At 71.6% G+C, this 57,671-nt stretch carries 40 protein-coding genes (1 of these 40 running past the window's edge); 21 read left to right on the top strand and 19 right to left on the bottom strand.

The window, feature by feature from the left end:
* A protein-coding gene (locus QM788_RS14770) for a ShlB/FhaC/HecB family hemolysin secretion/activation protein (RefSeq protein ID WP_415662219.1) crosses the window boundary here: on the top strand, nt 1-797 show its 3' end. Its footprint begins 979 nt before the window's first position; the window shows 797 of its 1,776 coding nt (coding positions 980-1,776); its start codon lies beyond the left edge, outside the window; its stop codon occupies nt 795-797.
* 34 nt (nt 798-831) lie between these two features.
* On the opposite strand, the gene QM788_RS14765 is transcribed toward QM788_RS14770, so the two are convergent.
* Nucleotides 832-2,037, bottom strand: a complete 1,206-nt coding sequence (locus QM788_RS14765; RefSeq protein ID WP_415662218.1) for a transglutaminase domain-containing protein — start codon at nt 2,035-2,037, stop codon at nt 832-834.
* 257 nt (nt 2,038-2,294) lie between these two features.
* On the opposite strand from QM788_RS14765, the gene QM788_RS14760 reads away from it, so the two are divergent.
* From QM788_RS14760 to QM788_RS14750, 3 genes are all read left to right on the top strand, one after another.
* Nucleotides 2,295-5,867, top strand: a complete 3,573-nt coding sequence (locus QM788_RS14760) for an alpha-1,6-glucosidase domain-containing protein (protein ID WP_415662217.1) — start codon at nt 2,295-2,297, stop codon at nt 5,865-5,867.
* 11 nt (nt 5,868-5,878) lie between these two features.
* Nucleotides 5,879-6,445 (top strand): PEP-CTERM sorting domain-containing protein, encoded by a 567-nt coding sequence (locus tag QM788_RS14755; protein WP_415662216.1) that lies wholly within the window; start codon nt 5,879-5,881, stop codon nt 6,443-6,445.
* A gap of 210 nt (nt 6,446-6,655) precedes the next feature.
* Entirely contained in the window at nt 6,656-7,492 is an 837-nt protein-coding gene (locus QM788_RS14750) for an ATP-binding protein (protein WP_415662215.1), read from the top strand.
* A gap of 22 nt (nt 7,493-7,514) precedes the next feature.
* On the opposite strand, the gene QM788_RS14745 is transcribed toward QM788_RS14750, so the two are convergent.
* Both QM788_RS14745 and QM788_RS14740 read right to left on the bottom strand, forming a co-directional pair.
* Nucleotides 7,515-7,766 (bottom strand): pilus assembly protein HicB, encoded by a 252-nt coding sequence (locus QM788_RS14745; protein ID WP_415662214.1) that lies wholly within the window; start codon nt 7,764-7,766, stop codon nt 7,515-7,517.
* A 133-nt stretch (nt 7,767-7,899) separates the two neighbouring features.
* On the bottom strand, nt 7,900-10,545 hold the full coding sequence (locus QM788_RS14740; RefSeq protein WP_415662213.1) for an alpha-1,6-glucosidase domain-containing protein: 2,646 nt from the start codon (nt 10,543-10,545) through the stop codon (nt 7,900-7,902).
* A 118-nt stretch (nt 10,546-10,663) separates the two neighbouring features.
* Between QM788_RS14740 and QM788_RS14735 the strand changes: the two genes are divergently transcribed.
* On the top strand, nt 10,664-12,283 hold the full coding sequence (locus tag QM788_RS14735) for an alpha-amylase family glycosyl hydrolase (RefSeq protein WP_415662212.1): 1,620 nt from the start codon (nt 10,664-10,666) through the stop codon (nt 12,281-12,283).
* Nucleotides 12,280-14,139, top strand: coding sequence for a glycoside hydrolase family 13 protein (locus QM788_RS14730; protein WP_415662211.1), 1,860 nt, complete (start codon nt 12,280-12,282; stop codon nt 14,137-14,139). The genes QM788_RS14735 and QM788_RS14730 overlap by 4 nt, the downstream gene beginning before the upstream one ends.
* A 20-nt stretch (nt 14,140-14,159) precedes the next feature.
* Here the strand turns inward: QM788_RS14730 and QM788_RS14725 are convergent, their stop codons facing one another.
* The 9 genes from QM788_RS14725 to QM788_RS14685 form a co-directional block, all read right to left on the bottom strand.
* On the bottom strand, nt 14,160-14,774 hold the full coding sequence (locus QM788_RS14725) for a hypothetical protein (RefSeq protein ID WP_415662210.1): 615 nt from the start codon (nt 14,772-14,774) through the stop codon (nt 14,160-14,162).
* 145 nt (nt 14,775-14,919) lie between these two features.
* Nucleotides 14,920-15,525: a helix-turn-helix domain-containing protein gene (locus QM788_RS14720; RefSeq protein ID WP_415662209.1), complete on the bottom strand. Its 606-nt coding sequence runs from the start codon at nt 15,523-15,525 to the stop codon at nt 14,920-14,922.
* 83 nt (nt 15,526-15,608) lie between these two features.
* Nucleotides 15,609-17,207 (bottom strand): hypothetical protein, encoded by a 1,599-nt coding sequence (locus QM788_RS14715; protein WP_415662208.1) that lies wholly within the window; start codon nt 17,205-17,207, stop codon nt 15,609-15,611.
* Nucleotides 17,208-17,252: 45 nt separating this feature from the next.
* On the bottom strand, nt 17,253-18,761 hold the full coding sequence (locus QM788_RS14710; protein ID WP_415662207.1) for an FAD-dependent oxidoreductase: 1,509 nt from the start codon (nt 18,759-18,761) through the stop codon (nt 17,253-17,255).
* Between the two features lie 11 nt (nt 18,762-18,772).
* On the bottom strand, nt 18,773-19,330 hold the full coding sequence (locus tag QM788_RS14705) for a dihydrofolate reductase family protein (protein WP_415662206.1): 558 nt from the start codon (nt 19,328-19,330) through the stop codon (nt 18,773-18,775).
* A 7-nt stretch (nt 19,331-19,337) separates the two neighbouring features.
* Nucleotides 19,338-20,849 carry a 4-alpha-glucanotransferase gene (gene malQ, locus QM788_RS14700; RefSeq protein WP_415662205.1) on the bottom strand — a complete coding sequence of 504 codons (1,512 nt, stop codon included), beginning with the start codon at nt 20,847-20,849 and terminating at the stop codon, nt 19,338-19,340.
* Nucleotides 20,846-22,918, bottom strand: a complete 2,073-nt coding sequence (glgX, locus tag QM788_RS14695) for a glycogen debranching protein GlgX (RefSeq protein ID WP_415662204.1) — start codon at nt 22,916-22,918, stop codon at nt 20,846-20,848. The genes malQ and glgX overlap by 4 nt, the downstream gene beginning before the upstream one ends.
* 23 nt (nt 22,919-22,941) lie before the next feature.
* Nucleotides 22,942-25,131, bottom strand: coding sequence for a 1,4-alpha-glucan branching protein GlgB (gene glgB, locus QM788_RS14690; RefSeq protein WP_415662203.1), 2,190 nt, complete (start codon nt 25,129-25,131; stop codon nt 22,942-22,944).
* 8 nt (nt 25,132-25,139) lie between these two features.
* Nucleotides 25,140-27,593: a glycogen/starch/alpha-glucan phosphorylase gene (locus QM788_RS14685; protein ID WP_415662202.1), complete on the bottom strand. Its 2,454-nt coding sequence runs from the start codon at nt 27,591-27,593 to the stop codon at nt 25,140-25,142.
* Between the two features lie 352 nt (nt 27,594-27,945).
* Here QM788_RS14685 and QM788_RS14680 point away from each other — a divergent pair, with 352 nt between their 5' ends.
* From QM788_RS14680 to QM788_RS14655, 6 genes are all read left to right on the top strand, one after another.
* Nucleotides 27,946-29,067, top strand: a complete 1,122-nt coding sequence (locus tag QM788_RS14680) for an ABC transporter ATP-binding protein (RefSeq protein ID WP_415662201.1) — start codon at nt 27,946-27,948, stop codon at nt 29,065-29,067.
* Nucleotides 29,064-30,401, top strand: coding sequence for a maltose/maltodextrin ABC transporter substrate-binding protein MalE (malE, locus tag QM788_RS14675; protein ID WP_415662200.1), 1,338 nt, complete (start codon nt 29,064-29,066; stop codon nt 30,399-30,401). The genes QM788_RS14680 and malE overlap by 4 nt, the downstream gene beginning before the upstream one ends.
* The gene (malF, locus tag QM788_RS14670) at nt 30,398-31,993 is read left to right on the top strand and encodes a maltose ABC transporter permease MalF (RefSeq protein WP_415662199.1); all 1,596 of its coding nucleotides are present in this window, start codon (nt 30,398-30,400) and stop codon (nt 31,991-31,993) included. Before malE ends, malF begins: the two co-directional genes overlap by 4 nt.
* 98 nt (nt 31,994-32,091) lie before the next feature.
* Entirely contained in the window at nt 32,092-32,982 is an 891-nt protein-coding gene (gene malG, locus QM788_RS14665; RefSeq protein WP_415662198.1) for a maltose ABC transporter permease MalG, read from the top strand.
* A gap of 178 nt (nt 32,983-33,160) precedes the next feature.
* On the top strand, nt 33,161-35,539 hold the full coding sequence (locus QM788_RS14660) for an alpha-amylase family glycosyl hydrolase (RefSeq protein ID WP_415662197.1): 2,379 nt from the start codon (nt 33,161-33,163) through the stop codon (nt 35,537-35,539).
* A complete protein-coding gene (locus tag QM788_RS14655; protein ID WP_415662196.1) occupies nt 35,536-36,423 on the top strand; it encodes an aldo/keto reductase in 888 nt (295 codons plus the stop codon). The genes QM788_RS14660 and QM788_RS14655 overlap by 4 nt, the downstream gene beginning before the upstream one ends.
* A gap of 16 nt (nt 36,424-36,439) precedes the next feature.
* Here the strand turns inward: QM788_RS14655 and QM788_RS14650 are convergent, their stop codons facing one another.
* The 4 genes from QM788_RS14650 to glk all read right to left on the bottom strand — a co-directional run bounded on the left by QM788_RS14650 (nt 36,440) and on the right by glk (nt 45,004).
* Nucleotides 36,440-39,139: an alpha-amylase family glycosyl hydrolase gene (locus QM788_RS14650; protein WP_415662195.1), complete on the bottom strand. Its 2,700-nt coding sequence runs from the start codon at nt 39,137-39,139 to the stop codon at nt 36,440-36,442.
* A 4-nt stretch (nt 39,140-39,143) separates the two neighbouring features.
* The gene (locus QM788_RS14645) at nt 39,144-40,667 is read right to left on the bottom strand and encodes a tryptophan halogenase family protein (RefSeq protein ID WP_415662194.1); all 1,524 of its coding nucleotides are present in this window, start codon (nt 40,665-40,667) and stop codon (nt 39,144-39,146) included.
* Nucleotides 40,668-40,743: 76 nt separating this feature from the next.
* Nucleotides 40,744-43,545 (bottom strand): TonB-dependent receptor, encoded by a 2,802-nt coding sequence (locus QM788_RS14640; RefSeq protein WP_415662193.1) that lies wholly within the window; start codon nt 43,543-43,545, stop codon nt 40,744-40,746.
* Nucleotides 43,546-43,996: 451 nt separating this feature from the next.
* On the bottom strand, nt 43,997-45,004 hold the full coding sequence (gene glk, locus QM788_RS14635; RefSeq protein ID WP_415662192.1) for a glucokinase: 1,008 nt from the start codon (nt 45,002-45,004) through the stop codon (nt 43,997-43,999).
* 300 nt (nt 45,005-45,304) lie between these two features.
* Between glk and QM788_RS14630 the strand changes: the two genes are divergently transcribed.
* The 4 genes from QM788_RS14630 to QM788_RS14615 all read left to right on the top strand — a co-directional run bounded on the left by QM788_RS14630 (nt 45,305) and on the right by QM788_RS14615 (nt 48,910).
* Nucleotides 45,305-47,218, top strand: a complete 1,914-nt coding sequence (locus QM788_RS14630; protein WP_415662191.1) for a glucokinase — start codon at nt 45,305-45,307, stop codon at nt 47,216-47,218.
* 4 nt (nt 47,219-47,222) lie between these two features.
* A complete protein-coding gene (locus QM788_RS14625) occupies nt 47,223-48,005 on the top strand; it encodes a glutaminyl-peptide cyclotransferase (RefSeq protein WP_415662190.1) in 783 nt (260 codons plus the stop codon).
* 89 nt (nt 48,006-48,094) lie between these two features.
* A complete protein-coding gene (locus QM788_RS14620; RefSeq protein WP_415662189.1) occupies nt 48,095-48,391 on the top strand; it encodes a DUF1778 domain-containing protein in 297 nt (98 codons plus the stop codon).
* Nucleotides 48,392-48,910: a GNAT family N-acetyltransferase gene (locus QM788_RS14615; protein WP_415662188.1), complete on the top strand. Its 519-nt coding sequence runs from the start codon at nt 48,392-48,394 to the stop codon at nt 48,908-48,910.
* Nucleotides 48,911-48,917: 7 nt separating this feature from the next.
* Here QM788_RS14615 and QM788_RS14610 read toward each other — a convergent pair whose 3' ends face one another.
* Both QM788_RS14610 and QM788_RS14605 read right to left on the bottom strand, forming a co-directional pair.
* A complete protein-coding gene (locus QM788_RS14610; protein ID WP_415662187.1) occupies nt 48,918-50,096 on the bottom strand; it encodes an acyl-CoA dehydrogenase in 1,179 nt (392 codons plus the stop codon).
* 131 nt (nt 50,097-50,227) lie between these two features.
* Nucleotides 50,228-51,004, bottom strand: a complete 777-nt coding sequence (locus tag QM788_RS14605; protein WP_415662186.1) for a hypothetical protein — start codon at nt 51,002-51,004, stop codon at nt 50,228-50,230.
* A gap of 112 nt (nt 51,005-51,116) precedes the next feature.
* Between QM788_RS14605 and kynB the strand changes: the two genes are divergently transcribed.
* The 5 genes from kynB (at nt 51,117) to QM788_RS14580 (ending at nt 57,000) form a co-directional block, all read left to right on the top strand.
* Nucleotides 51,117-51,761 carry an arylformamidase gene (kynB, locus tag QM788_RS14600; protein ID WP_415662185.1) on the top strand — a complete coding sequence of 215 codons (645 nt, stop codon included), beginning with the start codon at nt 51,117-51,119 and terminating at the stop codon, nt 51,759-51,761.
* Nucleotides 51,758-53,008: a kynureninase gene (gene kynU / locus QM788_RS14595; RefSeq protein WP_415662184.1), complete on the top strand. Its 1,251-nt coding sequence runs from the start codon at nt 51,758-51,760 to the stop codon at nt 53,006-53,008. Before kynB ends, kynU begins: the two co-directional genes overlap by 4 nt.
* Nucleotides 53,008-53,835: a tryptophan 2,3-dioxygenase gene (gene kynA / locus QM788_RS14590; RefSeq protein ID WP_415662183.1), complete on the top strand. Its 828-nt coding sequence runs from the start codon at nt 53,008-53,010 to the stop codon at nt 53,833-53,835. Before kynU ends, kynA begins: the two co-directional genes overlap by 1 nt.
* Before the next feature lie 26 nt (nt 53,836-53,861).
* Nucleotides 53,862-55,679: an aminopeptidase P family protein gene (locus tag QM788_RS14585; RefSeq protein ID WP_415662182.1), complete on the top strand. Its 1,818-nt coding sequence runs from the start codon at nt 53,862-53,864 to the stop codon at nt 55,677-55,679.
* A 163-nt stretch (nt 55,680-55,842) separates the two neighbouring features.
* Nucleotides 55,843-57,000 (top strand): NAD(P)/FAD-dependent oxidoreductase, encoded by a 1,158-nt coding sequence (locus tag QM788_RS14580; RefSeq protein WP_415662181.1) that lies wholly within the window; start codon nt 55,843-55,845, stop codon nt 56,998-57,000.
* Here the strand turns inward: QM788_RS14580 and QM788_RS14575 are convergent.
* Nucleotides 56,936-57,640 carry a hypothetical protein gene (locus QM788_RS14575; protein WP_415662180.1) on the bottom strand — a complete coding sequence of 235 codons (705 nt, stop codon included), beginning with the start codon at nt 57,638-57,640 and terminating at the stop codon, nt 56,936-56,938. The genes QM788_RS14580 and QM788_RS14575 overlap by 65 nt on opposite strands.
* Nucleotides 57,641-57,671 lie beyond the last annotated feature (31 nt).

Below are 57,671 nucleotides of genomic sequence, written 5' to 3'. Positions count from 1 at the left end.
CCACCGGCACCGCCGACGCGCTCGAACTCAACCTCACCACGCCGCTCAAGCGCACCCGGGCCACCAGCATCGAAGCCGGCCTCGCGCTGGCCGCGCGGCAGCTGCGCGACGAGGTGCGCAGCGCAGGCCTCGTCACGCCCAAGCGCTCGCACGGCGTCACCGCCTCGGTGAGCCTGCGCCACATCCACGCGCTGCTGGCCGGCCACGACGGCCAGACCACGGCCAGCGCGGCGCTGAGCTACGGGCGGCTCGCTTTCCGCGACGCCACGGCCCGGGCGCTGGACGCGGCGGGCGACCGGACCGAGGGCGACTACGGCAAGCTCGAACTCCGGCTGGCGCATGCCGTGCAACTGCCGCAGGGCGTCACGGCGCAGGCCAGCGCGCGGGCGCAGATCACGCTGAGCGGGCGCAACCTGGACGGCAGCGAACGCATGGGCGTGGCCGGCAGCGGCGGCGTGCTGGCCTACCCCATCGGCGAGCTCAGCGGCGACCACGCGGTGCTGCTGCACGCAGAGCTGAACAAGGCGCTGGGCGGTACGCAAAGCGGCGGACAGGGCAGCCGGCTGCGCTGGACGGCGGGGGTCTTCACCGACCACGGCCGGGCGCGCGCGGCCCACCCCGCCGGGCCTTCGGGCCAGCCGCGCACGCTGGCCGACGTGGGCGCCTCGCTGAGCCTGGCGACCACAGGCGGCGGCATGGCCAAGCTGCAGCTCGCCCGCCGCACCGCCGGCGGCGAGCCGGTGAGCGAGCGCGCCGGCCGCACCCGCGTGCTGGTGCAGGGGGGGTGGGTGTTCTGAGCGCCCACCGCAGGCCGAGCGCCTGCGGCGCGGGCTAGGACCCCACGCGCCCGCTGCGCTGCCGCGCGCGCTGCTCGTCGAGCCAGGCCAGCTTGGCGCCGTACAGCTCGCGCTCGCGCCGGGTGGCGCTGTTCTCCAGCGCCCGCGCGATCTCGCCGCGCGCGCCGGCCACGTCGCCCAGGCCCCAGTTCGCCAGCGCGAGCCAGAAGTGGAACTCCGGCACGTAGGCGGCGCGCGCCAGTTCCTTGCGGAAGAGCTGGCGTGCGGCGGCGTACTCGCCGGCCCGCATCGCGGCCACGCCGTCGTCGAAGAACTTGTAGGGCCGCACCGGCTGCACCTGCGCGAGCTGGGCGGCCACGGCCTGCGCCTCGGCGCGCCGGCCGGTGTCGGCGAGCACCAGCACGAGGTTGGACAGCGCCTGCGCGTTCAGCGGCTCTCGCGCCAGCACCAGGCGCAGCGCGGACTCGGCCTGCGCGTGCAGCCCCTTGCGGCGGTACAGCACGGCCAGCGTGTTGTAGGCGGCCAGCCAGCGCGCGTCGGTGAGGATGGCCTCGCGCGCCCACCAGTAGGCGTCGTCCACCCGGCCCTGCGCGAGCGCCTCGGCGGCGCGGTTGTTGAGGAACATCGCGAGCACGGTGCTCTCATCGACGACGCGGCTGCGGTTGCGCGCGATCTGCTCGGGCGGCAGGAAGTCGATGGTCAGCAGCTCGGGATCGCCCCAAACGAAGCTGCCGGTGCCCAGCGGCCGCGCCAGGCTGACGTTGACGTGGCCGGCCACGAAGTAGAGGCCGTTGGCGCGCGTCCAGCTCTCCTCCAGGTAGACGCTGTTGAAGCGCACCGGCAGGTTCAGGTGGCGGGCGAAGGCGGCCGTCATCAGCACCAGCGACAGGCAGTTGCCGCGCCGCGCGTCGAAGGCCTCGGCGGCGGTGCGGGTGATCTCGCTGTCGTAGTCCAGCTGCAGCCGGCCCTTGGTGTAGAGCGCGTCGATGAGGCCGTCGCGCTGGCCCTTGCGGCGGATCTCGGCGGCCATCTCGGTGTCGGCGAACTGCCGCATCGCCGGGCTGAGGGCCAGCGCGTCCGCGGCCCGGATGGGCGCGCTGGCCGGCGCGAAGGCCGCGTCGACGAAGACGTCGGCAGCCGGCGCGGCGGCCGGCGGCGGGGCCGCGCAGCCCGACAGGCAGGCGACGGCGGCGAGCGCCCAGGTGGTGATGGCGGCGAGGGCGGCACGGAGCGGGGTCATGGCGAGGTCTCCTCTGCGCGCTGCAGCTTATGCCTGCGGCGCGCCGCTGTCTGCAGTCATGCCCGGGTGCCCGCCGTGTCCATGGCCCCGGCTGGAATGACGAAGCAAAACTACATTCGATCGGCCACATGCCCGGCAAGAGCCCCTTGTTTGCCAAGGTCTTCACGGAACTGTGATCCGAAACCCAGGGAATCCACCGACTTTCGGATGTAGTTTTACTTCACTAGCATGCGCGCCATTCCAAGGAGCGAGACGACATGCAGACATGGGCTGGCAGGGCCGCGCGGCAGGCGCGGCGGATCGTGGGCGCGCTGGCGCTGGGTTTGACCGGCGTGCTGGCCGGCTGCGGCGGCGGGGCCGATGCGCCCGCGCCGACGCAGGCGGCGCTGAGCAGCGTGGGCGCGGCCGCGGCGGACGGCGGCGTGGAGCTGGTGGCCGCGGTGCCGAACGCCCGGGCCGCCGCGGTGGCCACGCCGGGCGCGCCGGCCACGTCGCTGCGCGTGCATTACCGCCGCGCGGACGGCAACCACGCCGGCTGGCAGATCCACACCTGGAACGCCGCGCAGAGCCCGAACTGGAACGAGGGCTTCAACGCCGCGGGCAGCGACGACTTCGGCGTCTACTACGACGTGCCGCTGGCCGCCGGCAGCGGCACCGTGGGCTTCCTGTTCCACAACGGCGACGACAAGGACAACGGCGGCGCCGACCAGAGCTATCAGCTGCAGTCCGGCGCCAACGAGGTCTGGCGGCTGCAGGGCGACGGCACGAACTACGGCCAGAACCCGCTGCTGCTGCCGGTGCCGGACATCCGGACCGTGCGCGTCCACTACCGGCGCTTCGACGCGGGCTATGCCGCCTGGGGCCTGCACCTGTGGAACGGCAGCGGCCTGGACGCCGCGCGCCTGCCGGCCGGCGTCGCCATCGACGCCTGGAACCAGCCCGTGCCGCTGAGCGCGATGCCCGGCTTCGCGGCCGGCGACGGCGAGGTGGTGTTCGACATCCCGGTGCTGAACCCGCAGGGCGACTTGGAGCGCAAGGGCCTGGAGTTCATCATCCACGGCATGCCGCCCAACGAGAACGACAAGGACGGCCGCGACAGCAACATCCGCGTCGAGTTCGCCGCGCTGGCGGTGCAGGGCCAGGTGGGCCACGTCTGGCTGGTGGAGCGCGACGCCACCGTCTTCACGGCGCCGCCGGACCTGCGCCAGGTCTCCAGCACCGACGCGCGCGCCGTGTGGCTGAACAAGACGCTGGTGAAGTGGCCGCGCCTGGCCACCGCCGGCAGCGTGCGCCTGTACCACTCGGCGACCGGCCAGATCCGCGTGGCGGCCGATGCGCCGGTGCAGGGCGCCGACGGCTACATCACGCTGGACGCCTTCACCGGCAGCGTGCCCGCCGCCGACGCGCTGCGCTTCAAGTACGTCGCCAGCGGCGCGGTGTTCGCGGTGCGCCCGGCCGACCTGGCCCGCCTGCCGGCGCTGCACCAGCAGCAGCTGGTGCTGGTGCAGGAGGACGCCGAGGGCAAGGTGCAGAACGCGACGACCGCGCAGGTCGCCGGCGCGCTGGACGACCTCTATGCCGCCGCGCGCGACGTGCCCGACCTGGGCGCGACCGTGGCGGGCGGCAGCACCCGCTTCAAGCTCTGGGCGCCGACGGCGCAGGCCGTCTCGCTGGTGCTGAGCACGCCGGTCGCCGGCTCCACGCTGACCCGCACGACCACCGAGCCCATGGTCCGCGACGCCGCCACCGGCGTCTGGAGCCTCGCCAAGCCCGGCAGCCTGCAGGGCGCCAGCTACCGCTACCAGGTGCAGGTGTTCGTGCGCGGCACCGGCCTGGTGAAGAACCTCGTCACCGACCCCTACTCGCTGGGCCTGACGCTGGGCGGCCAGCAGAGCGTGGTGATGGACCTGAACGCCGCCGCCACCAAGCCGGCCGGCTGGGACGCGGGCGCGCCGCCGGCCACCGTCAACGCGCCGTCGGACCTCAGCATCTACGAGCTGCACGTGCGCGACTTCTCGATCAACGACGCCACCGTGCCGGCCGCCCAGCGCGGCAAGTACCTGGCGTTCACGCAGGCGCAGTCCAACGGCATGCGCCACCTGGCCGCGCTGGCCGCCGCCGGCCTGACCGACGTGCACCTGCTGCCGGTGTTCGACATCGCCAGCGTCAACGAGAAGGGCTGCACCACGCCCTCGCCGTCCGGCGCGCCGGACGGCGAGACGCAGCAGGCCGCGGTCGCCGCGACCGCCGGCAGCGACTGCTTCAACTGGGGCTATGACCCGCACCACTTCACGACGCCGGACGGCAGCTACGCCAGCAACGCGGCCGACCCGCTGGCCCGCGTCGTCGAGTTCCGCCGCATGGTGCAGGCGCTGAACGCGGCCGGCCTGCGCGTGGGCATGGACATGGTCTACAACCACACCACCTCGTCCGGCCAGAACGCCACCTCGGTGCTGGACAAGGCCGTGCCCGGCTACTACTTCCGCTACAACGCGACCGGCGGCATCGAGCGCTCGACCTGCTGCGAGAACACCGCGTCCGAGAACCTGATGATGGCCAAGCTGATGACGGACTCGGCCGTCACCTGGGTGCGCGACTACCGGATCAGCTCGCTGCGCTTCGACATCATGGGCCACCATCCGCGGGCGGTGATCGAGGCGCTGAAGGCGCGCGTCGAGGCCGCCGCCGGCCGGCCGGTGCAGATCGTCGGCGAGGGCTGGAACTTCGGCGAGGTGGCCAACGGCGCGCGCTTCGTGCAGGCGGAGATGCTGTCGCTGAACGGCTCGGGCATCGGCAGCTTCAACCCGCTGATGCGCGACGCGGTGCGCGGCGGCGGCTGCTGCGACAGCGGCAACGCGCTGGTCAGCGAGCAGGGCTACGTCAACGGCTACTTCTACGACGCCAACGCCAGCGCCTCCGGCCAGGACCGCGGCACGCTGATGTGGATGGCCGACCGCCTGAAGGCGTCGCTAGCGGGCTCCATCCGCAGCTTCCAGATGCAGACGAGCTGGGACGCCACGCTGCGGCTGGACCAGATCGACGTGGGCGGCATCCCCGCCGGCTGGGTGCTGGAGCCGGGCGAGGTCGTCAACTACGTGGAGAACCACGACAACCTGACGCTGTTCGACAACAACGCCTTCCGCCTGCCCACCGGCACGAGCAAGGAGGACCGCGCCCGGGTGCAGATCCTGGCCAACGCCATCAACGCCTTCAGCCAGGGCGTGGCCTATTTCCATGCCGGCACCGACGTGCTGCGCAGCAAGTCGCTCGACAGGAACAGCTACGACAGCGGCGACTGGTTCAACCGGCTGGACTGGAGCTACCAGGACAACAACTTCGGCGTCGGCCTGCCGCCCGCGCGCGACAACGGCGACAACTGGAACCTGGCCCGCCCGCTGCTGGCCAACGCGCTGATCAAGCCGCACGCCAACGACATTGCCTGGACCCGCGACGCCTTCCGCGACCTGCTGAAGATCCGCAAGAGCACGACGCTGCTGCGCCTGCGCACGGCCGAGGACATCAAGGCGCGGCTGAGCTTCCTGAACACCGGCTCGGCGCAGGAGCCCACGGTGCTGGTCGGCCGCCTGAACGGCGTGGGCTACCCCGGCGCCAACTTCGACGAGCTGGTCTACCTGATCAACGTCGACAAGGCGGCCAAGCAGCTGACGCTGCCCGCGCTGGCCGGCCGGCCGCTGGTGCTGCACCCGGTGCACACCGCCGCCGGCGCCGCCGACTGGCGCGCCGCGCAAGCCGCGTTCGACGCCGCCACCGGCACCTTCAGCGTGCCGGCGCGCACGGCCGTCGTCTTCGTCCGCCCCGCATCCCACTGAGAGCTTCCACCATGAAACACCGCATCCACCGCCTGGCCGCCGCCACCACCCTCGCCCTCGCCGGCCTGCTCGGCAGCGCCGCGGCGCAGGCCGGTAGCGTCGTCGTCGACGTGGCCGGCGCGCAGAGCGTCAACCTGCTGGGCGAAGCCGGCAACACCGTCTGGTTCATCGACATCGGCGCCCACGCGGTGCTGAAGGCGCTGGACTGGTCGGTGACGCTGGAGGCCTTCGCGCCCAGCAGCCTGTCGGAAATGCAGCTCAGCTTCGGCAGCGCCAGTGGCCTGGAGCTGTTCACCTTCGCGCCCGGCGAGGCCGACTTCGGCAGCGGCAGCGGCAGCTACAGCGGCTCGCTGGACCTGGCGGGCCTGGGCATCGCCGCGGGCGCCGACGGCAAGCTGCGCATCGAGTTCAGCGAAGGCTACAAGGACCTCGCGCTTGGCGTCGCCGAGGGGCAGTGGGTCGGCGGGCAACTGACGTTCGACGTGTCGGCCGTGCCGGAGCCGGCCAGCGCCGCGTTGATGCTGCTGGGTGGCTTGGGCCTGGGCCTGGCGGCGGCGCGGCGCAACCGCCGCGGCTGACGGTGGTTTGGGTTGGTTGGGTTGGGGTTGGGGCCTCGCCGGCTTCGCATCCACACGACATGGCGTGTCACACGCGAATCAGGGAACCCGGCTCATGCCAGATTAAGCAAAGAGAACTGTGCTTATCCCGCATTTCTGATGAAAGACGTTTCTAATCAACAGGTTGCAGAGCAACTTAAGCAGCTGAATCCATAGTGGGGCAGCAGCCAGATGGACCCCGTCACGCAGGCGCTGCGGCCACGGGCCTATCTGGGCCTGGTCAAGCAGTTGCTGATGGACGAGCAACTGCGGCGGGCGGTGGTGCTGCTGGGGCCTCGCCGCGTGGGCAAGACCATCCTCATCCGCCACCTGATCGCCGACCTGCTGGCGGCCGGCGTGCCGGCCCACCGCGTGGCCTACGTGGAAATGGACCACCCCTTGCTGCACGGCCAGTCGCTGGCGGACCTCATCCAGCAGTTCGAGGCCATAGCGCCCGACGGCAGCGGCACACGCTATGTGTTCTTCGACGACGTGCAGTCGCACAAGGACTGGGAGAAACACCTCAAGCCGCTGGTGGACCACCGGCCCGACCTGCGCATCCTCGTCTCGGGCTCAGCTGCCGCCGCGCCGGCCATGTATACCGGACTGTTCGGCGCGCAGAACCCCGACCATGCCGATTTCGGCCATCTGGTGGAAACTGCCGTATTTTCGCAGCGCTTCCACGAAGATGCGCGCTTGAATTACGCCAAATGGGGCACCGACGATGCCGAGGTGGATCTCGTCGAGTCATCCCAGAGCCTCCAGCCCATCGCGGCGCTGGAGATCAAGTGGAGCGACCGCCACCTCGAACGCCCCGAACTGCTGCGCAGCCTGTGCCGCTTCGCGCGCCGCCACCAACTGCCCCTCACCTGGGCCACCACGCGCAGCAGGTTCGGCGAGGTCGGCGATGTGCAGAACGGCATCGTCCGCTGCTGGCCCGCCGCAGCCCTGGCCTTTCACTACGGCGTGCGCGCGGTCAACGGCCGCATGGCGGATTTCGAGGCCCGCATCAAGGGCATGGCCGCCTGAGTTCGGAGCGGCAATCGTCGCCTCAATCCCTGCGCTCCTCCCCTGGCTGCGGAGGCAGGCCGCCGGTTCGGGTCAGCAGCTTGCGCAGCGCTGGCAGGTCGGCGCGCTCGCGGCGCTCCGCGAAAAACTCGGCGGTGCGCATCACGGCCAGCTTCTCTGCCACGGCGGTAGCGACGAGTTGATTCAGGCTGATGCCTTCCTCCTTGGCGAACTTCTCGGCCACAGCCTTGACCGAGCGCGGCAGCCGCAGTGGATACGTGGCGGTGTCAGTCATCGGAAATCCTTGGCAAGACGTCACGGGGCAACAGCAGGTCGATGTCAGCGTCGGCAAAGTCGCGGTGATTGACGCTCACGATGGCGGCGGCGAGCCCATTCACGGCAGCTTCAGGAGCCCTCTCGAAACTGCGCTATTGGCGCACGAACACCACCGCGCTGCGCGCCGGCACCTCGAAGCGGCCCTGCACCGCCCTCGCCTCGCGCTTCACGCGCGCATCGGCGCCCGTGCGCTGCACCGGGTGCAGCACCCAGCGCACGCCGGCCTCGGCGGGCAGGTCCAGCACCTGGGCCGTGGGCGCGACGTTGATCAGCGTCATCACCGCCTTGAAGCCCGGCAGGCCGGCGCCGTCGATGCGCGTGGCCACCAGCGCCGGGTTCTGGCCGGCGCCGCTGCCGGGGAAGCTGACGCGCTTTCCGATCTCGGCCGCGCTGCCCAGCCGCAGCAGCGGCGTGCTCTGGCGGATCCTCAGCAGCTCGCGGAACACGTCGCGCGACCAGGCGATCTCCTTAGGGCCGGGGGCGATGGCGGGGTCGGCCAGGCGCTCGCGGGCCAGCACCCAGTCGCGGCCGCCCGGGCCGGCGTTGTCCTGCTGCGGCGGCAGGCCGGTGCCGAAGTGGTTGCTGCGGTAGCGCCAGTCCAGCCGGTTGAACCAGTCGCCGCTGTTGTAGCTGTTGCGGTCCAGGCTCTTGCTGCGCAGGATGTCCTGCCCGGCGTGGAAGTAGGCCACGCCCTGGCTGAACGCGACGAGCGCGGCGCCCAACATCTGCACGCGGGCGCGGTCCGCGCGCGAGGTGGCCGGCGGCAGCTTCAGCACGTTGGCGTCGAACAGGGTCTGGTTGTCGTGGTTCTCGACGTAGTTGACGACCTCGCTGGGCTCGGACGCGAAGCCGGCCGGCTGGTTGCCGCCGTAGGCGATGCGGTCCAGGCGCCGGGTCTCGCCGCGCCAGGTGCTCAGCTCGAAGCCGCGCAGCGAGCCGGCCAGGCCGACGCGGATCAGGTCGGCCGTCTCGCCGTCCGCCCCGCCGTTGAGCCAGCCGAGCGCGCCGGGCGCCTCGCCGCGGCCACGCGCGGCGTCGCGGGCGCGGTCGCTGAACGAGCCGATGCCGCTGCCGTTCAGGCTCAGCTGCGAGGCCTGCACGAAGCGCGCGCCGTCGGCCACCTCGCCGAAGTTCCAGCCCTCGCCCAGCAGCTGCACTGGCCGGCCGGCCTCGGCGTCCACGCGCCGCTGCAGCCGCTCCATGGCCTCGCGCGGCTGGTGGCCCATCAGGTCGAAGCGCATGGAGTCGATCCTGTATTCACGCACCCACAGCGCCGCCGAGTCGATCATCAGCTTGGCCATCATGCGGTGCTCGGTGGCGGTGTTGTCGCAGCAGGTGGAGCGCTCGACGGCGCCCTGGGCATCGAGCCGGTGGTAGTAGCCGGGCACGAGGCGGTCCAGCACGGACTTGGGCGCCTGGCCGACGGCGGCCATGTGGTTGTAGACCATGTCCATGCCGACGCGCAGGCCGGCCCGGTGCAGCGCCATCACCATCTGCCGGAACTCGATGACGCGCCGCAGCGGGTCGGTCGCGTAGCTGCCTTCCGGCGTGTTGAAGTGCCAGGGGTCGTAGCCCCAGTTGAAGCAGTCCTCGTCGGCCACGGCCATCACGGCGGCCTGCTGCAGCGCGCTGTCGGGCGGCGCGTCGGGGACGGTGGGCGTCTTGCAGCCGCGCTCGGGCACGCTGGCCAGGTCGAACACCGGCAGCAGGTGCACGTCGGTCAGCCCCGCCTTCGCCAGCGCCTTCAGGTGCTGCATGCCGTTGGAGCGGGCTTCCGTGAAGGCCAGGTATTTGCCACGCCAGGCCGGGCGCACCGTCGCGTCGCTGATGGAGAAGTCGCGCACGTGCAGCTCGTAGATGACCTGGTCGGTCGCCGCTTTCACGCGCGTGGGGCGCGGCGCGGCGTCCCAGCCGGGCGGCTTGAGCGCGGGGGCGGCCAGGTCGGCGACCAGGCTGCGCTGCGAGTCGGCCGTCAGCGCGACCGAGTACGGGTCGGTGACGAGGTTGCGCACCCGGCCGTGCGTGGGCGTCACCACGTCCACGAGGTAGCGGTAGGCCTGCCCGCTCAGGTCGCCCGGCAGCGCGGCGCGCCAGACGCCGGTGGCGGCATCCAGGCGCATCGCGTCGGCGGCGATGGCGGGCGAGTCGGCCCCGGCGTAGCGGCACAGCAGCACGCGCTGCGCGGTGGGCGCCCAGACGGCGAAGCCGGTCGCCGCCCGCGTGGGATGGGCGCCGAGGTCGCCGACCTGCTCGGCGGCGGCGTACAGGTCGTCCAGCGCGCCGGGCAACTGCACGCCGGTGGCGGCGATGACGCGGCCGTCCGCCGCCTCGTGCACCAGCAGCAGTTGCTCGCGCAGCAGCGCGGCCACGTCGGCGCCCGGCACCACCGCGAAGCGCGGGCCGTCGCCAATGAAGCGCCAGCGCGCCGGCAGCGCTGCGGCGCTGGCGGCCAGGTCCACCGCGCCGTCCGCGCCGGCCACCGGCTCGCCCGCCACCGCGCGCAGGCCGGCCGCCCGCGCGTGGTGCAGCCGCACCCGCTCGCCGGGCCGCAGCGCCAGCCCCGGCCACTGCAGCGTGCGAGCGTCCAGCCAGTAGGCCTGCGCCAGCGGCCGGGCGGCGGCGGCCGGCAGCGGCACGGGCGCGTTGCAGTCGTCCAGGTCGGCCCGGTCGGCCGCCTGCGCGGCGCCGGTGAATGAGGCCAGGGTCAGCAGCGCCAGCAGCGCCGGGCGAACGGGCATGGGAGTCTCCAGAGGTTCTGCCGAAATAGTAGCAAAACTACATCCATCGCAAGCACCCATGGAAAACATCGCGGGCAACCCCTATGCTCCGCAGCCCCGAGACAAGTAGTTTGAATACATGAACACCCGAAAACTGCTGACGAGCCTGGCCCTGGCCAGCGCGCTGGGCGCCCAGGCGCAGGCCCAGATCGACACCCGCCCCGTGCCGGCCCAGCCGCGCGCCAGCACGCTGCCGGCGCACTGGCAGCAGGGTGTGTTCATGGAAATCTTCGTGCGCGGCTACCAGGACAGCGACGGCGACGGCATCGGCGACCTGCGCGGCCTGACGCGGCGGCTGGACTACCTGCAGAAGCTCGGCGTCAGCGGCCTGTGGCTGATGCCCATCACCGCCAGCGCCGACCGCGACCACGGCTACGCCACCACCGACTTCCGCGCCATCGAGCCGCAGTACGGCACGCTGGCCGACTTCGACGAGCTGGTGCGCGAGGCGCACAAGCGCGGCATCGGCATCGTGATGGACTACGTCATCAACCACGCATCCTGGCAGTTCCCCCCCTTCCAGGCCGCGCTGAAGGACCGCGCCAGCCCGTGGCGCAGCTGGTTCGTCTGGAACCCCGACCCGGGCCCGGGCTGGGACATCTGGGGCAAATACCCCTGGTACGACGCCGCGACGGCGCCCTGGGCCTTCCCCGGCGAGCCCAAGGACCTGCCGCCGCCCCGGCCCGGCGCGCCGGACACCTATTTCGGCACCTTCGGGCCGCAGATGCCCGACTTCGACATGCGCAACCCGGCCGTGCTGCAGTACCACGAGGACTCGATGCGCTTCTGGCTCAACCGCGGCCTGGACGGCTACCGGCTGGACGCCGTGCCCCACCTCATCGAGCACGACGCCAAGGACTGGAACGACCAGCCCGAGAGCCGCGCGCTGACCAAGCACTTCCAGGACCTGATCAAGCGCTACCCGGGCCGCTACGTCGTCTGCGAGGCCACGGCCGAGCCCGCCGTCTACGGCGACCCGGGACTGTGCGGCGGCGCGTTCGCGTTCGGCCTGAACGGCGCCATGATCGGCGCCGCCCGGGGCGACGCCGCCGCCGTGCAGAAGGTGGCCAGCTACTACCGCACGCTGGCGCCGACGATGGCGACCTTTTTGCACAACCACGACAGCTTCACCGGCCCGCGGCTGTGGGAGCAGCTGCACGGCGACGAGGCCCGCTACCGGCTGGCCGCCGCCAGCTACCTGCTGCTGCCCGGCACGCCGTTCGTCTACTACGGCGAGGAGATCGGCCAGGCCGGCATCGACGGCCCGGGCGACCTGCCGCTGCGCGCGCCGATGAGCTGGACGCCGGGCAACCGCGGCCCGGGCGGTTTCACCACCGACGCCGCCCAGCCCTTCCGCCCGCTGTCGCTGAACCGCAGCCGCCACAACGCCGAGAGCCAGCAGGCCGACGCCGGCTCGCTGTTCAACTTCTACCGCCAGCTGATCGCGCTGCGCCGCGCCTCGCCCGCGCTGACGCTGGGCCGTTACGAGGCCGACCGCGTGGACGGCCTGGTCTGGCGCTTCGAGCGCGTGCACGGCGGCGAGCGGTTGCTGGTGGCCGTGAACTACGGCGACACGCCCGCCACGCTCGACCTGCCGGCCCGCGCCCGCCCGCTCTACCCGCAAGGCGCCGCCGCGCCGCGCGCGCTGGCGGCGCTGCCGCCGCTGTCCGTCCGCGTCTACCGCCTGGAAGCGCGATGAAAGCCCTGCTCACCCTCGCCGCCGCCCTGCTGATGAGCCTGCCCGCCCTCGCCGCCACGCCGGCCGCCGAACCCGCCGCAGCCAAGGTACGCATCGAGCCGCCCAACTGGTGGGTCGGCATGCGCGACACCTCGCTGCAGCTGATGCTGCACGGCCCCGGCATCGCCGACACCACGCCCGTGCTGGCCCCCTACCCCGGCGTGACGCTGAAGGGCAGCCACCGCGCGGCCAGCGCCAATTACCTGTTCATCGACCTCGACGTGGGCCCCGCCGCCCGGCCCGGCGAGTTGGCGCTGACGGTGGCCGGCCAGACGCTGCGCTACCCGCTGCGCGCCCGCGAGCCCGGTTCGGCCGAGCGCCAGGGCTTCGGCCCCCGGGACGCGATCTACCTCGTCGTGCCCGACCGCTTCGCCCACGGTGGCAGCGGCCGGCAAGGCGGCATGAAGGAAGGCATCGACCGCGCCGACCCCAACGGCCGCCACGGCGGCGACCTGGCCGGCCTGCGCCGGCACCTGGACTACATCGCCGGCCTCGGGTTCACGCAGGTCTGGCCCACGCCGCTGGTCGCCAACGACAGCGGCAAGTACAGCTACCACGGCTACGCGGCGACCGACTTCTACCGCATCGACCCGCGCTTCGGCAGCGGCGACGACTTCGGCGCCTTCGTGGCCGATGCGCGCGCCCGGGGCCTGGGCGTCATCCACGACGTGGTGCTCAACCACATCGGCAGCGGCCACTGGTGGATGGCCGACCTGCCCGCGCCCGACTGGCTCAACCAGTGGCCGCAAGGCCATGTGGAGACCCACCACGCGCGCATGACGCTGCTGGACCCCTACGCCGCACCCAGCGACCGCAAGCGCTTCACCGACGGCTGGTTCGTGCCCGCCATGCCCGACCTGAACCAGCGCCGGCCCGAGCTGGCCACCTACCTGACGCAGATGACGCTGTGGTGGATCGAGCGCTACGGCCTGTCCGGCATCCGCACCGACACCTATTCCTACTCCGACCGCGACTTCCTGGCCCGCTGGTCGGCCCGCGTCATGCAGGAGTACCCGGGGCTCAACATCGTCGGCGAGGAATGGAGCCCGCACCCGGCCGTGGTGGCCTACTGGCAGCGCGGCAAGCGCAACCACGACGGCTATGTGTCGTCCGCGCCCAGCATGATGGATTTCCCGATGAACACCGCGCTGCTGGCCGCGCTGACCGAGGGCGACGGCGCCTTCACCGGCCTGACGCGGCTCTACGAGGGCCTGGGGCATGACTTCGTCTACCCCGACCCGGGCAAGCTGGTGCTGTTCGACGGCAACCACGACACGCCGCGGCTGTTCACGCTGATGAAGCGCGACGTGGGCCTGACCAGGCTCGCGCTGGCCTACCTCGCCACCACGCGCCGCATCCCGCAGCTGTTCTACGGCAGCGAAATCCTGATGCAGAGCCCGTCGGAGCGCGACGACGGCCGCGTGCGCGCCGACATGCCCGGCGGCTGGGCCGGCGACCCGGTGAACGCCTTCACCGGTGCCGGCCTCACGGCCGCGCAGCGCGGCATGCAGGACTGGGTGCGGCGGCTGTTCACCTGGCGCAAGGGCGAACGCCTGATCCACGACGGCGCGCTGATGCAGTACGCGCCGGTGGACGGGGTCTATGTGTTCTTCCGCTACGACGCGGGGCGCACGGTGATGGTGGCGATGAACAAGAACGACCAGCCGGTGGCGCTGGCGCTGTCGCGCTTCGCGGAACGCGTGGCGGCCGGCGACACGGCACGCGACGTGCTGGACGACGGCCGCGAATTCACGCTCGGCGGCACGCTCGCCCTGCCCGCGCGCAGCCCGGTGATCCTGGAAATCCGGCGGCGCTGAGCCCCGCTACCCGGGGCGATTCACGATGCCGTCGCGTCCAGGACCTTCGCCAGCGCGTCGAAGCTCTTGGCGTCCCGGCCATCCCCGCTGACGAACATCTGGCTGAACAGCTGCCGGACGTTGTCGGCGGTGATGGCGGTCTTGCCCGGGTCGAAACGCTGGCCGGCGGGCAGCGTGGCCTCGCCGGTCCCCGTGCGCGACAGCGCGACCAGGTTCATCGCCCGCACGGCCTCGCTGTCGCCTTGGGCCACCAGGTCGTCGTAGAGCCGCTTCTCGTCGGCACTCAGCTTGGCCATGGTGTTGACGAACCCGCCGGCCTGTTGCACCTGGCTGATGTTGTCGGCGGTGCGCGTCTGCGGATCTTTGGCGAGGATGCCGGCGAGTTGCCCGTCGTTGGCTTGCACGAAGGCCACTTCCTCGCTGCTGCGCTGCACCGCCGGCTTGGCCTTGATGCTTTCCAGCCGGGCGGCGATCGCGCTGTCCGACGATGCCAGGGCCCTGGCCCGGTCCGAGAAGCTGACCTGCGTGCCGGAGGACGAAGCCTCGGCCGCGCCGGCAGCGGCACCCGGCTTGTTCCGCGCCGCGCCGGAAACGCCATAAGCCTGGGGGATCCCCGCGAATCCCTGTATGTCCATTGCATCTCCAGGCCGGCACCGCGCCGTGCGCTGCGTGGAGTTTGCGAGGCGGGCACGCGCCCCAAAAGCCGGAAAAGCTTGCGGCTCCGCGGGCTGCTTGCTGGATGGGGGGGTGCCCGGAGGCGGCCGGCTTCACTGGCGCACGCTATTTCTGTGCCACCGCCAAGAGCGCCTTGGGATTCGTGCTGGCGATCGCCAGCAATGTGCGTGCTGCACCACTGGGCTGCTTGCGGCCTTGTTCCCACCCTTGCAGCGTACGCACCGAGACGCCCAACAACGACGCGAACTGGGACTGGGACAAGCCGGTTTTGTGCCGCGCTTCGATGACGGGTGACGAGACGACGCGAACCTGTCCAGCTTTCATTTCCTGGGCGGATTGCAACAACTCCGCAGCCAGGTCCCGCGTCGCTTCGTACGCGGTGAGTTCGGCATCGGACAGAGGCTCAGGCTTCGAGGCACGACGAATCTCCTTCAAACTTGCCCGAACCCGCTCGCCCCATCGCACTTTGCGAATCCCCCCGGACTCGGGCACGAGATCTCCGGCAGTAGGGTGCTCCGCCATATAGGCGGCGAAGACGCCACGTTCTTCCTCACTCCAATAGAGCGGCCACTGGCGCTGGAAGAGCAGCGTTTCAACCACGGTGAGCATGGCTCGACCATACGCCAGAGGCGCATAGCCCAGCAGACTGCGATGCGCTTGCGGTCCCCACCCTGCCGGCGCGTCGGCGGCTGAGTCCGGCAGCTTCAGCAAGCCGAACGGCCCGCGTCCGCTGGCCGCCGTGATCAGGCCCAGCCTACCGACTGAGCCGGCCCGAACTCGCGCACCGGGCACCGTCAACGGCCAGTGAAGCGGAACTGCAGGACACCGGAGGCCTCCTCGACCAGCCCTTTGGGGGACTTCCAGACATGGCGGGTGACCGAGTAGGACACCGGGCTCGGCTGCAGCGACGGGCTCAAGGTCACCACCTGCCCCGAGGTCGTGACGGCCGTGCCGCCGCCCACCGGCAGCATCTCGACGCGCGTGCGGGTCTGCTGCTGCGACTCGGGCACGCCGTACCGGCGGGTCAACGCGCCGCGCACGGCCTCGATGCCGCCCGCCATCGTCAGTTCCATGCCCACCAGCCCCTGCGCGTCGAAATCCAGCCGAGCCTTCCGTACCGGCTGGCCCGCGTAGCTGAGGCCGGACTTGGTGGCGGCGCTGTGGGGATGGCGCGCCAGGCATTGCTTGAGCGCCTCGTCGGCGGCGGCCACGCGCTGTGCATTCGCCGTCGCGGATGGCGGCACGTCCTTGAGACTCTTCGGCGGGCCGGTAACCAGGGCACTGAACTGCGCCCAGCGCTTGCTGTCGTCCGCCTCCTTGTGCTCCGCAGCGCAGGCCGGGCCCTTGACGCAATTCAACTGCGAGCCCTGCGTGCTGCACAGCGCGGTGGGAATCCGGTCCGCCAGATCAGCCAGCCGGCTGCGGCCGGTCAGGTCGTCCAGCGCCCACTGGCGGGCCCGCGCGGTCTCACCGCTGCGCTCGGCGTCGGCGGCCAACGCCTGCTCCACCTGCCCGTTGAACCGGCGCAGCCGCTCCCTGGCCTCGGCGATCAGACGCTGGGACTCGGCGACGGCAGCCGGGTCCAGCGCATCGGCCGGCTGGCCGATCACGGCCTGCCAGGCTTCGACCTTGATGCGCAACGAAACCTGGCAGCCGTTGGCACCCGCCCATTCCTCCAGCGCCGGCTCGCGCTGCCAGAGCTGCTGCCAGGCCGGCGCGACCATGTTGGCGCGCGCCACCTCCTCCTGCTCGATGCCGCCCGTCACGGCTGAACGCATCATGTGCGGCGGCAGTTGCGCCACGCGCCGCGCGATCTCCTGGCGCAACTGGGCCTTGGCCCGCTCCTGCCGCAGGCCGCAACTGTTGTCATGGCTGCTGCCCAGGCCGGGCAGGAAATCGGCCACCGTGCGGGTTCGCCCGGCCGCGATGTCGGCGCGTTCGGCCATCACCTGGCCCTGGCGGGCGGACTCGGCCTTACCCTGCGCCAGCGCCGCGCGAACCACGTCCAGGTCGGCCTGCATCAGCACGCCCGTGACCTCGTGCCCCAGCGCCCGCTGCAACTGGCGATAGACGAAGCCCAGGTCCAGGCAGGAATCGGCCTTCACGCCGAAATGCTTGCCCCCCCACGCGAACACGACGAAGCCGAGCTGTGGGTCCCTGCGCAGCTGGTCCTCGATCGCAGGCGCACTCGCCGGCCGGCGCGGCGGCCGCTTGCCGGCCTCGGGCTGGCAGGCGGCGGGCTGCTCGCCTGCGGCCTGGCTGGGCGCCGGCAACAGGTCCGCCGCGATCAGGCCCGCCGGGCGCTGCTCGGCGACCGGCTGCGCGCCACCCGGGAGCGGCAGGCATGCAAGGCTGGCAGCCAGGCCCAGGCCGACGATCTTCAGGATGTCCACGGCTCGCTCCCTCCGGCCTTCATTGGCCGGGGGCGATGCTAACCGTCAGCCCGGCAGCTTCTGCAGCACATGAGTCCGCATCCGGTCGGCGGCACGCAGGGCCAGGGCGGCCACCGTCAACGCCGGATTGACGGCCGCTGACGAGACGAAGGGACTGGCGTCGGTGACGAAGAAGTTGTCGCAGTCGTGCGCCTGGCACCAGGCGTTCAGCGGCGCCCTGGCCGGATCTGCGCCCATCCGGATGGTTCCGCACTGATGGCCCGGGCCATCCCGGCCGAACAGCAGCGACACCGACCTCCCGAAGCCGGCCTCCCGCAGCGCCTGCTTCCAGCGCGCGGTCAGCCGGTCATGGACCTGGAGATTGGTGCGATGCGCGAAGTCGAGCACGAGCCGGTCGCCATCCAGGCGGACCCGGTTGCGCTCGTCGGGCAGGTCCTCGCTGTTCAGGAAGAAGTCGATCGTGTGCCGGCTGATCCGGCCCAACAGCCATTCCGGCCATCGCGGTAGGCCCGCCTTCAGGATGGCGCCGTCCACGCGGCCCAGCAGTTGGACATTGCCGAGCGGCGGCCCGCCCGCGCCGTCCGAGAGGTAGAAATCGTTGATCGCGAAGGTCTTCTGGTAGACCGAATCGTTCCGGTACCGCCAGTCGAAGCCGATCACGATGCTCTGGTTATGGGCCATCAGGTTGCGTCCCACCTGGCCGGAGCGGTCGAGGGTCTTGCCCACGTCCGAGGCCAGCAGGATGGCCGCGCTCGGGATGGCGCCGGCCGCCAGCACGACAAGACCCGCCTTCAACGTGACGGTCCGCCCACCCATCTCGTATTCCACGCCGGTGGCCTGCGAGCCGCCAGGGCCGAACAGCACGCGGATCACCCTGGCGCCGCAGCGCAATTCGACATTCGGATGCCGGAGCGCCGGGATCAGCGCGCAGGTCTCCGCGTCCATCTTGCCCTCGCGGGCGTCGGGGAAGCCGTCCCAACCCGTGCGGCCATGCCGGAGCCATGTCGGCAGGTCGATGCCCAGCGGCAACGCACAGGGGTGCAACCCGATGGCGCGAAACCGCTCGCGCGCCTCGGCGATGGCGGGTTCGTCGGGCACGGGTAGGTGCGGAAGCGCGGCACGGCGCGGCGGCTCGGTCGGGTCCTGGTCGGCGTCGCCACGCACCTGGTAGAGCTGCTCCGCCGCCTGGTACCAAGGCTCCAGCTCGGCATATCGAACGGGCCAGGCCGGGGCATCGCCATCGGGATAGCTCACGCCGTCGAAGTCGCGTTCACGGAAGCGGTACAGCACCCCGCCGTAGAACTTCGTGTTGCCGCCAACGTTGAAGTGATTGCCGGCCGGAAACGCCGAGCCGTCCGCGCGATACCAGGAAGCATCGGACTTGAAGTGGTTGCGCTGATAGACGGCCCTGGCGTCCCGGTTCTCCGGCGCGGCGGCCAGTTGCTGACCGCGCTCAAGAACGGTGATGCGCAGCCCGGTCGAGGCCAGCGCATGCGCGACGGTGGCGCCGCCCATCCCGGAGCCCACGATCACGATATCGGTCGATTCGGCCATCACCAGTCGCCCTATTCGCCCCGCTGCACTTCGTAGCGCAACTCGGCCATGCCGGCGCCCATCTGGCGCACGGCCACCAGGCGCAGGGCCGGGCTCAACACCCGGCGCGGGAACAGCGGCTTGCCCTGGCCGAGGGTGACGGAGCCGACCTGGACGATCAGCTCGTCCAGCAGGCCGGCGTCATGGAACTGGCCCGCGAGATCGCCGCCGCCGACGATCCAGAGGTTCTTGCCGCCGGCCGCCGCCCGCATGTCGGCGTGGACGCGGCGCACGTCGCCTTGGGCGAACCGGATGTCGGCGCCCGCGATCGCCGGCAGTTCGCGGCTGCTGAATACCCAGGCCGGTTGCACATAGGGCCAGGCCGAGCCCGTCTCGGCGGCTACCCGTTCCGCATGGCGCAGCATCCATTCATAGGTCGCCGAGCCCATGGTCAGCGCGCCGACTTCGGCGATGAAGGCCGGGTAGCTGGAGTGCTCCAAGTCCCCGAGCGGGAAGAGCCAGTCCAGCGAGTCGTCTTCGGTGGCGATGAAGCCGTCGAGGCTGGTGGCCGTGTAGTACTGCGTCTTCACGGCCCGCTCATTCCGGCAACTTCAGCAGCCCGAACGGCCCGCGCCCGCTGGCGGCGGTGATGAGGCCCAGCACGCGCGCGGGTTCGCTGCCCAGCAAGTCCCAGCCGAAGCGCCAGCCCCAGTTGCCGCCGAGCACGCCGGGCACGTTCATGCGGTGCGCCGAGCCCAGGCCGAGCACGTCCTGCAGCGGGTAGACGGCCATGTCGGCCACCGAGTTGGCGCAGGCGCGGATCATGGCCCAGTGCACGTCGTGCTCGCCGCAGGCGAGGTAGGAGCCGGCGAACGCGCGCTCGCGCGGGCGGGCCTGGTCCCACCAGCCGCGCACGGTGTCGTTGTCGTGCGTGCCGGTATAGGCGACGGCCGCGCGCGGCCACATGTGCGGCAGGAACTCGTGGTCGCCCTCGGCGCCGAAGCCGAACTGCAGGATCTTCATGCCGGGGAAGCCGCAGCCGTCGCGCAGCGCGTGCACGTCGTCGGTGATGAAGCCGAGGTCTTCCGCGACGATGGGCAGCGGGCCGAGCGCCTGCCTGATCGCGTCGAACAGCGCCATGCCGGGGCCGGTGATCCAGCGGCCCTGCTTGGCGTCGGGGCTGCTGGCGGGGATCTCGTAGTAGCCGGCGAAGCCGCGGAAGTGGTCGATGCGGAACACGTCGGCCTGGGTCAGCGCCCGCTGCACGCGCGCGGTCCACCAGGCGTAGTTTTCCGCCGCCATGCGGTCCCAGCGGTACAGCGGGTTGCCCCAGCGCTGGCCCAGCGGCCCCAGGTCGTCGGGCGGCACGCCGGCGACGACGGTGGTCTGGAAGTCGTCGTCGAGGTGGTAGAGCTCGGGGCGGGACCAGCAGTCGGCGCTGTCGTGGGCGACGAAGATGGGCAGGTCGCCCATCAGGTGCACGCCGCGCTCGTTGGCGTAGGCCTTGAGCGCGCCGATCTGCACGTCGAACTGCCACTGCACGAACTGCCAGAAGGCGATCTCGTCGGCGTAGTCCTTGCGCGCCTGGGCGATGGCCTGGGGCTCGCGGCGCTTCAGGCCGCCGTCCCAGGTCCACCAGGGCTGGCCGTTCAGCGGCGAGCGGATGGCCATGAAGAGCACGTAGTCGTCCAGCCAGTCCTGCTGCGCGAGGCACCAGGCGGCGAAGGCGATGCGGTCCTCGTCCGCCGCGCGGGCGAAGAAGCCGCGCGCGGCGGCGCGCAGCTGCTGCTCGCGCCAGGGCGTGACGCGGCCATAGTCGACGCGCCGGGCGTCGAAGCCGGGTAGCTCCGGCGGCGCCAGCCAGCCCTTGGCGACCAGCGGCTCCAGCGCCACCATCCAGGGGCTGCCAGCAAAGGCGGACACGCCCTGGTAGGGGCTGTCGCCGGGGCCGATGGGCGTCGTCGGCAGCAGCTGCCAGATGCGCTGGCCGGCGGATTGCAGCCAGTCGACGAAGCGGTAGGCGTCGGGGCCGAAGTCGCCCATGCCGTGCGGGCCGGGCAGCGAGGTGATGTGCAGCAGCACACCGGAGGAGCGTTGGTCGAGCTTCATACGTGGCGCAGGACGAGGAGGGAGCGGGCCGGCACGCCGAGCGGCTGGCCGGGCAGGACGAGGGGCGCGGCGGACTCGCCGCTGCTGTCCAGCACCAGCTGCCACGGGCCGTTGCACAGCAGGAAGGGCAGCGGCGCCGGGTCGGGGTTGAAGATGATCATCAGCCGCGGCTGCGCGGCCCCGGCGTCGTGCAGCTGGGCGCCGAAGGCGCGCTGGCCGGCGTCGTGCCAGTCGCTGGGCGTCATCTCGTGGCCGCTGGGCGCGTACCAGGCGATGCAGGCGTCCCCCGGCGCGCTGGCGAACCAGCGCGGGTGGCGCAGCAGCGGCTCCTGCGCGCGCAGGGCCAGCGCCTCGGCGACGAGCTCGGTCAGGCGGCCGTCGGCGCGCTCCCAGTCCAGCCAGGTGGTGGCGTTGTCCTGGCAGTAGGCGTTGTTGTTGCCGCCCTGGCTGTTGCCGATCTCGTCGCCCGCGCACAGCATGGGCGTGCCCTGGGCCAGCAGCGTGGTGGCCAGCAGCGCGCGGCGCACGCGCACGCGGGTGGCGTTGATGGCGGCGTCGTCGGTGGGGCCTTCGGCGCCGAAGTTGGCGGCCAGCTCGCCGTCGCGGCCGTCGCGGTTGCCCTCGCCGTTGGCGTGGTTGTGCTTGGCCGCGTAGCTGGTCAGGTCGGCGAGCGTGAAGCCGTCGTGCACGGCCACGAAGTTGATCGACGCGGTGGGCTGGCGCTGGCCGTGGTGGAACACGTCGCTGGAGGCCATGAAGCGGCGCGCGAACTCGCCGCGGCCGGTGCCCACGCCCAGCCAGTAGCCGCGCACCGCGTCGCGGAACTTGTCGTTCCACTCCAGGAAGCGGCCGGGGAAGCGGCCGACCTGGTAGCCGTCGTAGGCGGCGTCCCAGGGCTCGGCGATCAGGTGCACGCCGGCCAGCACCGGGTCCTGGCGCAGCGCGGTGAAGAAGGCGGCATTCGGGTCGTAGCCGTGGTTCGTGCGGCCCAGCACCGGCGCCAGGTCGAAGCGGAAGCCGTCCACGCCCATCTCGGCCACCCAGTGGCGCAGAGAGTCCAGCACGAACTGGGTGACGCGCGGGTGGGCGCAGTTCAGCGTGTTGCCGCAGCCGGTGAGGTTCTCGTTGCGGGCCCGGTCGTCGGCGGCCAGCCGGTACCAGGTGGCGTTGTCCAGGCCGCGGAAGGACAGCGTGGGACCGAACTCGTTGCCCTCGGGCGTGTGGTTGTAGACCACGTCCAGCACCACCTCCAGGCCGGCCTCGTGCAGCGCGTCCACCATCCGGCGGAACTCGGCCGCGACGGCCGTGGGGTCGTGGCGGTGCGCGGCCTGCGCCCAGCGCGGGTCGGGGCAGAAGAAGCCCAGCGTGTTGTAGCCCCAGTAGTTGTGCAGGCCGCGCTCGGCGAGGTGGGGCTCGTCGATGCAGTACTGCACCGGCAGCAGCGACAGCGTGGTCACGCCCAGGCGCTTGAAATGGGCGATGGCCGCCGGGTGCGCCAGGCCGGCGTAGGTACCGCGCAGCGCTTCGGGCACACCGGACAGCAGCCGCGAGAAGCCCTTGACGTGCACTTCGTACAGCACCATGCCGGCCACCGGGCGGCGCGGGCGGTGCGCGCGCAGGTGCGGCACCGGCGGCGCGGCCACGCGGGCCTTGAGCGCCTGCGCGGCGTTGTCGCGCGTGTCCAGCGAGCGCGGGCCGTCCGGGTGGCCCAGCTCGTAGCCGTGGTGCTCGGCGCGCCAGCCGAAGTGGCCGACGATCTCGCGCGCCCAGGGGTCCAGCAGCAGCTTGTGCGGGTTGAAGCGGTGGCCCTGCTCGGGCGCGTAAGGGCCGTGCGCGCGCAGGCCATAGACGAGGCCCGGGCCGACGCCGGGCAGGAAGCCATGGAAGACGCCGTCGTGCGGGCCGTCCAGCGCGTAGCGGCGCAGCTCGCGCTGGCCTTCGGCGTCGAAGACGCAGAGTTCGATCCGGGTCGCGTGCTCGCTGGGGACGGCGAAGTTGACGCCACCGTCGCGGGCCAGGGCGCCCAGCGGCTCGTGCCAGCCGGGCTGGAGGTCGGGCGGGAGGGCCATGGACTGCAGGCTCGGTGAGGAGTTCAGATGGGGACGAAGAAGACCGTGGCCAGCGGCGGCAGGTCCACGGTGATGGACAGGCGCCGGCCGTGCGCCGGCCGCGCCTGCACGGGCAGGCCCTCGGCGGCCGCGCCGTTGCCCATGTTGCTGCCGCCGTAGTAGGCGGAGTCGGTGTTCAGCGCCTCGCGCCAGGCGGTCACGCCGTCCGGCACGCCCAGCACATAGCCCTGGCGCGGCACCGGCGTCATGTTGCAGGCGACCAGCACCATGCGGCCCGTGCCGTCGCGGCGCACCCAGGCGAACAGCGAGTGCTCGGCGTCGTGCGCGCTGATCCACTCGAAGCCGCCGGCCTCGCAGTCCAGCCGGTGCAGCGCCGGCTGCTCGCGGTACAGCGCATTCAGGTCGCGCACCAGGCGCTGCACGCCGGCGTGGCGCTCGTCGTCCAGCAGCGCCCAGGGCAGGCCCTCGGCGTGGTTCCACTCGTGGCGCTGCGCGAACTCCTGGCCCATGAACAGCAGCTTCTTGCCGGGGTGGCCCCACATGAAGCCGTAGTAGGCGCGCAGGTTGGCGAACCGCTGCCAGTCGTCGCCGGGCATCTTGGCGAGCATGCTGCCCTTGCCGTGCACCACCTCGTCGTGCGAGATCGGCAGCATGAAGTTCTCGCTGAACGCGTAGATGAGCCCGAAGGTCATCTTGTCGTGGTGCCAGCGGCGGTTGATCGGGTCCTCGGCCATGTAGCGCAAGGTGTCGTTCATCCAGCCCATGTTCCACTTGTAGTGGAAGCCCAGGCCGCCCGCGTAGGTGGGCGCCGAGACGCCGGGGAAGCTGGTGCTCTCCTCGGCGACGGTGACGGCGCCCTCGATCTCGCCGACCTGCTCGTTCATCTCGCGCAGCAGCGAGATGGCCTCCAGGTTCTCGCGGCCGCCGCGCGTGTTCGGGATCCATTCGCCGGCCGGCCGCGAGTAGTCGCGGTACAGCATGCTGGCGACCGCGTCGACGCGCAGCCCGTCCACGCCCCAGCGCTCGATCCAGTACAGCGCGCTGCCGACCAGGAACTCGCGCACCTCGGTGCGGCCGAAGTTGTAGATCAGCGTGTTCCAGTCGCGGTGGAAGCCTTCGCGGGGGTCGGCGTACTCGTAGAGCCGCGTGCCGTCGAACTCGGCCAGGCCGTGCGGGTCCACCGGGAAGTGGGCCGGCACCCAGTCCAGCAGCAGGCCCAGGCCCTGGTCGTGGCAGGCCTTGACGAAGCGCGCGAAGCCTTCCGGCGGGCCGAAGCGGGCGCTGGGCGCGTACAGGCCCAGCGTCTGGTAGCCCCAGGAGCCGTCGAACGGGTGCTCGCTGACGGGCATCAGCTGCACATGCGTGAAGCCCATGCCGGCCGCGTAGGCGGGCAGCTGCGCGGCGAGCTCGTCCCAGGTCGGGAAGCCGCCCGAGGCGCCGCGCCGCCAGGACGCCGCGTGGACCTCGTACACGCTGATGGCCGCATGGCGCTGGTTGGCGCGGTCGCGCTGGCGCGGCAGCGGCGTGGGCCCGGGCAGCGCCGCGACGATGCTGGCCGTCTCCGGCCGCAGCTGGGCCTGGCGGGCGTAGGGGTCGGCCTTCAGCGGCAGCAGCGCGCCGTTGCCGGCGACGATCTCGAACTTGTAGAGGTCGCCCTCGGCCGCGTGCGGCACGAAGATCTCCCACACGCCGGCCGCATGGCGCAGCCGCATCGCGTGGCGGCGGCCGTCCCAGTTGTTGAAGCTGCCGACGACGCTGACGCGCCGCGCGTTCGGCGCCCAGACGGCGAAGCGCACGCCGCCGACCTCGCCGTGCCGCGCCGGGTGCGCGCCCAGGCTCAGCCAGGGACGGACGTGGCGGCCTTCGGCGAAGGCCTGCAGTTCGTCGTCGCCCAGCTGCGGGTAGAAGCTGTACGCGTCGGCGTAGATGCCTTCCGGCGCGCCCGCCCCGGCGCCGCTCCAGCGCACGGCCAGCCGGTAGTCGAAGCGGTGCTTGCGGCGCGGCACCTGGGCTTCCCACAGGCAGTCGCGGCGCCGCGCCAGCTCGACGATGCGCTTGTGGCTGCCGGCGTCCAGCAGCGCCACCGCATCCGCGCCGGGCAGCAGCGCGCGCACCCACAGCCGGCCGCCGTCGTCCGCGTGCAGGCCGAGCCGGCCGAAGGGGTCGGCATGGCGGCCGGCCAGCAGGGCATCGACGTCGGCGTCGCTCAGCATGGCGGGGCTCAGTCCAGCGACTGGACGGACCAGACCCGGTCCACGTACTCGGCGATCGTGCGATCGGACGAGAACGGCCCCATGCCGGCGATGTTGCGCAGCGCCCGCTCGCCCCAGGCGGCGCGGTCGGCGAACAGCGCGTCCACCTTGGCCTGCGTGGCGACGTAGTCGGCGAAGTCGGCCATCAGCAGGTAGACGTCGCGCTGCAGCAGGCTGTCCACCAGCGCGCGGTAGCGCTCGGTGTCGCCGCCGCTGAACACGCCGGCCGCGATGGCATCGATGACGCGCTTGAGCTGGCGGTTCTCCTCGACGTACAGGCGCGGGTCGTAGCCCAGCTCCTTGATCCGGGCGACCGCATCCGCGCGCAGGCCGAACACGAACATGTTCTCCACGCCCATGGCCTCGGCCATCTCGATGTTGGCGCCGTCCCAGGTGCCGATGGTCACCGCGCCGTTCATGCCGAACTTCATGTTGCCGGTGCCCGAGGCCTCGGTGCCGGCCGTGGAGATCTGCTCGGACAGGTCGGCCGCCGGGATGATGCTCTCGGCCAGCGTGACGCTGTAGTTGGGCAGGAACACGAGCTTGAGCCGGCCGCCCACGCGCTCGTCGCTGTTGACGACGCGGGCCACGTCGTGCGCCAGGCGCACGATGCTCTTGGCCATCTGGTAGGCCGACGCGGCCTTGCCGGCGATGACGACGGTGCGCGGCACCCAGTCCGCGCCGGGGTTGTCGAGGATGGCCTGGTAGCGGCTGACGACGTGCAGCAGGTTCAGCAGCTGGCGCTTGTACTCGTGGATGCGCTTGATCTGGATGTCGAACAGGCTGTCCACGTTGACCGCCAGCCCCAGCTCGCGGCGGATCACCGCGGCCAGCCGCTCCTTGTTGGCGCGCTTGACGGCCAGGAACTGCGCGCCCAGCGCGCGGTCGGCGGCCAGCGGCTTCAGGTCGGCCAGCCGCGCCAGGTCCTGGCGCCAGCCGTCGCCGATGCGCTCGTCCAGTAGCGCGGAGAGCTGCGGGTTGGCCTGCTGCAGCCAGCGCCGCGGCGTGACGCCGTTGGTGACGTTGTGGAAGCGCTCGGGCCAGATGCGCGCGTAGTCGGCGAAGATGGTCTGCACCATCAGCTCCGAATGCAGCGCGGCGACGCCGTTGACGCGGTGCGAGGCCACCAGCGCCAGCGAGGCCATGCGCACGCGGCGCTCGCCGCCGTGGCTGCCCTCGTCGATCAGCGACACGCGCGACGCCAGGCCGTGGTCGCCCGGGAAGCGCGCCTGCAGCTCTTCCAGGAAGCGGTGGTTGATCTCGTAGATGATTTCCAGGTGGCGCGGCAGCAGGCTCTCGAACATGCGCACCGGCCAGGTCTCCAGCGCCTCGGGCATCAGCGTGTGGTTGGTGTAGGCCACGGCCTGGCGGGTGATCTTCCAGGCCTCGGCCCAGTCCAGGCCGTGCTCGTCCAGCAGCAAACGCATCAGCTCGGCGGGCGCCAGCGCCGGGTGCGTGTCGTTCAGGTGGATCGCGTTGGTGCGGCCCAGGTTGTGCAGCGAGCCGAACTCGCGCAGGTGGCGGGCCACCAGGTCCTGCAGCGACGCGCTGACGAGGAAGGCCTCCTGCTTCAGCCGCAGCTCGCGGCCGGCCTCGGTGGAGTCGTCCGGGTAGAGCACCCAGTTGATGGAGTCCGCCAGCACCTGGTGGCGCGCGGCGCGCGGGTAGTCGCCCTCGCAGAAGGGCTTGAACGCGATGGGCGCGGCCGTGGCCTGCCACTGGCGCAGCGTGGACACGCGCTCGCTGTGGTGCGCGGGCACGATGAAGTCGAAGGCCTGGGCCTCGATCTCGTCGGCCGGCTGCCAGCGGCGCACGCCGGAGGCGTCCGCCTCCACGCGGCCGCCGAAGCCGACGCGGTAGCGCAGGTCGTGGCGGGGCAGCTCCCAGGCGGGGCTGTCGCGGGTCCAGTCGTCGGGCTGCTCCAGCTGGCGGCCCTGCTGGATGACCTGCGCGAAAGTGCCGTAGCGGTAGCGCAGGCCGTAGCCGAAGGACGGCAGCTCCAGCTCGGCGAACGAGTCCAGGAAGCAGGCGGCCAGGCGGCCCAGGCCGCCGTTGCCTAAAGCGGCGTCGGGCTCGCGCTCGAGCACGTCGCCCAGCGCCACGCCCTGCTCGGCCAGCCGGGCCTGCAGCGGCTCGGTGAGCTTCAGCGCCGCGAGCGCATTGGACAGCGCGCGGCCCATCAGGAATTCCATCGACAGGTAGTGGACGCGGCGCACCGGCGCCTGCTCGCCGCGCCGCGCATCGGCGGCCTGCGTGGCGGCCCAGCGGCGGGCCAGCGTCTCGCGGCAGGCAATGGCCGCGGCGTGCAGCGCGGCCTGCGGCGTGGCGCCATGGCTGCTCTGCGACAGCTCGCGCTCGTAAGCGACCTGAAAGGCGGCGCGCAGCGCCTGGTCTTCAGCAGTGAGGGCAATCGGCTTCTTCATCGCGGTGGCGGCCTGGGGGCGGGTCTTGCGTTGAACGGGCGGGCGGGTTGGGGTGTTCATCAGTGCCGGCCCCCGGCGACGGGGGCAAGAATGCTACTCGACGGGCAGCGTGGGCCGAAGTATCGGACAGCGCCGGGGTGTTGTGTAGTTTGACTACATCGGGAAAACCCGACAACGAAGGCAACTCATTGATTTTCATGGGTTTCACGCAGGTTCACATGGAATTCTGCTGTTGTTGTCGGCGCATCAAGTCTGTATATTGTCTACAAAGACGGGCGAATGACTGGAATTCGACCCGAAGATCATCGAGACAGGCCGGCCGCGCGGCGCCCGGCGGCAGAAAGGTTGAGAAGTGGCAGACGTTCGACTGACCGGCGTGGAAAAAGCCTATGGCGACATCCGCATCCTGCACGGCATCGACCTGGAGATCCGCGACGGCGAGTTCATGGTGTTCGTCGGGCCCTCGGGCTGCGGCAAGAGCACGCTGCTGCGCTCCATCGCCGGGCTGGAGGAGATCACCGGCGGCGAGCTGGCCATCGGCGGGCGCGTCGTCAACGACGTGCCGCCCAGCGAGCGCGGCATCGCGATGGTGTTCCAGAGCTATGCGCTCTACCCGCACATGAACCTGTTCGACAACATGGCGTTCGGGTTGAAGCTGGCCAAGGTGCCGAAGGACGAGATCGAGACCGCGGTGCGCAACGCCGCCAAGATCCTGCACATCGAGCACCTGCTGGACCGCAAGCCCAAGGACCTGTCCGGCGGCCAGCGCCAGCGCGTGGCCATCGGCCGCGCCATCGTGCGCAAGCCCGAGGTGTTCCTGTTCGACGAGCCGCTGTCCAACCTCGACGCGGCGCTGCGCGTGCGCATGCGCTACGAGTTCGCCAAGCTGCACGAGGACCTGAAGACCACGATGGTCTACGTGACCCACGACCAGGTGGAGGCCATGACGCTGGCCGACCGCATCGTCGTGCTGTCCGCCGGCCGGGTCGAGCAGGTCGGCTCGCCGCTGGAGCTGTACGAGCACCCGTGCAACCTGTTCGTCGCGGGCTTCATCGGCAGCCCGAAGATGAATTTCCTGGCCGGCGAGCTGGTGGCCGCCGAACCCGGCCACGTGGACGTGAAGCTGGCGGGCGGCAACGTCGTGCTGCGCGCGCTGGTGGACGGCGGCGCGGCCCGGGTCGGCGACAAGGTGACGCTGGGCGTGCGCCCCGAGCACATCCGCACCCACGGCCAGGGCAACCAGCTGCAGAGCACGGTGGCCTTCGTCGAGTCGCTGGGCGGCATCACCTTCGCGTACTGCCCCTACCCCGGCGTCGAGGAGGCGCTGACCTGCCAGTTCGAGGGCCGCAACGGCGCCGACCGGCTGCGCAGCGGCCAGGCGCTGGACCTGCACCTGCCGGCCGAGGCGCTGTACGTGTTCGACGCCGATGGCAAGGCGCTGCGCCGCCTCGCCGCGCCGGAACTGTCGGCATGAATGGGCCCCTCGTCCCGCCTTGCTCCGCTGAACGCGGGCAAGCCCGGCCGGTTCCCCGAGGGGACGGCGATGCATGCCGGTTTGACCGCCATGCACATCGCCCGACGGGCCGGCTTGGGAGCGGCCCGGCGCTCGGCCCGCTGAAGAAGACCCTGACCCTCCTCCGCGCGTCAGCAGCTCTTTGCCTGTGCGGCTGGACCTTCACGGCGCTGGCCGACGCGCCGCGCCTGCTCGTCTGGATCAACGGCGACAAGCCCTACAACGGGCTGCAGAAGGTCGGCGATGCGTTCGAGAAGGCCTCGGGCGTCAAGGTCGTCGTCGAGCACCCGGTGGACGCCACCGACAAGTTCCAGCAGGCCGCCGGCGCCGGCAAGGGGCCGGACGTGTTCTGCTGGCCGCACGACCGCGTGGGCGAGTGGGCCAAGGCCGGGCTGCTGACGCCGCTGCGCCCGTCCGCCCGGCTGCTGGCCGAGGTCGAGGACCAGGCCTGGAAGGCCATGAGCTACCGCGGCCGCATCTGGGGCTATCCGCTGGCCATCGAGACCACCGGCCTGATCTACAACAAGGCGCTGGTGCCCACGCCGCCGGCCACCTGGGACGAGCTCATCGCCCTCGACCAACGGCTGCAGGCCCAGGGCAAGCACGCCATCCTGTGGCACTACAACAAGAGCTTCTTCACCTGGCCGGTGCTGGCCGGCGCGGGCGGCGGCATCTTCGGCCGCGACGCGCGCGGCGAGCTGGACCCGTCCCGGGTCGAGGTCAACAACGCCGGCGCGCTGGCCGGTGCGCAGGTGATCGAGCGCCTCATCAAGGGCGGCCACATGCCCAAGGGCGCGACCTACGCGGAGATGGAGTCCGGCTTCGCGCGCGGCGAGGTGGCGATGATGATCTCGGGCTCCTGGGCCTGGGACAACGCCGGCAAGGCCAAGATCGACTTCGGCGTGGCGCCCATTCCCGCCGTCGTCGCAGGCCGGCCCAGCAAGAGCTTCGTCGGCGTGCTGGGCTGCATGATCTCCGCGCCGAGCAGGAACAAGGACATCGCCAAGGAGTTCATCGAGAACCACCTGATGCGCCCGGAGGCGCTGAAGGTGCTGGACGCCGACGTGCCCCTGGGCGTGCCGGCCAACAAGGCCTATTACGCGGAGCTGTCGGTCAACCCGCTGATCAAGGCCAGCATGGTCAATGCGCAGAACGGCCAGCCGATCCCCAACATCCCCGAGGTGGGCCGCTTCTGGACCGCGATGGACGCGGCGCTGGAGGCCATCACCAACGGCCTGCAACGCCCCAAGGACGCGCTGGACGGCGCCGCCGCACGGATGCTGCTGAACAAATGAACGCGCTGTCTTCCTCCCTGGGCCAAGAGGCCTACACGACGCTGCCGCCGACGCTGGCCGAGAAGCTGGCCCGCGGGCTGCGCTGGCCGGTCGCCATCGCGGCGATGCTGGCGGCGCTCTACCTGGTCTTCGCCGTCTACGCCGCCGGCCAGGCCGCCTGGGCCGCGGGGCTGCTGGCGCTGTTCGCGGCCGGCTTCTACGTCTACCTGAGCCGCGGCGGCTTCGCATGGCGCTACCTGTTCCCGGGCATCGCCGGCATGCTGGTGTTCATCGCCTTCCCGCTGGCCTACACGGCGCAGCTGGGCTTCACCAACTACTCGTCGACCCACCTGCTCGGCGAGTCGCGCGTGCGCGAGTACCTGCTGGAGCAGCACGACGCGGTCGAGGACCAGGTGCTGGGCTACAGCCTGCATGCCGACGGCGCCGAGTTCCGGCTGGCGCTGCAGGCCGACGGCGACGCCGGCCCGCGCTGGGTGTCGCCGCCACTGGCGCTGCGCCGCCCCAGCGGCGAATTGCGCGTGGACCTCGCGCCCGCCGACGCCGGCCGCCTGCCGCTGACCGCGCCGCTGCAGGCCGCCCTGCCCCTGCCCGAGCTGATCAGGCACCGCGACGCGCTGGCCCGGCTGGTGCTGGTGCTGCCGGACAAGACGGAGCTGCGCTACCTCGGCCTGCGCGAGTTCGGCCCGGTCAAGCCGCAGTGGACGGCCAACCCCGACGGCAGCCTGACCCGCGCGGCCGACGGCGCCGTGTTCGCGCCCAACCGCGACACCGGCTTCTTCCAGACCGCGGCCGGCGAGACCCAGGCACCCGGCTTCAAGGCCTTCATCGGCTGGGGCAACTACGCCCGCATGCTGTTCGACGCCGAGTTCCGCGGCCCCTTCCTGGCCATCTTCACGTGGACGGTGGTGTTCTCGGCGCTGACGGTACTGTGCTCCACCGCCATCGGCATGCTGTTCGCCGTGATGCTGAACTGGGAGGGCATGAAGTACCGCACCAGCTACCGCACGCTGCTGTTCCTGCCCTATGCGGTGCCGGGCTTCATCTCCATCCTCGTGTTCAAGGGCCTGTTCAACCAGAACTTCGGCGAGATCAACGCCATCCTGGACGCGCTGTTCGGCGTCAAGCCCGCCTGGTTCGCGGACCCGCTGCTGGCCAAGACGATGCTGCTCATCGTCAACGTGTGGCTGGGCTACCCGTACATCATGATCCTGTGCTCGGGGCTGCTGAAGGCCATTCCCGCCGACCTGTACGAAGCCTCGGCGCTGGCCGGCGCGAGCCCGGCGACCAACTTCTTCAAGATCACCGCGCCGCTCATCATCAAGCCGCTGGCGCCGCTGCTGGTCAGCGCGTTCGCGTTCAACTTCAACAACTTCGTGCTGATCGCGCTGCTGACCGACGGTCGGCCGGACTTCCTGTCCACCAAGCTGCCCGCGGGCCAGACCGATATCCTCGTCAGCTACACCTACCGCATCGCGTTCAAGGACTCGGGCTCCGACTTCGGGCTGGCGGCGGCGATCTCGACGCTGATCTTCTTCCTGGTCGCGGCGCTGTCGCTGGTCAATCTGCGCATGTCGGCGAAGGCGCAGAAGTGAACGGGATGGGTTGCCGAGCGCGGCAGGCGGGGGACACGGAGCAGGCCGCCCGCCCGGCCTGATCCCCGTCCCGACAACGTATCAGGAGTTCTAGACACATGGCCATCGTCCTCGGCAAACAAGCCCGCTGGCGCACGCTCGCCGCGCATGCGGTGATGTGGATCTTCATCGCCATCACGCTGTTCCCGCTGCTCGCGGTCGTGTCCATCTCGCTGCGGCCCGGCAACTTCGCCACCGGCAGCCTGATCCCGACCGAGATCAGCCTGGAGCACTGGAAGCTGGCGCTCGGCATCCCCTACCAGGCGGCCGACGGCAGCCTCGTGCAGCCGCCCTTCCCCGTGCTGACCTGGCTGTGGAACTCGATCAAGATCGCCACCGTCTCGGCCTTCCTGATCGTCGCCATCTCGACCACGGCCGCCTACGCCTTCGCGCGGCTCAAGTTCCGTTTCAGCAAGCCGGTGCTCAACGGCATGCTGCTGCTGCAGATGTTCCCGCCGGTGCTGGCGCTGGTGGCGATCTTTGCGATCTTCGAGACCATCGGCAACTACGTCCCCGCGCTGGGCGTCGAGACCCACGCCGGCCTGGTGCTGGCCTACCTCGGCGGCATCGCCACCCACGTGTGGACCATCAAGGGCTACTTCGAGACCATCCCGGTCGAGATCGAGGAGAACGCCAAGGTCGACGGCGCGACGCATTGGCAGGCCTTCAGCCGCGTGCTGCTGCCGATGGCCGTGCCCATCCTGATGGTGGTCTTCGTGCTGGCCTTCATCGGCACCATCATCGAGTACCCGGTGGCCTCCATCCTGCTGCGCGAGGAGGGCAACCTCACGCTGGCCGTGGGTTCCAAGTATTTCCTGCACGACCAGCGCTTCCTGTGGGGCGACTTCGCGGCCGCGGCCGTGCTGTCGGGCCTGCCGATCACGCTGGTCTTCCTGCTCGCGCAGCGCTGGATCGTCTCCGGCCTCACGGCGGGCGGCGTGAAGGGATGACCCCCCCGCCCAACCTCGCGTCGCTGAACGCGAGCGAGTCTGGCCGGCCCCCCGAGGGGGCGGCGATGCTTGCGGCGTCGAACCGCAAGCACATCGCCCACCGGGCCGGCTTGGGGCGGCCCGGCGCTCGGCCCGCTAATTTCGCGTTTGGCATGGGCCGCTGGCGCGGCCTGGAGACATGATGAAGACCACTGCGCTGATCGCCGCGCTGCTTTCGTTCGCCCCGATGACCCACGCCGCCAAGTGCATCGCACCGCCGCTGGGCGCCGCCACCCTGTACCTGCGCGGCGGCCTGAACAACTGGACCGCGCAGGACGAACAGGCGTTCAGGTTCAAATGCGACGCCTACTACCTGAACGTGGACGCGCGCGGCACGCAGGAGTTCAAGATCGCCGACGAGGACTGGACGCCCGCGCTGACGGTGGGCGTCGATGCCAGCGACCGGATCGCCCGCGGCGCCACCGTCGTCGGCAACCTGAAGCGCGACTTCACCGGCGCCCACACGCTGCGCCTGGCCTTCGACCCGGCCGGCCAGCCCAGCCTGAAGGTCGGCCCGCTGAGCTTCGTCGACCCCGGCAACCCGCCGATCAAGGACGCCGCCGCGCTGTCCACGCACTTCGACTCGCGCGCCGCCGCGTCCAAGTCGCCGTTCGGCGCGCAGCCCCAGGGCACCGAGTTCACGTTCCGCATCGGCAACGACGTGCCGGGCCTGAAGCGCGCGACCCTCGTCATCGAGCGCCGCTCGATGACCGGCAACCAGGAACAGCTCGACTACCAGCAGGTCGCCCGCATCGCGATGGCGCCCGAGCCGCGCGGCCGCGGCACCGGCTTCACGGCGCGCCACCGCTTCGCCGACGTCGGCGTCTACGGCTACTGGTTCGAGATCGAGACCGCTCAGGGCAAGTACGCGCTGCAGAACAACAAGGACAGCGTCTACTGGACCCGCGAGAAGGGCTCCATGGGCGCCGCCACCGTCGAGCGCCTGCCGGCCGACGCCAAGCGCATCCGCCGCTACCGCCAGACCGTCTACGCGCCCGGCTTCCAGGTGCCGGCCTGGGCGCGCGACGTCGTCTACTACTACGTCTTCCCCGAGCGCTTCCGCAACGGCGACAAGACGAACGACCCGCGCCCCGGAGGCGGCCGGCCGCAGGACCGCTACCAGGACCACGACGTGGAGCGCCACGCCAGCTGGAACGAAAAGCCCTTCCGGCCCGGCACGGGCGACGGCTCCGACGCGCTGCACAACAACGACTTCTTCGGCGGCGACCTGGCCGGCCTGACGAGCAAGCTGGACTACATCCAGGGCCTGGGCGCCAACGCGATCTACATGACGCCGGTGTTCCGCGCACCCAGCAACCACAAGTACGACACGGCCGACTACAAGCAGATCGACCCCGCCTTCGGCAGCAACGCCGACTTCGAGCGCCTGTGCGCCGAGGCCGCGAAGCGCGGCATCCGCGTCATCCCCGACACCTCGCTGAACCACGTCGGCGCCGACTCGCCCTACTTCAACCGCTTCAACAACTTCCCGGCTGGCGGCGCGTTCGACAACGGCAAGATCAATCCCGCGTCGCCTTATGCGAGCTGGTTCAAGTTCAAGCCCCAAGAACCCAACCCCGACAAGCAGTTCCAGGGCTGGGCCGGCGTCACCGACCTGCCCGAGATCGACAAGGCCAGCCCGTCCTTCCGCGCCTACGCGTACCGCGACAAGGACTCGGTGACCCATTACTGGCTGGACCGCGGCGCGGCCGGCTGGCGCATGGACGTGGCGCCCTGGGTGCCCGACGACTTCTGGCGCGAATGGCGCCAGGCCGTGAAGGCGAAGCGGCCCGACGCGCTGACGGTGGCCGAGACCTGGTTCGACGCCAGCAAGTACTTCCTCGGCGACATGTTCGACTCGACGATGAACTACATCTTCCGCAACGCGGTGCTGGACTACGCCGCCGGCAAGCCCGCGCAGCAGATGGCCGCCAACCTGGAGCTGATGCGCGAGGCCTACCCGCCGCAGGCCTTCTCCGCGCTGATGAACCTGCTGTCCACCCACGACCAGCCGCGCGCGCTGCACCACGTCGGCGAACAGCGCGACCTCGCGCTGGCCAAGCGCCGCCTGCGCCTGGCCGTGTTCTTCCAGATGACCTACCCCGGCGCGCCCACCATCTACTACGGCGACGAGGTGGGCCTGGGCGGCGGCGAGGACCCGTTCAACCGCGCGCCCTACCCCTGGGCCGACGAAGGCGGCCAGCCCGACGAGGCGCTGCTGGCCGACTTCAAGCGCCTGGTCAAGCTGCGCCACGGCCTGCCCGTGCTGCGCCACGGCACGCTGCAGGCGCCGCTGCAGGTGGACGACCACGTCATCGTGCTCGCCCGCCAGGACGGCGACACCTGGGCCGTCACCGCCACCAACAACAGCACCGAGCCGCGCACCGTCTCCGTGCGCCTGCCCTTCGCGGCGCGCACGCTGCGCGACGCGCTCGGCGGCGAGGCGGTCGCCGTCACCGGCGGCAGGCTCCAGCTGACCGTGCCACCGCTGTTCGGCCGCGTGCTCGTCACCCCATGATCCACAACCCCCTCGGCCGCACCGGCCTCCAGGTCTCCGCGCTGGGCTTCGGCGCGATGCACATCAACGACGAGCGCACCACCGAGGCCGAGGCCGGCGCGCTGCTCAACCGCGTGCTGGACGCCGGCATCACCCTCATCGACACCGCGCGCGGCTACGGCCTCAGCGAGGCGCGCATCGGCCGCCACCTGGCGCACCGGCGCGGCGAGTTCGTGCTGTCCACCAAGGTCGGCTACGGCGTCGAGGGCGTGCCGGACTGGACCTACGACTGCATCGTCCGCGGCGTCGAGCGCGCGCTCGCGCTGATGAAGACCGACGTGCTCGACATCGTCCACCTGCACTCCTGCCCGCTGCCGGTGCTGCAGCAGGGCGACGTGACGCGGGCGCTGGCCGACTGCCGCGCCGCCGGCAAGCTGCGCGTGGCCGCCTACTCGGGCGACAACGCGGAGGCCGGCTTCGCCATCGCCAGCGGCGCCTTCGGCTGCCTGCAGACCTCCATCAGCCTGTGCGACCAGGCCCACCTCCAGGCGCGCGCCGCGCTGGCCGACCACGCCGGCCTCGGCGTCATCGCCAAGCGCCCGCTGGCCGGCGCCGTGTGGCGCCATGCGCAGCGGCCCGGCGACTTCGCCGAAGGCCAGTACTGGGACCGCTTCCAGGCCATGGGCCTGCCGCCGCAGGACGACTGGGCTGGCGTGGCGCTGCGCTTCGCCGCCTTCCACGCCGGCGCGGCCAGCGCCATCGTCGGCACGGCCAACGCGGCCCACCTGCGCCGCAACCTCGACGCCATCGCCCAAGGCCCGCTGCCCGCCGCGCTGGTGTGTACCCTGCGCGACGCCTTCGGCCGCCACGGCCACGGCCAGGAAGCCTGGCCGGGCCTGATCTGAGCCGGGTTCAGCGGGCTCAGGCCCGCGGCTTCAGCGGCCAGCAGGTCAGCGCCGAGCGGGCCCAGACGCCGCCCTGCGCGACCACGGCCAGGTCCTGGCTGGTCTCGGACGGGAAGACCAGCTCCGTCAGGCTGACCCGGCCGTCGCCCGAGAACACCTCGACCGAGCAGCGGTCCACCAGCACCTGCAGCGCCAGCGGGCCGCACGCGCCGGCCCAGGCCTGCTCGCGCCGACCGGCCCAGTGCCGCGCCGAGGGCTGGGCGCCGCTGGCGCTGCGGTCGATCCAGACCCGCCCGGCGCGGTGGTCCAGGCCGATGCGCACCAGTTCGCCGTTCGCGCCGCAGCGCAGGCCGAGCATCGACGACTCGGCCGCGCCGGGGTCCAGTTCCCACAGCAGCTCGCAGCAGTCGCCGGCCGCCGCGATGACGCCCGCGCCCGCGAGTTGCCGCGCCTCGCCGCGCAGCGCCGCGGTGGACACCGGCGCCTGCGCCAGCCGCCAGCCCTCGGGCGCCCGCACGAGCGACAGCTCGCGCGGCAGCGCCATCGCGCCGCGCCAGGGCGCCGTCGGCGTGTCCTTGGCGTAGGCATGCTGGTTCATCCAGGCCAGCCACAGCGGCCGGCGGCCGGCGGGCAGGCCGCCGAAGGACAGCGCGGCGTAGAAGTCGCTGCCGTGGTCGGCCCAGAAGGCCTCGCCCTCGGCGGTGAAGGCGCGGCCGTCGAAGCGGCCGACCCAGCACTGCGCGCCGCTGCCGGCCGGGTGGCCGTCGAAGGTGTCCACCTTCAGCAGCCAGCGGTCCTGCTCGGGGAAGTGGATCAGGTCCGGGCACTCCCAGATCGCGCGCGTCTCGCCGGCCGGGCCGAAGTGGCTGAGCTGCGTCCAGTCGCGCAGGTTGGCGCTGGCGTAGAAGGCGACGCGGTGCTCGTCCGGCAGCACGACGGCCATGACCCAGCGCCCGCTCGGCGCATGCCAGAACACCTTGGGGTCGCGGAAGTCGCGCAGGCCGAGGTCGAGCACCGGATTGCCGGCGTGCTTCGTCCAGCTCGTGCCGCCGTCGCGGCTGTAGGCCAGGTCCTGCGCCTGGCCGCCCTCGGGCCGACGCAGCGCGCCGGTGTAGATCGCCACCCAGGCGCCCGCGCCAAAGCCGGCGGTGTTGGCGTGGTCGATGACGACGCTGCCCGAGAAGATGGACGCGCGCTCGTCCTCGGGGATGGCCAGCGGCAGGTGCTCCCAGTGCAGCAGGTCGCGGCTGCTCGCGTGGCCCCAGCTCATGTGGCCCCACTGGTCGCCGAAGGGGTTGTATTGGTAGAACAGGTGGTAGACCCCGGTGGCGGCGTCGAAGACCAGGCCGTTGGGGTCGTTGATCCAGTTCCTGCGCGGGCTGAAGTGGAAGGCCGGGCGGTAGCCGCCCTCGGCCGTGATGGCCCAGCGCCAGGGCGCGAGCGGGCGGCCCTGCCAGACCTGCGGCCGGCCCGACAGGTTCACCGCCACGCGCACCACGTCATCGCCCTGCCGGCGCTCGAAGGCGACCACGTCGTCCGGCGCGTCCAGCAGCGTCACCGGCCCGCCGTAGGGGCCGGCGGCCAGCGCCGGGTGGCGGTGCTTGAGCGCGGTCAGCTCGCGGTAGAAGCCGGCCAGCTCGTGGCGGCCCCAGGCGATGGGGTCTTTCTCGAAGAAGGCCAGCCGCTTGGCCAGCCCGGATTCCTGGCCGTTGTAGATCAGCGGCATGCCGGGCAGCGTGAAGCTCAGCACCGCGAGCGCCTGGCGGGCGTCGCCGTACAGCTCGGCGTCGGTGCCGTGCCAGGAGTTGAAGTCGTGGTTGCTCGTGAAGCGCATCCGCAAGGCGTGCGCCGGGTAGCCGGCCGGCTGCTGGGCCAGCCAGGCCTTCAGCAGCGGCACGCCCGGCTCGCCCTGGCCGATCTTCTTGAACACCTGGTCGGGCAGCGTCCAGTCGTAGGTCATGTCGAACGCGCCGCTGGTGTGCAGGTCGATGGCGTCGGACTCGGCCAGCATGAACATCGGCTTGACGGCCTCCAGCGCGCGGCGGGCGCGCACCCAGAAGTCCGTCGGCACCAGGCTGGCCACGTCGCAGCGGAAGCCGTCCAGCCCCGTCTCGCGCACCCAGAAGGCCATCGCGTCGATCATCGCGGCGCGCAGGCCCTGGCTGCGGTAGTCCAGGCCGATCACGTCGTCCCAGCGCTCCTCGCCCGGCTGGCCCTCGTTGAAGGTGACGGCGTAGACCTCGCCCTTGGCGTTCAGCTTGTACCAGTCCTTGTGCGCGCTGGCCCAGGGGTGGTCCCAGGCGGTGTGGTTGGCCACCCAGTCGAGGATGACCTTGAAGCCCAGTTGGTGCGCGGCGGCGACGAAGGCCTTCGCGTCGGCCAGCGTGCCGAACTCGGGGTTCACGGCCGTGTAGTCGCGGATCGAGTAGTAGCTGCCGAGCCTGCCCTTGCGGTTCAGCGCGCCGATGGGCTGCCAGGGCATCAGCCAGAGGATGTCCACGCCCAGCGCCTTGAGCCGCGGCAGGTCCGCCTGCACGGCGGCCAGCGTGCCGGCCTCGGAGTACTGGCGCACGTTGATCTGGTAGATGACGGCCTGGCGGGTCCAGGCGGGGTGGGGCATGTCGGCGGCAGGGGCACTCATGGCGGGCAGCGCGGCGGCGGCGGCAAAGGCGGGAATGGCGCCGAGGACGGCGCGGCGGGTGGGCAGCAGGTTCATGGATTCATCCTTGCGGCGCAACGGCCGCGCAATGCTGGGCGATGAAGTCCTCGTGCGAGGGCATCACCTCGGCGCAGTTGGCGATGACGTCGCGCACGCTTTGCAGGTAGGCGTGCGTCTCGGCCTCGTCGATGAGATCGGCCAGCGGGTGGTAGCCGCGGGCCTTCAGGTTCTGGCCATGCATGACCTGCAGCCAACCCACCTCGGCGAACAGCTCGTTGCCCTCGCGCACGATGCGGCCGTTGCGCTGGTACAGCTCGATCTTGGCGGCCAGCGTGTCGGGGATGGGCATCTCGCGGCAATAGCGCCAGAACTCGGAGTCGTCGCGCTGGTTGGCGTGGTAGTGCAGGATCAGGAAGTCGCGGATGCGCTCGTACTCGAAGCGCGACTGGCGGTTGTACTCGTCGATGTCGGCCTGCTCGAAGCCTGCGCTCGGGAAGAATTCGATCAGCCGCGCGATGGCCGTCTGCACGAGGTGGATGCTGGTGGATTCCAGCGGCTCCATGAAGCCGCTCGCCAGGCCCATGGACACGACGTTGCGGTTCCAGGCCTGGCGGCGCATGCCGGTCGTGAAGCGCAGCAGGCGCGGCTCGGCCAGCGGCTGACCGTCGAGGTTGGCGAGCAGGATGCGCTGCGCCTCGTCCTCGGCCATGAAGCCGCTGCTGAAGACATGGCCGTTGCCGATGCGGTGCTGCAGCGGGATGCGCCACTGCCAGCCGGCCGTGTGCGCGGTGGAGCGGGTGTAGGGCGTCAGCGGCGCAACGCTCGCGCAAGGCACGGCGATGGCGCGGTCGCAGGGCAGCCAGCGCGACCAGTCCTCGTAGCCGGTGTGCAGCACCTGCTCGATGAGCAGGCCGCGGAAGCCCGAGCAGTCGATGAACAGCTCGCCCGCCACCGCGCGGCCGTCGGCCAGCACGACGGACTCGACGCGGCCGCTCAGCCCGCCGAGCTTGGCATCGACGATGCGGCCCTCGATGCGCGTGACGCCGCGGCCTTCCGCGTACTTGCGCAGGTAGCGCGCGTACAGGCCGGCGTCGAAGTGGAAGGCGTAGGCGATCTCGGCCAGCGGCGAGTTGCCGGCGTCGGCCGCCGGCCGCATGAAGCGGTTGCGGACGGCGGCGGCGCGGGTGATGGCGTAGTCCGCCAGGTCGCCCGCCTGGCCGGCGTTGTAGAGCTTGCGCCAGTAGTGCTCGAAAGGCACCGTGCCGAGCTGCTGGCCGATGCGGCCGAAGCCGTGCATGTAGCGGTCGCCGACGCGGCCCCAGTTCACGAACTCGATGGCGAGCTTGAACGTCGCCTGCGTCTCGCGCATGAACTCGTCCTCGTCGAGCTCCAGCACCTGGTTGAAGCGCTGGATCATCGGGATCGTGGCCTCGCCGACGCCCACGGTGCCGATCTCCTCGGACTCGACGAGCGTGACGCCGACCCGGCCCTTCAGCAGCTTGGCCAGCGCCGCCGCGGCCATCCAGCCGGCCGTACCGCCGCCGACGATGACGACGTTGCGGATGAGACGTGATTGATCTTGCATGCCTGGTCTTCCGGATTCGAAAAAGCCCCTGCCCGGGCGGTGCCGAACAGGGGCTTCAGGACGGCTTCAGGGCCGGTCAGAACTTGTAGTTCACGCCCATCAGGTAGGTCTTGCCATACCGGCGCTTGACGGATGGGTCGGCCGGCGTCTCCTTGAATTCCACGTAGGGCTCGTTCTTGACGTTGTTGGCCTGCACCAGCAGCGTCAGGCCCTTGAGCCAGCCTTGCTGGAAGCTGTAGGACACCTGCGCATCGGTGACGCGCTCGCTCTTGATGTAGATGAGCTGGTTGTCGCCGTACTGGTCGGCGATGGAGCCGAGGAAGTCCGAGCGATAGCGCTGGCCCAGGCGGGCCTCGAAGCCCCACTTCTCGAAGTACAGCGCGAAGCCGCGCACTTCCTTGGACAGCCCCGGCATCGGGATCGTTGCCGTCGAGACACCGTTCTTGAACCCCGACGACGGCAGCGATACCGAGCTGTGCGTGCGCGCGTAGTTGGCCTGCAGACCGAAACCGTCCAGCCACGACGACACGATGTTCAGCGGCATCGAGGCGGCCAGTTCCACGCCGCTGATGTTGCCGCCCGAGCCGTTCGTCGGCGCCGTCAGCACGCCGATGGGCGATGCGGTGGGCGGCGTGTTGGCGGTGATGTAGTCCGAGAAGTCGAACTGCGTCGGCGAGCGCAGGATGTAGCTGCTGAGCTTCTTGTAGAAGCCCGCCACGCTCACGTAAGCCTGCTTGCCCCAGTACTTTTCGTAGGACAGGTCCAGGGCAATCGCGCGGAAGGGGTTCAGCTTGGTGTTGCCGCCGTCCCCCGTCAGCCGATTGCCGTTGGTGGCATCCAGCGTGGCGTTGAGGTTCAGGCTGGCGCGCATGTCATCCAGCGTCGGACGGGCCAGTTGGCGGGCCAGGCCGAAACGCACCGTGTTGCCGTTGCCCAGGTCGCCGACGAGGTTCATGCTGGGCAGCACGTCGTAGTACTTCTTGCCCACCGTGTTGCTGCCGAGGTCGCAGACGTCGCCAGGGCAAGGCGTCGCGCGGTCGGCGCTGAAGGCGGTGGAGCTCTGGTCGGTATGCACGAGCTGCACGCCGGCATTGCCGCGCACCGGGATGCCGAACAGCTCGCTGTCGATGCCCAGTTTGGCGTAGGCGGTGGCGACCTTCTCGGAGACCACCCAGTTCTTGTTGGCGATGTCCGGCACCAGCTTGGCGGCGATGGTGTAGATGGAGCCGACGGAGCCGTCCGGATTCCACGCCACGTAGGGCGTGCCGGTCTGCGGCGCGACGGCGGCCACGCCGCCGGGCACCGGGACGGCGGCGACCGGGTCGGTGGGCGAGCCGACGATCAGGCGGCCTTCGACGTAGGTGCGGGTCTTCTTGCGGTCGGAGTAGTTGAAGCCCAGGTCCACGTCGGCGAAGAAGCCGCCGTCCAGGTTGCGCTTGGCGCTCAGGCGGAAGGCGTTCAGTTCGTCGTCGGTGTGCGCGATCTTGGAGTAGCCGGCCTGCGGCAGCACGCCGCCACCCCAGCCCGCGGCGTCGGTCAGCTGGATCTTGCTGAGGTCGTCGGGGGCGTAGGGGAAGGTGTATTTGGCACTCTGCACGCTGGTGCCGTCGAAGCCCGTCCACGACGCGCTGCCGCACAGCGCCGGGTTGGCCTTGCAGTTGCCCGGCAGGCTGGCCGTGGTTTCGAGGTGGGGCGCGTCGCGCTTGGCCTCGGAGGTGGCCAGGTCCAGCACGCCGGTCCAGTCGCCCATGACGAGCTGGTTGTTCCAGCCGATGGAATGCACCTTGTCGTGGTTGGCGTTCAGGTCGTTGCGCGAGATCGCCTTGAAGCCGTCGATCGAGCCGGCGGTGATCACGCCATTGGTCACCGTCGTCGGCGTGACGGTGGTGCCGGCGAAGGTCTGGCCCCAGCCGGGGAAGGCCGGCGCCAGCGGCACCTGCACGCCCTGCTCCAGCTGCGTGGAGTCGAACTTGGTGACGAACACGTCCAGCGTGCTGTTGAAGTTCTTGTTGGGCTTCCATTGCAGCGTGCCCATGAAGGCGTCGCGCTTCTGGTCGCCGCTGTCGATGAAGTCATTGAAGCCGCCCGGCGCCTTGCCCAGCGTGGCCTGCGGGCACTTGCCGCCCACGTCGGCCACCGGGCAGACGTCGTTGACGCCCCAGGAGTTGAAGTTCTGCGTCGTGCCCAGCGTTTCCTTCAGGCGCGCGAAGCCCAGGGCCACGCCGATGGTGCGGTCGGCGAACTGGTCGATGTAGGCGAAGTTCACGCGCGAGCCGCTGCCGGCCGGCGTGTCCAGGCCCTTGCCCAGCTTCACCTCGCGGTAGTTGATCGCCACCACGCGCTGGCCGAAGTTCAGCGGCCGGGCCGATTCCATGTTGATCGTGCCGGACAGGCCCTGGCCGATCAGGCCGGCGTCGGGCGTCTTGTAGACCGTCACGCCGCTCAGCAGCTCGGAGGGGTACTGGTCGAACTCGACGTAGCGGCTGTCGCCGGTGGACACCTGCTCGCGGCCGTTCAGCAGCGAGGTGGCGAAGTCGGGCGAAAAGCCGCGCACGCTGATGGCCGACGCGCGGCCGTTGACGCGCTGCGCCGCCAGGCCGGGCAGGCGGGCGATGGACTCGGCGATGCTGGTGTCGGGCAGCTTGCCGATGTCTTCGGCCGAGACGGCCTCGACGATGGAGTCGCTGTTGCGCTTGACCGAGATCGCGTCCTCGATGCCCTTGCGGATGCCGGTGACGGTCACCGTTTCGAGCTGCTGCGGGGTGTCGGCCTGCTGCGCCATCGCGCCGGTGGCGGCGATCAGCAGCGAGCAGCCCACGGCCACCGGGCTGATGCGGAAGGACATGCGCGGCTGGGCCGTGCGCTTGTCGTGGTTCATGAAGGTCTCCTCTGGTCCATGGCTAAAGGCTGAGCCCCCGCGTGCCGACGCACATTTTTGGGGCGAGAACCCAATGTCTCGGGCATGTTTGTATCAAAACTAGATTTTCCGCCGCACCTGCGTAAACCCTAGACGTTGCGAAGAAACGACCGAATTTCGGCCGAATACCAAGGGTCAACCCTTGCATAAGCCGCGCAAATCCGCCATGCACCCCTTCGGGTCGGCACCGGATCGGGGCGAAGTTGTAGCTCAACTACAGAACTTGCCGCAGCGATGTTTCATGCACCATCGCCGGCCCCGCTGCGCCATGCCGGTGAACCGGGCGGCGGCGCCCGGCGGCCACGCTGGCGCGGCCTGCCCGCACCTGGGCGGGTGCCGGCGGCATTCCGGGCAACAAGGAAAAAAGGGGGACGCGGGAGGCGCCGCCGCGGCGTCGCGCGGCGGCGGGGGATCAGGCCTCGGCCTGCTCCAGCGCCATCGCGGCGCCGGACAGCGCGGCCAGCGTGTCGGTGATCAGCGCGGTCGGGATGCCCGCGAGGAAGGGCTGGAAGCGCCCCTTGGCCTCGAAGCGGCGGCGGAACTCGGACTGGAAGAAGCGCTCGCCCAGCCGCGGCACGATGCCGCCGCCGATGAACACGCCGCCGCGTGCGCCCAGCGTCAGCGCGACGTTGCCGGCGAAGCCGCCGAGCATGGCGCAGAACACGTCCAGCGTGCGCGAGCAGGTGGCCGACTCGCCGGCCAGGCCGCGCGCGACGATCTGCTCGGCCGGCAGCGCGGCGGCGCCCTCGCCGCCCTCGCGGCCGTCCCCCAGCACCGCCGCCACCGCGCGGTGCAACACCGGCAGGCCGATGCCCGACAGGAAGCGCTCGGCCGACACATGCGGGAACTCGCGGCGCGCGTGGCCCAGCACGGCGCTTTCGAAGTCGTCGGCGGGCGCCAGCGTCATGTGCCCGCCCTCGCCCGGCAGCGCCAGCCAGCGGCCGGGCGCGCGCACCACGCCGCCCACGCCCAGGCCGGTGCCGGGGCCGATGACGGCCAGCACGGCGCCGGTGGCCAGGCCGTCGGCGGCGGGCGGCGCGGCGCCCCAGGCGCGCCGCTGGTGCGCGCCCAGCCGGGGCAGCGACAGCGCCTGGGCCTCGAAGTCGTTCAGGCACAGCAGCGTCCGCAGGCCCAGCTCGGCCTGGGTCCCGGCGCGCGAGAAGCACCAGGCGCCGTTGGTCAGCTCGATGCGGTCGCCGTCCAGCGCGGTGGCCAGCGCGAAGGCGGCGCTCTGCGGCCGGGGCCGGCCGGGCTGGCCTTCCAGGTAGGCGCGCACCGCGGCGGCCGGGCCGGCGTGGGCCGCGACGGGCAGCACGCGCACGTCCTCCACCGGCGCGCCGGGCCCGGCCACGGTGCCGAAGCGGGCATTGGTGCCGCCCACGTCCGCCACCAGCCAGGGATAGGCGGCGCCACCCCGCACGTCGGACTGCGGAAGCGAGATGTTCGAGAGAGAGGATGGGGCGGGCACGGGTTCGGGAGGCTGAAATGGCAGTCGCGGCGGACGGTAGCAAAACTACACCCCCCCGACAATACAGGCTCACCCCAGTGAGCGGTGGCGCCGCCCCCTGAAGAAGAAGTCCCGGCTGCCCGGCGGAAACGGTCTCGCGCGGGTGCTGTAGTGAAGCTACACCGCCGGCCGGCGCCAGGCGCGGCGGGGCGGCCGGGCGCGCGGCTGCTGAATAATCGCCGCCTCGTCCATCCCGTTGCCGGTCCCGCGCCCATGCCCCGTTTCGACAGCCCCCGCCTGCTTGCCGACATCGGCGGCACCTATGCCCGGTTCGCGCTCGAGACCGGCCCGGGCGAGTTCACGCAGATGGCGTCGCTGCGCTGCGCGGACCATGCCGACTTCCACGCCGCTGTGCGCGCCTACCTGCAGGGCCTGCGCTGGCCGGAGGGCGACCCGCCGCAGATCGCGCACGCCGCCATCGCCATCGCCAACCCGGTGGAGGGCGACCGCGTGCGCATGACCAACTACCACTGGCAGTTCTCCATCGACGAGATGCGCCAGCGCCTCGGGCTGGACACGCTGGTGGTGGTCAACGACTTCACCGCGCTGGCCATGGCCCTGCCCCGGCTGGCCGAGACCGACGTGCGCCAGGTGGGCGGCGGCCAGGCGCGGCGGCCCAGCGTCATCGGCCTGCTGGGCGCGGGCACGGGGCTGGGCGTGTCGGGCCTGATCCCGGCCGGCGAGGGCTGGATCGCGCTGGGCACCGAGGGCGGCCACGTCAACTTCGGCCCGCGCGACGAGCGCGAGATGGACATCCTGAAGTTCGCCTGGCGGACGCTGGACCACGTGTCCTACGAGCGCCTGATCTCCGGCCCCGGCCTGGAGCTGATCCACCGCGCGCTGGCCGAGCGCCACGGCGTGGCCGCCGCGCCGCTGCAGGCGCCGGCCATCACGCAGCGCGCGCTGGAGGACGGCGACCCGCTGTGCCTGGAGACACTGGAGGTGTTCTGCGGGCTGCTCGGCACGGCCGCCGCCAACCTGGCGGTGACGCTGGGCTCGCTGGGCGGCATCTACATCGGCGGCGGCATCGTGCCGCGGCTGGGCGAGTATTTCGACCGCAGCGCCTTCCGCGCGCGCTTCGAGGACAAGGGCCGCTTCCACGACTACGTGGCCGGCATCCCCACCTTCGTCATCACCGCCGAGCACGCCACGTTCAAGGGCGCGTCGGCCATCCTGGAGAACCAGCTGCGCACGCTGCAGGCCTCGCCGGGCTCGGCCATCCTGGGGCAGATCCGCCGCGCGCGCAGCGAGCTGTCGCCGGCCGAGCTGCGCGTGGCCGACCTGGTGCTCGCGCAGCCGCGCTCGGTGCTGAACGACCCGATCGCCGAGATCGCCCGCGCGGCCGGCGTCAGCCAGCCGACCGTGATCCGCTTCTGCCGCTCCCTCGGCTGCGAGGGCCTGTCGGACTTCAAGCTGCGCCTGGCCTCGGGGCTGACGGGCACGGTGCCGGTCACGCACACCCAGGTCAACATCAACGACTCGATGCTGGAGCTGGGCGCCAAGGTGCTGGGCAACACGGCCAGCGCCATCCTGCAGGTGCGCAGCCACCTGAACCGCGACACCATCGACCGCGCCATCGACCTGCTGCTGGCGGCCGGCCGCATCGAGTTCTTCGCGCTGGGCCACTACGGCGTGGTCGCGCAGGACGCGCAGTTCAAGTTCCTGCGCTTCGGCATGCCCTGCGGCGCCTACACCGACCCGCGCCTGCAGCTGCTGGCCGCCGACGTGCTGCGCGAGGGCGACGTGGCCGTCGTCATCAGCAGTGGCGGCCGGCTGCCGGAGCTGCTGCAGGTGATGGAGAAGGCGCAGGAGCGCGGCGCCCGGGTGGTGGCCATCACCGCCAGCCAGAGCCCGCTGGCCCGCAAGGCGGACGTGGCGCTGATCGTCGACCACGTGGAGGACATCGCCACCCAGCTGCCCATGGTCAGCCGCATCCTGCACCTGCTGGTCATCGACATCCTGACGGTGGGCGTCGCGATGCGCCGCAGCCCCGGCAGCCTCGGCGCGCTCGCCGCCGCCAGCGCCGCGGACGACGCGGCCAAGGCCGCCGCGCCCGGCGCCGGCGCTGCGGTGCCGGGCGTCAGCACCGCGTCGCCGCTGGCGCGGCTCACCTCGCACAGCCGCTGACGCCATGCCGCCGACACCCGCCCTCCGCCGCCGCGCGCTGTTCGCCGCCGCCCTGCCGCTGGCCGCCGCCCTGCCCCGCGCCTGGGCCGCCCCGCCGGTGCAGGGCTACCAGGTCGTCAACAGCTATCCGCACGACCCCGGCGCCTTCACGCAGGGCCTGTTCTTCCACGACGGCTTCCTGTACGAGGGCACGGGCCTGCACGGGCGCTCCAGCATCCGCAAGGTGGCGCTGGAGACGGGCCGCGTCGTGCAGGCCGTGGAGCTGCCGGCCGAGTTCTTCGGCGAGGGCATCACGGTCTGGGGCGACCGCCTGATCGGCATCACCTGGCAGGAGCAGACCGCCTTCGTGCTCGACCTGAAGACCTTCAAGCTCTGGCGCAAGTTCAGCTACGCCGGCGAAGGCTGGGGCCTGACGCAGAACGGCCGCGAGCTGATCATGAGCGACGGCTCGGCCGAGCTGCGCTTCCTGGACCCGCTCAGCTTCAGGGAACTGCGCCGCGTGCGCGTGACGGCCGACGGCCGGCCGGTCACGCAGCTCAACGAGCTGGAGTGGGTGGAGGGCGAGGTCTTCGCCAACGTCTGGCAGAGCGACCGCATCGCCCGCATCGACCCGCGGACCGGCAAGGTCGCCGGCTGGATCGACCTCGCCGGCCTGCTGCCCCAGCGCAGCGGCAGCGACGACGTGCTCAACGGCATCGCCTACGACGCGCGCGCCAAGCGGCTGTTCGTCACCGGCAAGCTGTGGCCCAAGCTGTTCGAGATCCGGCTCGTCGGCAAGGCCCGCTGACGGCGCGCTTCGAGGCCGGCCCTCGCCCGTACGGACGGGCGGCGTACACTGCCCGCTGTCGCCGTGCATCCCACCCCGCGAGGCCGCCCATGCTGAACACGCCTGAAGCCCCCGACAAGACGCGCAATGCGCGCCTGGAGGCGCGCATCTCCAGCGACCAGAAAGATTTTTTCCAGCGCGCCGCCACGCTGACCGGGCGCACGCTGAGCGAACTCGTCATCGACAGCACCCAGGAAGCGGCGGCGAAGATCGTGCAGGCGCACGAAGCCGTCCGACTGTCCCGGGAGGAGCAGGTCGCCTTCGTCAGCGCGCTGCTGACGCCGTCCGAGCCGGGCGCGCGCCTCCAGCAAGCCGTCCAGCGCTACCGCCAGCAGGCAGGGCTGTGAGTGGCCCTTGCACTTCTGGCGGAGCACGTCCGTCCGCTTGACAAGGCGCATGACCGCCAGTCCTTCGACTGCGGCCACCCGGGCCTGAATCGCTACCTGCGCGAGCAGGCGCGGCAGGACGCCGAGAAGCGCGTCGCCGCGCCTTTCGCCTTCACGCAGCCGGGCAGCCCGGCGGTGCTCGGCTTCTACACCCTGTCGGCCGCCATCATCCCGGTGCAGGAATTGCCGCCGGACCTGATGAAGCGGTTGCCGCGCTACGGGCAGCTCCCCGTCACCCTGCTCGGCAGGCTGGCCGTGGACCGCTCGGTCGGCGGCCAGGGGGTCGGCGAGTTCCTGCTCGTGGACGCCCTACGCCGCAGCCTCGAAGCCGCGCAGCAGATCGCGGCCATGGCGGTGATCGTCGATGCGAAGGACGAGCGGGCCGAGCGCTTCTACCGGCATTTCGACTTCCAGCCGTTCCAGCGCACCCCGCTGCGCCTGTTCCTGCCCATGGCGCAGGTCGCGCAGCTGTTCGCCTAGGAAGACCTCAGAACGCGGCGATGCCCGTCTGCGCGCGGCCGAGGATCAGCGCGTGGATGTCGTGCGTGCCCTCGTAGGTGTTCACGACCTCCAGGTTGACCAGGTGCCGGGCGATGCCGAACTCGTCCGAGATGCCGTTGCCGCCGAGCATGTCGCGCGCCAGGCGGGCGATCTCCAGGCTCTTGCCGCAGGAGTTGCGCTTCATGATGGACGTGATCTCGACGGCCGCCGTGCCCGCGTCCTTCATACGGCCCAGGCGCAAACAGCCCTGCAGGCCCAGCGTGATCTCGGTCTGCATGTCGGCCAGCTTCTTCTGCACGAGCTGGTTGGCCGCCAGCGGCTTGCCGAACTGCTGGCGGTCCAGCACGTACTGCCGCGCGGTGTGCCAGCAGTCCTCGGCCGCGCCGAGCGCGCCCCAGGCGATGCCGTAGCGCGCGCTGTTCAGGCAGGTGAACGGGCCCTTGAGGCCGCGCACCTCGGGGAAGGCGTTCTCCTCGGGGCAGAACACCTTGTCCAGCACGATCTCGCCGGTGATGGATGCGCGCAGCCCGACCTTGCCGTGGATGGCCGGCGCCGAGAGCCCCCGGGCGCCCTTGTCCAGCACGAAGCCGCGGATCGCGCCCTCGTCGTCCTTGGCCCAGATGACGAACACGTCGGCGATCGGGCTGTTGGTGATCCACATCTTCGCGCCGGTCAGCTCGTAGCCGCCCTCGACCTTGCGCGCCCGCGTGACCATCGAGCCCGGGTCGGAGCCGTGGTTGGGCTCGGTCAGGCCGAAGCAGCCGATCCACTCGCCGCTGGCGAGCCTGGGCAGGTATTTGCGCCTGGTCGCCTCGTTGCCGAACTCGAAGATCGGCACCATCACCAGCGAGGACTGCACGCTCATCATCGAGCGGTAGCCCGAGTCCACGCGCTCCACCTCGCGGGCGATCAGGCCGTAGCTGACGTAGTTCAGCCCGGCGCCGCCGTACTCGGCGGGGATGGTCGGCCCCAGCAGGCCCAGCTCGCCCATCTCGCGGAAGATGGCCGCGTCGGTCTGCTCCCGGCGGAAGGCGTCGCGCACGCGTGGGCGCAGCCGGTCGGTGCAATAGGCGGCCGCCGCGTCGCGCACCATGCGCTCGTCGTCGCTGAGCTGCTCGTTCAGCAGCAGCGGGTCGTCCCAGTGAAAGCTTGCCTTCGCGGCCATCGGCGTCTCCTGAATGTGCGAGCGCCCGGCGGGGTGCCGGGCGCGGGATGGCGGAAGTATTGCGCCTGCCGTCGGCGCCTGTCCAATGCAGGAAACGGCCCCGGCGATTCGCCCGGGCTATCGGCGGCGGGTCAGGGCTTGCGGTAGGCCGGGCGGCCGCGCAGCCGGCCGATGGCCGCCCACCAGGCCTCGGCCTGCTGCCGGCGCGCGTCGTCGGTGTGCCGCGGCACGGCCAGGTACAGATCGACCTGGGACAGCGGCCGCGCCAGCATCACCAGCGGCGCCGCGACCGGGTCGGCCATCAGGTGGTCCGCCTCCGCCTGGAAGGCCACGCCGAGGTCCACCCGCCGCGCGGCGATCTTCAGCAACAGCTGGCGCGTGGTCAGCGCGGAGTCGTCGACGGCCACGCCCAGCTGCCGCAGCTGCTCCGCGGCCAACCGGACGTTGACCCGCGTGCCCACCGTCAGCGACGCCGGGTCGCCGCCGCCGCTCAGCTGCGTGCCGTCCCAGGCGTAGGGAGCGTCCTTGCGCTTGATCCACACGAAATTCAGGGTCGCCACGCGCTGCGCCGGGTCCGGCGCGCCGTCCTTGCTCGGGAACAGGTAGCGCGCCTGCACTTCCGCGGCCGGCGACAGCAGCACCGCATGCGTCTCGTGGCCCTCGATGGCCGTCCGGCAGCGCCGTGGCGGCAGCCGCAGCAGCTCGACGTCCAGCCCGGCCTGGCGGCCCGCATCGACGACCAGGCGCTCGGCGATGCCCGGCCGGGCGGGGTCGTTGTACAGATAGGGCGGCGCCACCAGGTCCGGCACGCAGACCCGCCACAGCGGGCGCGGCCCGGCCTCCGCCGGCAGCGCCGAGACCGCGCAACCCGCGGCCACCAGGAAACTCCACAGCGCCCTTGCCCACATGGCCGTGATGATACGTAGCGGGCTGGTGTCGGCACCTCGTTGGTGCCAGCGGCCGCGCAGTTGGAATTAACCGACACCACGCCCGCCCCGCCATTGCTATGGTGCCGCCGCCATGAGCCCTTCCCGCCTCCCGCCGCGCCTGTGGGACATCTCCCCCACCATCGCGCCCGACTCCCCCCGCTTCCCCGGCGACGAGCCCTATACGCTGCGCTGGACGGCCCGGCTCGGCCCCGGCTGCCCGGTCAACCTCAGCGCGATCAGCCTGTCGCCCCATGTCGGCGCGCATGCCGATGCGCCGCTGCACTACGCGAACGGCGCGCCGGCCATCGCCGACGTTGCGCTGGCGCCCTACCTGGGGCCCTGCCGCGTCATCCACGCGCTCGGCGCCGCGCCGCAGGTCACCGTCGAGCACCTGCGGCATGCGGAGCCCGGCCTGCCGCCGCGCGTGCTGGTGCGCTGCTGCGAACGCGCCGCCACGGCGTGGGATCCCGCCTTCGCCGCCTACGCGCCCGAAACCGTCGAGTGGCTGGCCGCGCGCGGCGTGGTGCTGATCGGCATCGACACGCCCAGCGTGGACCCGGCCGACTCCAAGTCGCTGGACAGCCACCAGCAACTGCACAGGCTGGACCTGCGCGTGCTGGAAAACCTGGTGCTGGACGACGTGCCCGAGGGCGACTACGAGCTGATCGCCCTGCCCCTCAAGCTCCACGGCGCCTGCGCCTCGCCGGTGCGCGCCATCCTGCGGGAACTGCCATGACCCGAGACGACGCCCTCGCGCTCGACGCGCACGACCCGCTCGCGCCCTTGCGCGAGCATTTCACGCTGCCGCCCGGCGTGGTCTACCTGGACGGCAACTCGCTCGGCGCGCTGCCCCGGGCCACGCCGGAGCGCATCGCCCGCGCGGTGCAGCAGGAATGGGGCCAGGGCCTGATCGCCAGTTGGAACACGGCCGGCTGGATCACGCTGCCGCGCCGGCTCGGCGACCGCCTGGCGCCCTGGCTCGGCGCCGGCCCGGGCGAGGTGCTGGTGGCCGACTCCACCTCCGTCAACCTCTACAAGGTGCTGCACGCGGCGCTGCGGCTGCGGCCCGGGCGCCTGCGCATCGTCGGCGAGCGCGGCAACTTCCCGACCGACGACTACATCGCGCAGAGCGTCGTGCAGGCCCACGGCGGCGAGCTGGTGCTGGCCGACACGCCCGAGGGCCTGCCGGCGCTGCTGGACGAGCGCTGCGCGGTGCTGATGCTGACCCACGTGAACTACCGCAGCGGCCGCATGCACGACATGGCCGCGCTGACGCGGCAGGCGCACGCGGCCGGCGCGCTGGCCGTCTGGGATCTCTGCCACAGCGCGGGCGCGGTGCCGGTCGACCTGCGCGGCAGCGATGCCGACTTCGCCGTCGGCTGCGGCTACAAATACCTGAACGGCGGCCCCGGCGCACCGGCCTTCGTCTGGATGCACCCGCGCCACCACGGCCATGCCGCGCAGCCGCTGTCCGGCTGGCTGGGCCATGCCGCACCCTTCGAGTTCTCGGGCGGCTACCGGCCGGCCGGCGGCATCCAGCAGTTCCAGTGCGGCACGCCGCCGGTGCTGGCCTGCGCCGCGCTGGACGCCGCGCTCGACGTGTTCGACGCCGCGCAGCGGCTCGGCGGCATGGCCGCGCTGCGCCGCAAGTCGCTGGCGCTGACCGAGGCCTTCATCGCCGGGGTGGACGCGCAGCTGCCGCAGGCGCGCCTGGAGTCGCCGCGCGACCCGGCGCTGCGCGGCTCGCAGGTGTCGCTCTCGCTGCCGGCCGGGGTGGACGGCTATGCGGTGATGCAGGCGCTGATCGCGCGCGGCGTCGTCGGCGACTTCCGGGCCGGCGAGCCCGGCCTGCTGAGATTCGGCTTCACGCCGCTGTACACGCGCTTCGTCGATGGCGCCGAGGCGGTCGCAGCGCTCGCCGACGTGCTGGCCACCGAGGCCTGGCGCCAGCCCCAATTCATGCAACGGCATTCGGTGACCTGATGAGCACGCTCGACCACCACGGCGCCCAGCTCGATTTCTCCGGCGACATGAGCTATGGCGACTACCTGCAGCTCGACGCCATCCTGAACGCGCAGGCGCCGCGCTCGCCCGACCACAACGAGATGCTCTTCATCGTCCAGCATCAGACCTCGGAGCTGTGGATGAAGCTGATGCTGCACGAACTGCAGGCGGCGGTCGCCCACGTCGCGGCGGACCGCCTGCCCGAGGCCTTCAAGATGCTGGCGCGGGTGTCGCGCATCATGGAGCAGCTCGTCCACGCCTGGGACGTGCTGGCGACGATGACGCCGCCCGAGTACAGCGCGATCCGCCCCTACCTCGCCAAAAGCAGCGGCTTCCAGAGCGCGCAGTACCGCCGCATCGAGTTCATGCTCGGCAACAAGAACGCCGCCCTGCTCAAGCCCCACGAGCACCGGCCCGAGCTGCTGGCCCAGGTGAAGCAGGCCTTCGACGCACCCTCGCTGTACGACCAGGTGCTGCAGCTGATGGCCCGCCGCGGCCTGCCGGTGCCGGCCTCGCACCTGGCGCGCGACTGGACCCTGCCCTACCCGGCCGACGACGGCGTGAAGGACGCCTGGCTGGCCGTCTACCGCGAGCCGCGCACGCACTGGGACCTCTACCAGATGGGCGAGGAACTGGTGGACCTGGAGGACGCCTTCCGCCTCTGGCGCTTCCGTCACGTGACGACCGTGGAGCGCGTCATCGGCTTCAAGCGCGGCACCGGCGGCACGGGCGGCGTCAGCTACCTGCGCAAGATGCTGGACGTGGTGCTGTTCCCGGAGCTGTGGGCGTTACGAACGGATCTGTAATCGGCCGAAACCTAGAATCCCAAGCCATGGACACCCGCACCTCCGACACCCATTTGCGCATCGAACGCCTGCGCGACGCCCTCGCCGCCCATGGCGTCCACGCCGTGCTCGTGCCCTCGGCCGACCCGCATCTGTCCGAGTACCTGCCCGAGCGCTGGCAGGGCCGGCAGTGGGCGTCGGGCTTCACCGGCTCGATGGGCAACCTCGTCGTCACGCGCGACGGCGCCGCACTGTTCGCCGACAGCCGTTACTGGACGCAGGCCGAGGCCCAGCTCGCCGGCACCGGCATCGCGCTCGAAAAGGTCAGCTCCGGCGCCTCGACGCAGTACATCGACTGGCTCGCCCGGCAGTTGCAGCCCGGCCAGGTGCTGGCCGTGGATGGCCAGGTGCTGGGCCTGGCGCTGGCCAACGCGCTGCGCACGGCGCTGGCGCGCGCCGGCATCGCGCTGCGCACCGACCTCGACCTGGTGCAGGACGCCTGGGACGGCCGCCCCGGCCTGCCCGGCCAGCCCGTCTACGAGCACCAGCCGCCGCAGGCCGCCGTGAGCCGCGCCGACAAGCTGGCCCGCGTGCGCGCCGCGATGGCCGCCGCGCAGGCCAGCCACCACCTGGTCTCCACCGTCGATGACCTCGCCTGGCTGCTGAACCTGCGCGGCTCGGACGTGGAGTGCAACCCGGTCTTCATCGCCCACCTGCTGCTGGACACGGCCGGCGGCCAGCTCTTCATCGCCGACGGCAAGGTGCCCGCCGACGTGGCCGCCCGGCTCGCGGCCGACGGCATCCGGCTCGCGCCCTATGCCGGGGCCGCCGCCGCGCTGGCCGCGCTGCCGGCCGGCGCCACGCTGCTGGTCGACCCGAAGCGCGTGACGCTGGGCCTGCGCGAGGCCGTGCCGGCGGGCGTGCAGGTCGTCGAGCAGATCAACCCCAGCACGCTGCTGAAGAGCCGCAAGACGGCCGAGGAAGCCGCCTTCATCCGCGAGGCCATGGCCCAGGACGGCGCGGCCCTGTGCGAGTTCTACGCCGCGTTCGAGGCCTCGCTGGCGCGCGGCGAGCGCTGGAGCGAGCTGGACGTGGATGCCCGGCTGTCCGCCGAGCGCGCCAAGCGCCCCGGCTTCGTCGGCCTGAGCTTCAGCACCATCGCCGGCTTCAACGCCAACGGCGCGCTGCCGCACTACCGCGCGCTGCCCGAGTCGTTCTCGCAGATCGAGGGCGACGGCCTGCTGCTGATCGACTCCGGCGGCCAGTACCTCGGCGGCACGACCGACATCACGCGCGTCTGGCCCATCGGCCGGGTGTCGGACGCGCAGAAGCGCGACTACACGCGGGTGCTGAAGGGCACCATCGCGCTGTCGCGCACCCGCTTCCCGCGCGGCACGCTGAGCCCGATGCTGGACGCCATCGCCCGGGCGCCGCTGTGGGAACACGGCCTGGACTACGGCCACGGCACCGGCCACGGCGTCGGCTATTTCATGAACGTGCACGAGGGTCCGCAGAGCATCAGCAAGGCCATCCCCGACGCGACGATGGCGATGGAGCCCGGCATGGTCACCTCGATCGAGCCTGGCCTGTACCGGCCGGGCCAGTGGGGCGTGCGCATCGAGAACCTGGTGCTGAACGTCGCCGTGGACACGCCGGAGCACGGCGCCTTCGGCGAGATGCTGGCATTCGAGACGCTGACGCTGTGCCCCATCGACACCCGCTGCATCGACGCCAGCCTGCTGCGCGCCGACGAGATCGCCTGGCTGAACGGCTACCACGCCACCGTGCGCGAGCGGCTGCGGCCGCTGGTGGGCGGCGCGGCGCTGGCCTGGCTGGTCGAGCGCACCGAGCCGCTGGCGGGCTGAGGGCTTGTGAACAAATCCCACACGCCCGCTCATCCCGCGCAGGCGCGGCCACTCGGCGTTGCAAATGCTCGCCGTAGCCCGAGCTACGCCTACGCTTTGCGCCTTGATTGGCCCCACCTGCGCGGGCTGCTCGGTCGCGCGGGATTCATTCACAAGCTCTGACATGGACCGCATCGACGTCGCCGTCATCGGCGCCGGCGTCGTCGGCCTGGCCATCGCCCGCGCGCTGGCGCTGCAGGGGCGCGAGGTGGTCGTCATCGAGGCGGCCGGCGCGATCGGCACCGGCATCTCGTCGCGCAACAGCGAGGTCATCCACGCCGGCCTCTACCACGCCGCCGGCAGCCTGAAGGCGCGGCTGTGCGTGCGCGGCCGGGCGCTGCTGTACGGCTACTGCGCCGCGCGCGGCATCGCGCACCGGCGCTGCGGCAAGCTGGTCGTCGCCACCCGCGCCGAGGACCTGCCCCGGCTGCAGGCGCTGGCCGCCAGCGGCGCGGCCAACGGCGTGGACGACCTGCGGCTGCTGGACCGCGCCGAGACGCGGGCGCTGGAGCCGGCACTGGAGGCGGCCGGCGCGCTGCTGTCGCCGTCCAGCGGCATCGTCGACAGCCACGGCCTGATGACGGCGCTGCTGGCCGACGCCGAGCAGGCAGGCGCCACGCTGGCGCTGGCCAGCCCGGTGACCGGCGGCGCGCCCGACGGGGCCGGCTGGCGGCTGCGCGTCGGCGAGGACTTCGAGCTGGGCGCGCGCCGGGTCGTCAACGCGGCCGGGCTGTTCGCGGCGCAGGTGGCCGCGGCGCTGGGCCGGCCGGCGCCGCCGCTGCGCTTCGCGCGCGGCCACTACTTCTCGCTGGCCGGGCGGGCGCCGTTCTCGCGGCTGATCTACCCGCTGCCGGTGGACGGCGGGCTGGGCATCCACCTGACGCTGGACCTGGGCGGCCAGGCCCGTTTCGGCCCGGACGTGCAGTGGCTGCCCGGCACCGACCCCGCCGCGCTGGACTACGGCGTTGATCCCGCACTGGCGCCCGCCTTCGAGGCCGAGGTGCGCGGCTACTGGCCAGGCCTGCCGGCCGGCGCGCTGCAGCCGGCCTACAGCGGCATCCGGCCCAAGCTGGGCGGCCCGGGCGAGCCGGCAGCGGATTTCCACATCGATGCCGCCGCGCCGGGCCTGGTCAACCTGTTCGGCATCGAGTCGCCCGGGCTGACGGCGGCGCTGGCGATCGCGGATCACGTGGCCAGCCTGGCCGGTGATGGCGGGCTCAGGCGCTCGTGTCGATCTGCCCCGCCGGGGCCGATGCCGCCGGCTGCAGCCAGTTGCGGCTGATCTGGTCGTAGAGCTTCTGCGCCAGCGCGGCGACCTGCGAGTTCAGGCCCTGGCCGTCATCGCCGGCCTCCGTGTTCGCCAGTTCCTTGAGTTGGCCGGCCAGCCGCTCCAGCTCGGAGACGACGCCGTCCTGGTTGACGTCCAACGGGTCGAAGCCGCTGGCGGCGGTGGCATCGGTAGCGCCGGTACCGCCGCTGCCGCCGGGTGGCGCAGGCGGCGGGCCGCCCGCGCCGGGCGCGGCCTGCGGGGAGCGCGCCGCCTCGAACTCGGCCTTCGAGAGCTGGCCATCGCCATCGGCATCCATCGTGGCGAAGGCCTCGTCGCCGCCGCCGGCCGGGCCGCGGCCCTGCGCGAACTCCAGCGTCGAGGCCGGCGGCGGCATCAGCTCGCGCAGGCCCTGGCCCAGCTCGTCGCCGGACAGGCTGCCGTCGCCGTCCATCTGCTGGAGCAGCGCCGCGCTGTCGACGTCGGCGGACTGGCCGCCCTGTTCCAGCATCGCGGCCAGTTCGGCCGCGTCGACGCCGCCGCTACCGTCGCCGTCCGCCTTGGCGAACCTGCGCGCCTCCTGCTCCGCCCGGCGGGCGCCCGGCCCGCTGTCCCAGATCCGGTTGGTACCGCCAAGGCCGCTGATCGTGCTCATGGGCTTCTCCTTTTGCTACGGGTGAATGAAC

Origin of the sequence: Roseateles sp. (assembly GCF_047654785.1) — a bacterium.
Lineage (GTDB): Bacteria > Pseudomonadota > Gammaproteobacteria > Burkholderiales > Burkholderiaceae_C > Pelomonas.
The sequence above is the reverse complement of the archived record's forward strand: the minus strand, read 5'-3'. Positions and strand labels throughout refer to the sequence as shown.

Coding starts and splice junctions, on each gene's coding strand:
- QM788_RS14765 (WP_415662218.1), bottom strand. CDS start 2,037: ATGACCCCGCTCCGTGCCGCCCTCGCCGCCATCACCACCTGGGCGCTC.
- QM788_RS14760 (WP_415662217.1), top strand. CDS start 2,295: ATGCAGACATGGGCTGGCAGGGCCGCGCGGCAGGCGCGGCGGATCGTG.
- QM788_RS14755 (WP_415662216.1), top strand. CDS start 5,879: ATGAAACACCGCATCCACCGCCTGGCCGCCGCCACCACCCTCGCCCTC.
- QM788_RS14750 (WP_415662215.1), top strand. CDS start 6,656: ATGGACCCCGTCACGCAGGCGCTGCGGCCACGGGCCTATCTGGGCCTG.
- QM788_RS14745 (WP_415662214.1), bottom strand. CDS start 7,766: ATGACTGACACCGCCACGTATCCACTGCGGCTGCCGCGCTCGGTCAAG.
- QM788_RS14740 (WP_415662213.1), bottom strand. CDS start 10,545: ATGCCCGTTCGCCCGGCGCTGCTGGCGCTGCTGACCCTGGCCTCATTC.
- QM788_RS14735 (WP_415662212.1), top strand. CDS start 10,664: ATGAACACCCGAAAACTGCTGACGAGCCTGGCCCTGGCCAGCGCGCTG.
- QM788_RS14730 (WP_415662211.1), top strand. CDS start 12,280: ATGAAAGCCCTGCTCACCCTCGCCGCCGCCCTGCTGATGAGCCTGCCC.
- QM788_RS14725 (WP_415662210.1), bottom strand. CDS start 14,774: ATGGACATACAGGGATTCGCGGGGATCCCCCAGGCTTATGGCGTTTCC.
- QM788_RS14710 (WP_415662207.1), bottom strand. CDS start 18,761: ATGGCCGAATCGACCGATATCGTGATCGTGGGCTCCGGGATGGGCGGC.
- malQ (WP_415662205.1), bottom strand. CDS start 20,849: ATGAAGCTCGACCAACGCTCCTCCGGTGTGCTGCTGCACATCACCTCG.
- glgX (WP_415662204.1), bottom strand. CDS start 22,918: ATGGCCCTCCCGCCCGACCTCCAGCCCGGCTGGCACGAGCCGCTGGGC.
- glgB (WP_415662203.1), bottom strand. CDS start 25,131: ATGCTGAGCGACGCCGACGTCGATGCCCTGCTGGCCGGCCGCCATGCC.
- QM788_RS14685 (WP_415662202.1), bottom strand. CDS start 27,593: ATGAAGAAGCCGATTGCCCTCACTGCTGAAGACCAGGCGCTGCGCGCC.
- malE (WP_415662200.1), top strand. CDS start 29,064: ATGAATGGGCCCCTCGTCCCGCCTTGCTCCGCTGAACGCGGGCAAGCC.
- malF (WP_415662199.1), top strand. CDS start 30,398: ATGAACGCGCTGTCTTCCTCCCTGGGCCAAGAGGCCTACACGACGCTG.
- malG (WP_415662198.1), top strand. CDS start 32,092: ATGGCCATCGTCCTCGGCAAACAAGCCCGCTGGCGCACGCTCGCCGCG.
- QM788_RS14660 (WP_415662197.1), top strand. CDS start 33,161: ATGATGAAGACCACTGCGCTGATCGCCGCGCTGCTTTCGTTCGCCCCG.
- QM788_RS14655 (WP_415662196.1), top strand. CDS start 35,536: ATGATCCACAACCCCCTCGGCCGCACCGGCCTCCAGGTCTCCGCGCTG.
- QM788_RS14650 (WP_415662195.1), bottom strand. CDS start 39,139: ATGAACCTGCTGCCCACCCGCCGCGCCGTCCTCGGCGCCATTCCCGCC.
- QM788_RS14645 (WP_415662194.1), bottom strand. CDS start 40,667: ATGCAAGATCAATCACGTCTCATCCGCAACGTCGTCATCGTCGGCGGC.
- QM788_RS14640 (WP_415662193.1), bottom strand. CDS start 43,545: ATGAACCACGACAAGCGCACGGCCCAGCCGCGCATGTCCTTCCGCATC.
- QM788_RS14630 (WP_415662191.1), top strand. CDS start 45,305: ATGCCCCGTTTCGACAGCCCCCGCCTGCTTGCCGACATCGGCGGCACC.
- QM788_RS14625 (WP_415662190.1), top strand. CDS start 47,223: ATGCCGCCGACACCCGCCCTCCGCCGCCGCGCGCTGTTCGCCGCCGCC.
- QM788_RS14620 (WP_415662189.1), top strand. CDS start 48,095: ATGCTGAACACGCCTGAAGCCCCCGACAAGACGCGCAATGCGCGCCTG.
- QM788_RS14610 (WP_415662187.1), bottom strand. CDS start 50,096: ATGGCCGCGAAGGCAAGCTTTCACTGGGACGACCCGCTGCTGCTGAAC.
- QM788_RS14605 (WP_415662186.1), bottom strand. CDS start 51,004: ATGTGGGCAAGGGCGCTGTGGAGTTTCCTGGTGGCCGCGGGTTGCGCG.
- kynB (WP_415662185.1), top strand. CDS start 51,117: ATGAGCCCTTCCCGCCTCCCGCCGCGCCTGTGGGACATCTCCCCCACC.
- kynU (WP_415662184.1), top strand. CDS start 51,758: ATGACCCGAGACGACGCCCTCGCGCTCGACGCGCACGACCCGCTCGCG.
- kynA (WP_415662183.1), top strand. CDS start 53,008: ATGAGCACGCTCGACCACCACGGCGCCCAGCTCGATTTCTCCGGCGAC.
- QM788_RS14585 (WP_415662182.1), top strand. CDS start 53,862: ATGGACACCCGCACCTCCGACACCCATTTGCGCATCGAACGCCTGCGC.
- QM788_RS14580 (WP_415662181.1), top strand. CDS start 55,843: ATGGACCGCATCGACGTCGCCGTCATCGGCGCCGGCGTCGTCGGCCTG.
- QM788_RS14575 (WP_415662180.1), bottom strand. CDS start 57,640: ATGAGCACGATCAGCGGCCTTGGCGGTACCAACCGGATCTGGGACAGC.